The organism is uncultured Coprobacter sp. (assembly GCF_947855755.1).
GTDB lineage: Bacteria > Bacteroidota > Bacteroidia > Bacteroidales > Coprobacteraceae > Coprobacter.
Genome location: NZ_CANUAR010000001.1, coordinates 346,029 through 403,699, shown reverse-complemented (window position 1 = coordinate 403,699; position 57,671 = coordinate 346,029). Strand labels below are relative to the sequence as shown.

At 39.0% G+C, this 57,671-nt stretch carries 45 protein-coding genes (2 of these 45 cut by a window edge); 30 read left to right on the top strand and 15 right to left on the bottom strand.

Annotation, left to right across the window (positions count from 1 at the left end; all coding sequences use genetic code 11):
- The 8 genes from Q0093_RS01470 to Q0093_RS01435 all read left to right on the top strand — a co-directional run.
- Window positions 1-1,679: the 3' portion of an RHS repeat domain-containing protein gene (locus Q0093_RS01470; protein ID WP_367175050.1), read on the top strand. Its footprint begins 1,219 nt before the window's first position; only the last 1,679 of its 2,898 coding nucleotides appear in the window; the start codon falls outside the window, past its left edge; its stop codon occupies window positions 1,677-1,679.
- A gap of 10 nt (window positions 1,680-1,689) precedes the next feature.
- A complete protein-coding gene (locus tag Q0093_RS01465; RefSeq protein ID WP_297928184.1) occupies window positions 1,690-2,205 on the top strand; it encodes a hypothetical protein in 516 nt (171 codons plus the stop codon).
- Window positions 2,202-2,681: a hypothetical protein gene (locus tag Q0093_RS01460; RefSeq protein ID WP_297928183.1), complete on the top strand. Its 480-nt coding sequence runs from the start codon at window positions 2,202-2,204 to the stop codon at window positions 2,679-2,681. The genes Q0093_RS01465 and Q0093_RS01460 overlap by 4 nt, the downstream gene beginning before the upstream one ends.
- A complete protein-coding gene (locus tag Q0093_RS01455) occupies window positions 2,674-3,132 on the top strand; it encodes a hypothetical protein (protein ID WP_297928182.1) in 459 nt (152 codons plus the stop codon). Before Q0093_RS01460 ends, Q0093_RS01455 begins: the two co-directional genes overlap by 8 nt.
- 17 nt (window positions 3,133-3,149) lie before the next feature.
- A complete protein-coding gene (locus Q0093_RS01450; protein WP_297928181.1) occupies window positions 3,150-3,563 on the top strand; it encodes a hypothetical protein in 414 nt (137 codons plus the stop codon).
- Window positions 3,564-3,727: 164 nt separating this feature from the next.
- Window positions 3,728-4,162, top strand: coding sequence for a hypothetical protein (locus Q0093_RS01445; protein ID WP_297928180.1), 435 nt, complete (start codon window positions 3,728-3,730; stop codon window positions 4,160-4,162).
- 159 nt (window positions 4,163-4,321) lie between these two features.
- A complete protein-coding gene (locus tag Q0093_RS01440; RefSeq protein WP_297928179.1) occupies window positions 4,322-4,759 on the top strand; it encodes a hypothetical protein in 438 nt (145 codons plus the stop codon).
- Between the two features lie 14 nt (window positions 4,760-4,773).
- The gene (locus Q0093_RS01435) at window positions 4,774-5,205 is read left to right on the top strand and encodes a hypothetical protein (protein WP_297928178.1); all 432 of its coding nucleotides are present in this window, start codon (window positions 4,774-4,776) and stop codon (window positions 5,203-5,205) included.
- Between the two features lie 194 nt (window positions 5,206-5,399).
- Here the strand turns inward: Q0093_RS01435 and Q0093_RS01430 are convergent, their stop codons facing one another.
- The 3 genes from Q0093_RS01430 to Q0093_RS01420 form a co-directional block, all read right to left on the bottom strand.
- A complete protein-coding gene (locus Q0093_RS01430; protein ID WP_297928177.1) occupies window positions 5,400-7,250 on the bottom strand; it encodes a glycoside hydrolase family 13 protein in 1,851 nt (616 codons plus the stop codon).
- A gap of 22 nt (window positions 7,251-7,272) precedes the next feature.
- Entirely contained in the window at window positions 7,273-10,011 is a 2,739-nt protein-coding gene (locus tag Q0093_RS01425; protein WP_297928176.1) for a hypothetical protein, read from the bottom strand.
- 532 nt (window positions 10,012-10,543) lie between these two features.
- Complete coding sequence (locus tag Q0093_RS01420) at window positions 10,544-10,687, bottom strand: hypothetical protein (protein WP_294175729.1); 144 nt, start codon at window positions 10,685-10,687, stop codon at window positions 10,544-10,546.
- 178 nt (window positions 10,688-10,865) lie between these two features.
- Between Q0093_RS01420 and Q0093_RS01415 the strand changes: the two genes are divergently transcribed.
- From Q0093_RS01415 to Q0093_RS01345, 15 genes are all read left to right on the top strand, one after another.
- Complete coding sequence (locus tag Q0093_RS01415) at window positions 10,866-13,061, top strand: radical SAM protein (protein ID WP_297928175.1); 2,196 nt, start codon at window positions 10,866-10,868, stop codon at window positions 13,059-13,061.
- A 3-nt stretch (window positions 13,062-13,064) separates the two neighbouring features.
- Complete coding sequence (locus Q0093_RS01410) at window positions 13,065-14,309, top strand: hypothetical protein (RefSeq protein ID WP_297928174.1); 1,245 nt, start codon at window positions 13,065-13,067, stop codon at window positions 14,307-14,309.
- 402 nt (window positions 14,310-14,711) lie between these two features.
- Complete coding sequence (locus tag Q0093_RS01405) at window positions 14,712-15,887, top strand: AraC family transcriptional regulator (protein ID WP_297928173.1); 1,176 nt, start codon at window positions 14,712-14,714, stop codon at window positions 15,885-15,887.
- Window positions 15,888-16,339: 452 nt separating this feature from the next.
- Entirely contained in the window at window positions 16,340-17,509 is a 1,170-nt protein-coding gene (locus tag Q0093_RS01400) for a DUF3575 domain-containing protein (RefSeq protein WP_297928172.1), read from the top strand.
- Window positions 17,506-18,531: a DUF5119 domain-containing protein gene (locus Q0093_RS01395; protein WP_297928171.1), complete on the top strand. Its 1,026-nt coding sequence runs from the start codon at window positions 17,506-17,508 to the stop codon at window positions 18,529-18,531. The genes Q0093_RS01400 and Q0093_RS01395 overlap by 4 nt, the downstream gene beginning before the upstream one ends.
- 51 nt (window positions 18,532-18,582) lie before the next feature.
- Window positions 18,583-19,557 carry a fimbrillin family protein gene (locus tag Q0093_RS01390; protein ID WP_297928170.1) on the top strand — a complete coding sequence of 325 codons (975 nt, stop codon included), beginning with the start codon at window positions 18,583-18,585 and terminating at the stop codon, window positions 19,555-19,557.
- A gap of 111 nt (window positions 19,558-19,668) precedes the next feature.
- A complete protein-coding gene (locus Q0093_RS01385; protein ID WP_294175741.1) occupies window positions 19,669-20,694 on the top strand; it encodes a fimbrillin family protein in 1,026 nt (341 codons plus the stop codon).
- 23 nt (window positions 20,695-20,717) lie between these two features.
- Window positions 20,718-21,902: a fimbrillin family protein gene (locus tag Q0093_RS01380; RefSeq protein ID WP_297928169.1), complete on the top strand. Its 1,185-nt coding sequence runs from the start codon at window positions 20,718-20,720 to the stop codon at window positions 21,900-21,902.
- A gap of 23 nt (window positions 21,903-21,925) precedes the next feature.
- Complete coding sequence (locus tag Q0093_RS01375; RefSeq protein ID WP_297928168.1) at window positions 21,926-24,385, top strand: DUF4906 domain-containing protein; 2,460 nt, start codon at window positions 21,926-21,928, stop codon at window positions 24,383-24,385.
- A 127-nt stretch (window positions 24,386-24,512) separates the two neighbouring features.
- On the top strand, window positions 24,513-25,679 hold the full coding sequence (locus tag Q0093_RS01370; protein WP_297928230.1) for a clostripain-related cysteine peptidase: 1,167 nt from the start codon (window positions 24,513-24,515) through the stop codon (window positions 25,677-25,679).
- A gap of 406 nt (window positions 25,680-26,085) precedes the next feature.
- Window positions 26,086-27,783 (top strand): hypothetical protein, encoded by a 1,698-nt coding sequence (locus Q0093_RS01365; protein WP_297928167.1) that lies wholly within the window; start codon window positions 26,086-26,088, stop codon window positions 27,781-27,783.
- 352 nt (window positions 27,784-28,135) lie between these two features.
- Complete coding sequence (locus tag Q0093_RS01360; protein ID WP_297928166.1) at window positions 28,136-29,872, top strand: HAD family hydrolase; 1,737 nt, start codon at window positions 28,136-28,138, stop codon at window positions 29,870-29,872.
- Window positions 29,873-29,880: 8 nt separating this feature from the next.
- The gene (locus Q0093_RS01355; RefSeq protein ID WP_022601674.1) at window positions 29,881-30,120 is read left to right on the top strand and encodes an acyl carrier protein; all 240 of its coding nucleotides are present in this window, start codon (window positions 29,881-29,883) and stop codon (window positions 30,118-30,120) included.
- Window positions 30,121-30,519: 399 nt separating this feature from the next.
- Window positions 30,520-31,830, top strand: coding sequence for an MBOAT family O-acyltransferase (locus Q0093_RS01350; RefSeq protein WP_297928165.1), 1,311 nt, complete (start codon window positions 30,520-30,522; stop codon window positions 31,828-31,830).
- Window positions 31,831-31,852: 22 nt separating this feature from the next.
- The gene (locus Q0093_RS01345; protein ID WP_297928164.1) at window positions 31,853-32,845 is read left to right on the top strand and encodes a hypothetical protein; all 993 of its coding nucleotides are present in this window, start codon (window positions 31,853-31,855) and stop codon (window positions 32,843-32,845) included.
- 30 nt (window positions 32,846-32,875) lie between these two features.
- Here Q0093_RS01345 and Q0093_RS01340 read toward each other — a convergent pair whose 3' ends face one another.
- Entirely contained in the window at window positions 32,876-33,163 is a 288-nt protein-coding gene (locus Q0093_RS01340) for a hypothetical protein (RefSeq protein ID WP_009318754.1), read from the bottom strand.
- Between the two features lie 146 nt (window positions 33,164-33,309).
- Here Q0093_RS01340 and Q0093_RS01335 point away from each other — a divergent pair, with 146 nt between their 5' ends.
- Window positions 33,310-33,705: a hypothetical protein gene (locus Q0093_RS01335; RefSeq protein ID WP_022601668.1), complete on the top strand. Its 396-nt coding sequence runs from the start codon at window positions 33,310-33,312 to the stop codon at window positions 33,703-33,705.
- An 81-nt stretch (window positions 33,706-33,786) separates the two neighbouring features.
- On the opposite strand, the gene Q0093_RS01330 is transcribed toward Q0093_RS01335, so the two are convergent.
- Together Q0093_RS01330 and gdhA are read right to left on the bottom strand one after the other, a co-directional pair.
- Complete coding sequence (locus Q0093_RS01330) at window positions 33,787-35,040, bottom strand: amidohydrolase family protein (protein ID WP_297928163.1); 1,254 nt, start codon at window positions 35,038-35,040, stop codon at window positions 33,787-33,789.
- A gap of 277 nt (window positions 35,041-35,317) precedes the next feature.
- Window positions 35,318-36,652, bottom strand: a complete 1,335-nt coding sequence (gene gdhA, locus Q0093_RS01325; protein ID WP_294175755.1) for an NADP-specific glutamate dehydrogenase — start codon at window positions 36,650-36,652, stop codon at window positions 35,318-35,320.
- 177 nt (window positions 36,653-36,829) lie between these two features.
- On the opposite strand from gdhA, the gene Q0093_RS01320 reads away from it, so the two are divergent.
- Genes Q0093_RS01320 through Q0093_RS01310 form a run of 3 tightly spaced genes read left to right on the top strand, consistent with a single transcriptional unit; the run spans window position 36,830 to window position 42,103 of the window.
- Window positions 36,830-39,808 carry a PEP/pyruvate-binding domain-containing protein gene (locus Q0093_RS01320; protein WP_297928162.1) on the top strand — a complete coding sequence of 993 codons (2,979 nt, stop codon included), beginning with the start codon at window positions 36,830-36,832 and terminating at the stop codon, window positions 39,806-39,808.
- Window positions 39,809-39,829: 21 nt separating this feature from the next.
- On the top strand, window positions 39,830-41,584 hold the full coding sequence (locus tag Q0093_RS01315; RefSeq protein ID WP_297928161.1) for a hypothetical protein: 1,755 nt from the start codon (window positions 39,830-39,832) through the stop codon (window positions 41,582-41,584).
- A gap of 18 nt (window positions 41,585-41,602) precedes the next feature.
- Entirely contained in the window at window positions 41,603-42,103 is a 501-nt protein-coding gene (locus Q0093_RS01310; RefSeq protein WP_297928160.1) for a flavin reductase, read from the top strand.
- Window positions 42,104-42,105: 2 nt separating this feature from the next.
- Here Q0093_RS01310 and Q0093_RS01305 read toward each other — a convergent pair whose 3' ends face one another.
- Window positions 42,106-42,369, bottom strand: coding sequence for a hypothetical protein (locus tag Q0093_RS01305; RefSeq protein WP_294175759.1), 264 nt, complete (start codon window positions 42,367-42,369; stop codon window positions 42,106-42,108).
- 155 nt (window positions 42,370-42,524) lie between these two features.
- On the opposite strand from Q0093_RS01305, the gene Q0093_RS01300 reads away from it, so the two are divergent.
- On the top strand, window positions 42,525-42,971 hold the full coding sequence (locus tag Q0093_RS01300; RefSeq protein WP_294175760.1) for a helix-turn-helix transcriptional regulator: 447 nt from the start codon (window positions 42,525-42,527) through the stop codon (window positions 42,969-42,971).
- A 206-nt stretch (window positions 42,972-43,177) separates the two neighbouring features.
- On the opposite strand, the gene ubiE is transcribed toward Q0093_RS01300, so the two are convergent.
- The 3 genes from ubiE to Q0093_RS01285 form a co-directional block, all read right to left on the bottom strand.
- Window positions 43,178-43,918 carry a bifunctional demethylmenaquinone methyltransferase/2-methoxy-6-polyprenyl-1,4-benzoquinol methylase UbiE gene (ubiE, locus tag Q0093_RS01295; RefSeq protein ID WP_294175761.1) on the bottom strand — a complete coding sequence of 247 codons (741 nt, stop codon included), beginning with the start codon at window positions 43,916-43,918 and terminating at the stop codon, window positions 43,178-43,180.
- Window positions 43,919-44,012: 94 nt separating this feature from the next.
- Entirely contained in the window at window positions 44,013-44,960 is a 948-nt protein-coding gene (locus Q0093_RS01290; protein ID WP_294175762.1) for a phosphoribosylaminoimidazolesuccinocarboxamide synthase, read from the bottom strand.
- Between the two features lie 22 nt (window positions 44,961-44,982).
- Window positions 44,983-45,981 carry a PhoH family protein gene (locus Q0093_RS01285; protein ID WP_294175763.1) on the bottom strand — a complete coding sequence of 333 codons (999 nt, stop codon included), beginning with the start codon at window positions 45,979-45,981 and terminating at the stop codon, window positions 44,983-44,985.
- 197 nt (window positions 45,982-46,178) lie between these two features.
- On the opposite strand from Q0093_RS01285, the gene Q0093_RS01280 reads away from it, so the two are divergent.
- Window positions 46,179-46,496, top strand: coding sequence for a multidrug efflux SMR transporter (locus Q0093_RS01280; RefSeq protein WP_294175830.1), 318 nt, complete (start codon window positions 46,179-46,181; stop codon window positions 46,494-46,496).
- Window positions 46,497-46,703: 207 nt separating this feature from the next.
- On the opposite strand, the gene Q0093_RS01275 is transcribed toward Q0093_RS01280, so the two are convergent.
- The 5 genes from Q0093_RS01275 to Q0093_RS01255 all read right to left on the bottom strand — a co-directional run bounded on the left by Q0093_RS01275 (window position 46,704) and on the right by Q0093_RS01255 (window position 56,376).
- The gene (locus Q0093_RS01275) at window positions 46,704-48,908 is read right to left on the bottom strand and encodes a sodium-translocating pyrophosphatase (RefSeq protein WP_294175764.1); all 2,205 of its coding nucleotides are present in this window, start codon (window positions 48,906-48,908) and stop codon (window positions 46,704-46,706) included.
- A gap of 329 nt (window positions 48,909-49,237) precedes the next feature.
- Complete coding sequence (locus tag Q0093_RS01270; RefSeq protein ID WP_294175765.1) at window positions 49,238-49,750, bottom strand: ferritin-like domain-containing protein; 513 nt, start codon at window positions 49,748-49,750, stop codon at window positions 49,238-49,240.
- Between the two features lie 153 nt (window positions 49,751-49,903).
- Window positions 49,904-52,783: a calcium-translocating P-type ATPase, PMCA-type gene (locus Q0093_RS01265; protein WP_294175766.1), complete on the bottom strand. Its 2,880-nt coding sequence runs from the start codon at window positions 52,781-52,783 to the stop codon at window positions 49,904-49,906.
- Between the two features lie 797 nt (window positions 52,784-53,580).
- On the bottom strand, window positions 53,581-55,593 hold the full coding sequence (locus Q0093_RS01260; protein ID WP_294175767.1) for an alpha amylase C-terminal domain-containing protein: 2,013 nt from the start codon (window positions 55,591-55,593) through the stop codon (window positions 53,581-53,583).
- Between the two features lie 336 nt (window positions 55,594-55,929).
- A complete protein-coding gene (locus Q0093_RS01255; RefSeq protein ID WP_294175769.1) occupies window positions 55,930-56,376 on the bottom strand; it encodes a YhcH/YjgK/YiaL family protein in 447 nt (148 codons plus the stop codon).
- A 432-nt stretch (window positions 56,377-56,808) separates the two neighbouring features.
- Here Q0093_RS01255 and Q0093_RS01250 point away from each other — a divergent pair, with 432 nt between their 5' ends.
- Window positions 56,809-57,671, top strand: the 5' portion of a protein-coding gene (locus Q0093_RS01250) for an alpha-L-fucosidase (protein ID WP_294175771.1). Its footprint extends 430 nt past the window's final position; 863 of the gene's 1,293 nt are visible here — the first part of the coding sequence; its start codon is at window positions 56,809-56,811; its stop codon lies beyond the right edge, outside the window.

Genomic DNA, 57,671 nt, shown 5'->3' with positions numbered 1-57,671 from the left:
GGCATAAGACCGAGATCAAAGTCGATGCTTCTGCTCCGGCATGGAAGCTTGTTGCCGAAAATGATATGGGACTGCCCGTATCGATAGAGACGGGACCGCTGACCCGGACTTTCGAATACGACCGGTACGGATTTCCGTTAAGACGTACCGTAACCTGCGGTGATCGGATTATTCAGGACATGAGTACCCGGTTCGATTCTCATACCGGAAATCTGACCTGGCGGCAAGATAATACGCGGAATATCCGGGAAGATTTTTCTTATGATGCCTTGAACCGTCTCACGGGATTTAACGGCAAGACGGTAACTTATGACGGAAAGGGAAACATTATTGACCATTCCGGAGTCGGTTCTTTTGAGTATGCCGAAGACCGTCCTTATACGATAGAGTATGTTACGCCTTACGGAGATTATGTTCCGGAGGCTGCACAAGAAATTACCTATAATGAATTGTTGCGTCCTCAGAAGATTGTTGAGGGGGATATAGAAACTTCGTTCCAGTATGATTATGACGGAAACTTTAATTATGAGAGGATCGAAGGAATAAATTCTCTCGGAAAAGAATTTTTTAGAGAGCATTTTTCATGGGATAATAAATATGAGGAGCTGAACGGTTATCATTTCGGCGGAGTGCTGTATCTCGACGGAGATGTCTTTTCGGCGACCACCGCTTGGTGTACGTCACCGATAGGGGGAGAAAATGAGTGGGAATACCTCTATATATGTCGTGATTATATGGGTAGCATTACTCATGTTATAGACAAATCCGGAAATGTTTTGCAAGAGTTGAGTTACGATCCGTGGGGACGTTTCCGCGATCCCGATACGCAGGAGCTGTACGCTCCGGGAGAGACGCCCGAATTGCTTTTGTTGCGGGGGTATTGCGGACATAAGCATGTTGAGTATCACGGATTGATACACATGAATGCCCGGCTGTATGATCCGGTAATAGGACGCTTTCTCAGTCCCGATCCCTATGTGCAGATGCCGGATTTCAGCCAAAACTTTAATCGGTACACCTATTGCTTGAATAATCCGTTGGTTTATAAAGATGAGAATGGCGAGTTTATTCAGTTTATTGTTGGGGCATTAGTCGGGGCATTAGTAAATTATACAGGACAAGTTGTTAGAAATGTTATTGAGTGGTCAATGCAACCCAAAGATGAGAAAATGTCATGGAAAGATATTTTTTTTAAGAAAATAGATTTTTTTGATGTGGGAATATCTGCTGCAGTTGGAGCGGTAACAGGAGGATTTATGGCTACTACTGTTGCCAATTCTACAGCAACTATTGCCGCTAAACATACATTAAAAATTGCGAGTTTGTCTGTTCAATTGGCATCTCCTGTAGTGACAAATGCTATAGATTTTACACCTCAAAAGGGATGGGAGATCGTTGATAATGGGAATAAGTTTTTGACGGGTATAGCTACTGATTATGCGTTTTTAGGAATAAGTAGGTGGATAGGTAAATCGCTACCTTTTGGAAAGGTAAGAAAAGAAATTGTTTCTTCGGCAACTACGGGGATTATATCTCCTTCTGCAAGTTACGGTGTTGAAGTAGGTGTAAATGTGTGGCAAAAAAAGGTATATGAAAGACTTATTCCTCCTTATCCCGTACCTTATTTACCTTCTACGTCTCTTTGGGAAAATATGGCTCTTGATTTGTCAATTCACTAAAAATAGAAATATGAATAATCAGGAAAGATTGGAGCATGTAAAACGAGCTAAGATTGCGGAACGTTATATATTAGCTGTTCTGCTAAGTATTTGTGTCGGAGGTTTTTTTGCAATCCGATGGATGATCCGGGAAGATGTCTATGATGATGATACACCGTTGGAGTATAGAGGTATGGCTGTGGCGGTAGTTTATAAATCGGTTGAAATTGCGACAGAAGAAGATGAGATAGAAGGATATAAGGGTATCGGAGTTTTTTATGTAGATGATAAAAGATATTTCTGTAATTTGGAGACGCTTCGGGTTGCTCCGTTTATAGGTCTTCGTTTTCAGGTGTATTATGATCGTAGAAATCCGAAGGCGAATAAATTAGCCACGACAGCAGTAATGGATACGATACTTCGTAGTCCGGAGTATGGTTGGTATCGACAGAGTGAGGGTAAGATGGAACTATCTGATACTGTACGGAGGATAGACAAGGATATATATGAAGGGGTATTTGATATTTGTGAACAAGTGGCAAAATGAAAATATTTAAAACTATTTGGGAATATTGGCATTCTTATTGTTTGATGTGTGCACCGTTGGCTTATGGACTGATAAGAATGTTTGCTTTAATAATTTTAGTTGTGATATTGTGCATAATAATAAAACAGGATGATTATGAAAAGCGGTTAGATTGTAATACGTTTGTATTGGCTACGATTATTTCTGTGGATACGATAAGAAATTATGGTGATCAGGAGAATCCGTATGAGTATTATGCCCGATGCGAATATCAGGTAAAAGGGAAGAAATATACGGCCCGTTTCCCGGAATTTGTGGTGTCCCCTCCGATAGGGTTGCGAGTGCCTGTATATTATGATTCCGATTCACCGAGTAGATATAGCTGTTACAGTGAGTTTTCCGATAAATTACGTTCCGATCCCTATTATTTCTATGAGAGACAGTTGAATCGAGAAAAAGAAAATAGTTCTATAAACAAACGTAAAGGGAATGACTAAGATGAAGTGGATTAAAAAAACGATAAATAAATATCCTAAAATAAAGGATATTCTGATTGCGATATTAATTATGTCGGGACTCGGGCTTCTTTTTGGTTCTATTTATTGGGGAATTCAACGAGAAGAAGCGGAGTATGATATTATCCGTCACAATAAAGGAGTTGCGGAGGCGATTGTTTATGATTACATATACCGTAAGCATAGGTATTCTGCGAAAACAATATTTTATGTTGATAACAAGCGGTATGTCCCGTATTCGATATCTTTTGGTAAAAAAAGGCCACCTATAGGACTCCGTGTCCCGATATGGTATAATCTTGATGATCCGAAAATGAATATGAGAGCCGAAAATGCGAGGATGGATTCTATATTGCAAAATCCGGTAAAATTTTATGAACGTCAGGTACGGGAGGACTCATTGGAGTGGAAACTTATACTTCCGATCAATTAACTTTATAATAACATATCATGTCGAAAAAGAAATTATTGAATTTGTTGTATATCATTTTGGTTATAATTTGGGGATGGTGGTTTACAAAACCGTTACGTACACGAAGTATGATGAGAAAGAATAACACGCTTGCTTGGGCTTTGATTGTGAAAGTGGATACTTGTGAAACGATACACGGTGATACGGAATATGAAGCGGAATGCCGTTATAAAGTCGACGGCAAGGAGTACACGATCACTTATCCGGGTTTTAAGCGGAGTCCTTGGGTAGGAATGCCGGTTCCAATCTATTATAATGAGAAATCTCCGTCAAGGAATACTCATTTGGGGGAAAATACGGAGATTATACAGTATGCACCGGAAGAGTTCCATCAACTTTATTTGTATGAATTAAAAAGACAAAAATCGGGACGGGCTCAGGATAAAAATTGAGAATCGGCAATTTTATGTTAGGTTTGAAGTCTTTGGAGTGAAAGATAGTTAGTTATTCTTATAATCGTTATTATGATGTAAGAGATACTTCCGTTCGTTTTGATTTGATAAAGAGTTTGAGCTTGACGGGCGGTTTATGGTATATAAGATAAATGTATGTGGTTATGAGAAAATTGGTATTTTTTGCATTATTGGGAATTCTCCTTTTGTTATCGTATTCTTCATGTGGAGAGGATTTGACCCGAACGGTAAAGGTCTATAATCATATAGATACAACCCTTGTGCTTGTGATATGCGATTATTTTACAAAGGATATTGATCGTTCTTGTGAATGGAGATATCCGATGTTTCGAATAGAACCGAGAGATTTTGTTGAATATACTTTAGTAATACCTTATGATATCAAAGCATTTGATTTTCTAATATGTCGAGATTTGACGGGAGATAAACGAGACTTGAATACAATGATAGATTGTGATCTGAAGTCAAAGATGTTCAATTTAGGAAAATATATTTATATTTATGATAAAGAGATGCAAGAAAGGGGATATGTCTTGGTTCTGGACAGCCTTACGTTAGGGTTAAAGTCTCCGGAATAAAGCGGAATATCGGGTTAAAGTTTGAGAATATGAATTACTTCAGTTCTAATCTGTTGACACCTATGGAAGATAATTATAATGTTGAAGACCAATTAGTAAAAAATGTCTGATTAAATGTTTAAATCTGATAAATAGTTTGTAATGTTTAAAATGTTGATTATGGGTAGGATAATCTATTTAGTAATAGTCATTTCCATATTTTTATTTGGATTAGTTGGGTGTAGAGATAGAAATACGGAAACTATGACTATCTATATTACCAGTAATATTGATACAACATTATTACTGGTGAATATGGATATGAAAAAGGGGTTTGATCCCTATTGTTATATAAATTGTATAGAAAGGATTGATCCAGGGAGTACTGTTGTTGTATATAAGGATAGAGATAAATATATGGGTGTTTCGCTTACTATAAATGTATATCGAGATTTGTTTGATAATAGGATTGATAAAGATACTTTGTCTGATTGTACTAAAAGAAAAATCATTATGGAAAAAGGGATTATTAGACAACTCAAAATTCCGGATTGGAAATTGGAAAAAATAAACTATTCTATTGTTTTAGACAGTGTTATGTTAGGTTTAAAAAATTAAAAAAATAGAAAAAAATGAAACACTTAATTTATAGTATTGTCGTATTTATATTATTTTCGGTATATGGCTTTCGTTGCGGCGGAGATGACGGTTTTGATACTCAGATAGCGATATATAATAAGACAGATACGACCCTTTTGATAAGAAATGTAAGTTGGTATTATATTGATAAATATGGACGGGCTCCGATGAAAACGATTCAGGCAAATTCATCTTTCTTGGATGAGGATGAAAAATGGGCTATAGAGGAGCGTTTTTATTATGTATCTGTTTTTTATGATCGATTTAAAAATGATGGAGAACGTTATGGGGAATTTGAATTAATATATGAGGTTTTGAAAGGGGCGTTTATTCGGGAATTTTTTTATACATATGAAGAGTTGGAACGAATGAATTTTACAATTGTTCTGGACAGTCTTACGTTAGGTTTAAAGTCTCCGGAGTGATTGTAGATACTAAGCAGGGTCGTAACACGTTTCACAGCTTTTTATCCTTTCCTAAGAGCAGCATTTGGTATTTGATTCTCCTTTTGAGAGGAGACACAGAGATATTTGAGGCATGAGTAACGGGTACTATTCAGAAATTCCGATATGAATACCGGATTGTTCTTAGTCCGGTATTCATATCGAATAGCAACACGCTATGGAGTCATATCTATAATATATAAAGCTCTTGGAGCAAACTCCATTCGAAGGGAGCATATAAAAGGTTCTCCGCTGATTATATCTATACCTCCCTCACCCGGTTTCAGTATCTCTTTATAGCGACTCATATCGATGCTTTTTGCAGTCTCGTTACCGTTCATAATAACGATGATGCGTTTATCTTTAAATTTTCTTTGGTAAAGGTAAATGCCGTTTGTCGGCATGAAATGTGTCATATTGCCTTTACTGACCACTTCATTACCTTTGCGCCATTTCAAAATTTTTTGAATGAAATCGAAAGCTTCGTTTTGTAAGGGAGTCCGGTCGGCAGTGATAAAATCATTCACTTTGTCTCCCGGAAAGCCACCCGGAAAATCGAGCCGTACCAGTCCGTCGCTTTCCTTTTTGTTTCCGTGCATCAGTATTTCCGTTCCATAATAAATTTGCGGGATGCCCCGTGTCGTCAGTAAAAATGCGATGGCTTGTTTGAAGAAACCCAGATTATCGGGCTCTTCCGATAAAAATCGGTCGGTGTCATGATTATCGAGGAATGTAAGTACAGACATAGGATCGCTATACATAAAATCCAGAGCAAGACGGTCATATATTTTGTTCAATCCGGTCCAGCTGTCGGTTTGGGATATAAAAGCCTCCCGTACGATTCCCTGAAGCGGGAAGTCCATAACCGTTTTCAGATGCGAATTTCGGGTTTTGTCCAATATGCTGTTTTCCTGCCAATAAGCCGATCCCGCTTCTGTATTGTACCAGCATTCTCCTACGATGTTGAAATTGGGATATTCATTCTGAATCTCTTTACACCACTCCGCCATCGAATCGAAAAATACATACGGATGAGTATCCATTCTTATGCCGTCGATACCGGAGTATTCGATCCACCAGATGCTGTTTTGCGTAAGGTATTTCATCAAGTGCAGATTATGCTGGTTCAGGTCGGGCATCGACTCCACAAACCATCCCATATCCATAATATTTTTATCATAAGTCGAAACGTAAGGGTCGAAATGAGGCGTCAATCGATAAGAAGTCTGCACATATCCGTCCGGAAAGTTGAACCAATCTTTCGAAGGACGGTCGAGGAACCATATATGTTCACTCCCGCAGTGGTTGAAGATCATGTCCATTACCACTTTCATATTTCGTTCGTGACATTTTTCAATCAGCCCTTTGTAATATTCATTCGTTCCGAAGCGCGGATCTACTTTGTAGTAATCCGTCGTAGCGTATCCGTGATAAGATCCTCCCGGCATATCGTTTTCCAGTACCGGGTTCAGCCAGATAGCTGTCACTCCCAGATTTTGTATATAATCCAGATGTTGCTCTATACCTTGCAGGTCGCCTCCATGACGGGCATTGGGATCATTGCGATTTACAGGAGCAGGAAATCGCATGGACGGTATTACATTCGTTTTCGGGTCTCCATCGGCAAATCGGTCGGGCATGATCAAATACAGCACGTCCGATGCATCGAATCCTGTATAGTCCCGGTCGGGTTCGTTCCGTTGTAGTAATTCGAATGTACGGGATGTGTGTTCTTTTCCCCGATCGAATCGGATGGTCATCTTACCCGGTTTTGCATTATCCGATATATTCAGATATAAAAATAGGTAATTGGGACTGTCGAGGCGTACGGCTTTTTCTAAAGTGACACCCGGATATTTGAGCGATGCTTTCGCGTTACCGATTTTATCGCCGTATACCATGATTTGCAATTCTTTGTTTTTCATACCGCACCACCAGAAAGCCGGATCTATACGTTTAATATTGATTGCAGCCTGCAACCCGGCTATGCAGAAAAAGAATAAACAAAAGGAAATTAATTTTCTCATATCGTAATTTTAATCAGTGTTTTTATTCCTTAGGTAACCAGATCGGACGTGCTTCCGGAGTTTTATTTATGTCTCCGATGCGTCTTAATCGAATGAAATCGATCAATGCGCTGTTTATCTCTCCGTTCATGTTTTCATCTTGTGGAGAGATAAACCGAATCGAAATTTTATTCCCGCCTCGATTCAGGTTAACGATTACCGGATTAGAATATCCCCAGTTCGCCCATTCGTTTTCTCCCCGTTGAGGCATTACCAATGCTCCTTTAAATTGTCCGTTTGCAAAAAGTGAGCGTATTGCACATTTGTTTTGTGTGTTGATAGGTCCGTTTCCATTTGCGTATCGTACGTCTATTGCATATTGTCCCGGAATGTTTATCGGAATCATTAAATCTATTTTCCGATTTTTCGTCTTGCTGATTTCGATGAATCCCTTACCCGAATATTCCGATCCTTTTATTGGTGATTTGGGAATTACCGACTCTGCTTCTATCCGTATTTCGCTGTGTGGAGGTAACCACGTAAAAGGTTTGCCGGTAAAACCTGCAACTCCGCTCCGGTTTACCGGGACGGCAGCGACCCGGGTGAAACGATCCAACACCGGAAGACCGTAATAACGCTGCATGATAATGCGTTCGCCTTTACCGTTAAGATAAACTATATATCGGTTGTCGGGGCTATAGTTTAATATTTCGAGCGTATTGTTGTCTTTTTGATAACCTAGTCGACTGGTTTCGGGCATGTCGGTTATAGGACGTACCGTGATGCTGTCCCGTGTCCGGAAATCCGTTTCCAACTCTATTTTGATCGTGTGCATTCCTGTCAGTGTTGCAGGAAAAAATGCCTCTGCCTGTTCCTCGTTGTCGATCGTAAATTTCTTTATGCGATTTCCTGTCCCCGAAAGGTCTATTTGTAGCACGGCCTTTCGGTAGTTGAAGTTCGATATTCTTTTGTTGCCTGCAATACTTTGAGGAACAAAAGGAGTAAAACGTATTCCGTCCGTCTCGAATTTTATTCCGTAAAACAGTCGGTATATCATGGCAATATTGCCTGACAGGCTCCATAGCATCTTATCCGAATTTACTGCCGTACCGCTGTAATCACCTGTCGATGCGACGAATAATTCTTTATTTGTGGTAAATAAAGCTGCTGCACGATATAATGCGCCCAAACCTCGAGTTACCGAAGCTTCGTTTTCTGCTTTAGCTGAAGCCAGATTCCAAAACGCTTGTACGAACGGCCACACGGCATTATTATGATACGGCTTTATTTCACCTATTTGCGGGTAAATGCTCGTTGCGCCGTATTCAGCGACCGGTATGCGGGCTATCATGCGGCGTGCCTGTTCGTTAGAAGCTATATCGAATAAAATACTTAGCGATTCGCCGAGATTATCGATGCCCGGTGACAATATGGGATAGATACCTCCGTATAAATATTGTCCGTAATATTCTTTCGTCTCTATCCATAAATGACGGTTTATCGCTGTTTTCAGAGAATCGGTCTGCTGTTGGAATATTGACGCATCTTTTCCCAATTCGGCGGCCATTTCAGCCAAAATGCCGTATGTTCGACAATGTACGGCATTTGTTCCCAGACAAAGCGACTGATAAATATCTGCCGGCTGCATCCAACGAGGATAAGATTGTTCTCTCCAATCGAGATAACTTTGCTCTCCCCTGAATAATCCCGTCGTAGGGTCTTTTAATGTAAATTGATCATCTTGAGCCGAGTTGCGGATTACTTCGAAAGCATATTGCAACCACTCTTTATCTCCGGTGTATTTATAAAGTTCCCATGCCGCTACGCTCCAAATCATCCGGTCACTCGATACAGGCCATGCGCCCCCTGTTCCCGTATCTTGAATGATCCGATTATTGTTGACTTTTGCGATAAGACTTTTTTGTGCGGCATCCGGATAAATATAGGCGAGTGCCAGATAAATGGAGTAACTGATGTCGCGAGTCCACACTCCATCCCATGCTGCACCGGCACGGAGAGTTCCGTCCGGACGAATATTGTCTAATAGTTCATTCAAAGACATGCGGTATAAGGCATCTATCAGGAGTTGCTGTGAACCATATTGAGGGAATGCGTCGATGTCGGCAGATAAGCTCCATACGGAATAGTTTTCTTTGCGCGGTTCTTTGGTGTTCATCGTAAGGGAAATTTCGTATATGCCGTTTTTGTCCGGATCGGAAAGTTCCATGCCCTCCCGACTATACAGGTTTTCAAAGTCCCATGTCATCGGTTCGCTGCCACCGGCGATATATACTCCTTTGAAATCGGATTCCGAAATGATGTCTCCTGTCGGAGTTTTGTAAAATCCTTGTTTTTTAAAAGCTTTGAACATGGGAGACATATCGACTCTGACTGTCCATACCGTACGATGAGGCAACGGAATAGACTCGGCATTCGTATCGATAGCCGTGTATCTTTCGCCGAACAGAATTACCGGAGAAACACATGTATCGTTCTGGGGTTTTAAAGTGATGATATGTTCTTCACCTGCCGGGAGTTCGTTATCACGGCTATTGATACTGAATTTGAAATGTATGGTAGGAGAGTAACCTTTGTCCGCAGGACTTTCATAATCAGATCGTATTTCGTCTTTTGAAATGGCAACCGCTCTGAATTTACCTTGTTCTACCCGGTTGTCGTATACCGTGTAGGTATTTCCTTTGTATATCACGGTGTTTTCCTTTTGAGTGCATGCTGTCGTAAGAAAGACTCCTGAAATTAGAATCGCAGAAAATATTTTCATGACTTTTACTGTTTATCGTTGCCTAAGAGCCTGTTTAAATTTTCCGATAAAAAATACTATCAGGTCATCTTTGCGCTTTCTTCCGGTCTTTTTCCCCGTTTTCACTCGTCAGATAGCCCGCTATCCTCCTCCTGAAAACAGAAAAATATCCTCGTAAGAAACTCTCAAAACTGACCCGAGCAAAATTTAGACAGACTCTAAGAGCCGGTTTAAATTTCCCGATAGAGATTCAATTAGAGCATTCTTTCCATTTTCTTTCGCTCTGTTCCCGGTTATTCTTATAAAAAACAAAAAGCGTTCACAAAGCCGATCCGAGCAAAATTTAAACAAGCTTTTAATTAAACAAACTGTTCCGGTGAATAGTTGAATGTTATTCGTTAATTTTCTTACCGGTACGGGAAAAGTCGATTGTCGAAAGAATAGGTGGTATATGTCGAGCGGTTCGGGGGCAGGTATCGGATAAATAGATTGGAACGATACAGGAGGTCTCCGGATTACGATCCGATTAAAGACTGTCGTTTTTTTGATAGGGTTACTCGGTTACTTCTATTGCTTTTGTAAATTTCAACAGAGAAGTAGCGTCCGGGTCGTGAAATGAAAGTTGATTGAATAGTTTGTGCGTTTTTAGCATTTCTATGGCAGCATTGGCAGTAATTAAGTGAAAAAAGTATGACATTTGTTTGTTCGGTTCGGTTATGCTTGGTTCGGTTCGACTCACGGTTTTATACCTCCTTTAACAGGTGGAATATCTTGTAATTTCCGATGGAGTGGATGCCTTATCGTTTATCGGGACGGATAATATTGGGAATATGGCAGGAATTTGATACTTTTGTTTCATTGTTAAACGAAATACTATGCCCGATCATACTGTATTATTGATTACACCGCCTTTTACGCAGCTAAATACACCTTATCCGGCAACCGCTTGTTTGAAAGGGTATCTTAGTACATTGGGAATAAAGTCCGATCAGATGGATCTCGGTTTGGAAGTAATCTTGCGGCTTTTTTCAAAAGACGGGCTTCGTCAGATGTTCCGTGAAGCGGAATTGTATTATTCGTCACGTATCATTCCGAAATTTCGTAGAACATTTGTCCTTCGGGAAGAATATATTCTGACGGTAGATCGGGCAGTAGCTTATTTGCAAGGAAGAGAGCAAACTTTGGCTCATACGATTTGCGACGGATCTTTTCTTCCTGCAGGTAATCGAAAACCTGAGGAAGAAGATATGGAGTGGGCATTCGGTACGATGGGATTACAAGATAAGGCTAAGCATCTTGTAACACTTTATCTCGAGGATATTGCCGACTTTATCACGGGAGTTATCGATCCTCATTTCGGTTTTAGCCGTTATGCCGAGAGATTGGGACGTTCGGCCTCCTCTTTCGATGAGTTGTATCAGGAGTTGCGCAAATCTCCGGCTTATATAGACCGGTTGATGTTTTCTGTTTTGCAAGAGAAAATAGAAAGCTGCAATCCGGATTGGGTGATGCTGTCCGTTCCTTTTCCGGGAAATCTGTACAGCGCATTACGTTGCGGTGAATTTATAAAAGGTAATTATCCAGATATTCGGGTGGAGATGGGTGGAGGATTTGCCTCTACCGAATTGCGGCAATTGTCCGATGCTCGGGTATTTGAATATGTCGATTTTATTACGTTAGATGACGGTGAAACGCCTTTACGTCAATTGTTGACTGGAGATGAAGCGAATTATGTCCGTACATATTTATGTCGGGACGGAGAAGTTCGTTATTTGAATAATCCGGAAATTCCGGATGTTCCGATGCGGGAAAGGGGTGTTCCCGATTATGCGGGACTACCGTTAGACAAATATCTTTCGGTTATCGAAATCGCTAATCCGATGCATGCTTTGTGGAGCAACGGACGATGGAATAAATTGATTTTGGCACATGGCTGTTACTGGGGGAAATGCGCCTTTTGCGATGGCTCTCTTGATTATATCGGGCGATACGAGCCTTTAACAGCTGTCGAGATTGCCGATCGTATGGAGGAAATGATATGTCGCACAGGAGAAAGAGGCTTTCATTTTGTAGATGAGGCAGCACCTCCTATGCTGTTGAAAGAGCTGGCGTTGGAAATATTGAAACGTCGTATGTCTGTTGTGTGGTGGACGAACGTACGGTTTGAAAAGAGTTATACACGAGATCTCTGCCGTTTGTTGAAACAGTCCGGGTGCATAGCCGTCTCGGGAGGTTTGGAAGTTGCCTCCGACCGTTTGTTGAAATTGATCAATAAGGGTGTCTCTTTAGAGCAGGTTTCTCGAGTGACCGATCATTTTACTGCTGCCGGAATTATGGTACATGCTTATCTGATGTACGGGTTCCCTTCTGAAACGGCGCAGGAGACGATCGATTCGTTGGAAGTCGTACGGCAACTTTTTTTAAACGGATTGGTGCAATCTGCTTTTTGGCATCGGTTTGCATTGACGGCTCATAGTCCGGTAGGATGCCATCCCGAGAGATATGCGGTGCGAATTACCGAAAAACCGTTCGGCGGGTTTGCGCGAAATGATATTGATTTTGAAGATACAGCTGGAGCTGATCATGATATTTTCGGAGAAGGGTTGCGGAAATCACTCTATAATTATATGCGAGGAACTGGTTTTGAGTTGCCTTTGCATAAGTGGTTCGATGATCCGGTTCCCAGGACACAAATACCATCGACCTATATCGCTCGTATTCTTGTCGATGAGCAAGATTGCGTGTCGCGTGATGGGCATAAGAAGGTACATTGTTTGCTAACGGTACTACCGGAAGTGCGTTATTATGACCGGAATAAAAAAGGAAAAAATATTCGTACTGCCGAATTCTTGTTTCATTTTCATGATGAAGATGTCCGCTTTCAGTTAAAGGCAGATTGGGGAAAATGGTTGGAAGATTTATTAGTCCGGTTGTCGGATAAAAATGAAAAAACGGTAACTTTAAAAGATTTGGAGTTCGAATTTAAGGCTTGCCATTTCGGAAGCTTTGATCAGTTTATCGCTACTCCGCTTTGGCAGTCGTTAAGAGAACATGGATTGTATCTGTTATAATAAATGAAGTATAAGGTTTTCATATCGCTATTATTGTCGCTTTTATTGTTTTCTTGTGAAAAAGAAGAAGAAATTTATGTTCCTGTGTATCCTCAGAAAATATATGCGGTTTATCATGAAGGAGAAGAACCCTATCCCGATCTACCCGTACTGTATCTCGATCACATGTTTTACCTGAAGAAACGAGCTCCGCTTTTTTTTCAGGCTACCGGTAACGATCGGTTGCCGTTCGGGAGCGGACAATCTGTTCAAAATTCGGATATTCAAGAGACTGATATTTCGGTCGGAATAAATAAATGCGATGTCCCGGTTACGATTACCCGGATTTCGACGAGATCGACGGTAGGTAAAGGTCGGCAGATACGCCTGCTTCCGATAGGGGATAGTGTGGGTGCTGGATATGGAGGACAGTGGAATAGTGTTGATGGCCGGGCTTCTGTTTCTTGGTCGATTGCCCGGCAGTTTTTTATGCAAGATAGATATTCCGACGGTACAATGCCGACAGTGTCGGATTTCATAACTATCGGTACGACGAATAAAAATACTTTTAATGTCCTTACGGACGAGGGAATTGTAACTTGTACCGGATATGGCGAATGTCGGGGCGGTTGGAGACTTTCGGATTATTTGTATTCTCGTGTCGTAGAAAAGGCCGAAAATCCTTTCTATGACGAAGATCAGACAGGGAAGAATAAATTCTCATTAGCAGCCTATTTGAAACGTTTTAGAACACATACCGATAACGGAGAACCTTTGTCGACAGAATCTGTAACCGATGCGTATGTGTGTACTCCCACACATGTCATTATTCAGTTAGGATTAAATGACCTTTATAATCAGGAGTATAAAGACCAGATCGCTTCTTTGGTCTCCCGTATTAAAGAAGAATTTCCCGATATGATTGTCGGATTGTCACTGACCGATGCGTTCGGTACGGCTTTTTCGAAATATTATCCGGATTATGATTTTTCTTCCAATGCCATGACTTTACTTAAAAATGATTTGCATTATAAATGCTGGTCTTGGAATCCCGTTTTGCAACAGTTGGAAAATCCTGCCGAAAAGATTTTTTATATACCTAATTATTATGTTCAACCGTCGGCAGAGTCAGTACCTTATGAAATTTCAAGTTCCGGATTAAGGATTCCGGCTTATGACACTTCCCATTATCACCCGAATAGCAATGCCCATTATGCTTGGGGATATCAAATTTATGCGTGGCTGAAATATACATTGACATTAATTTGAATGTTGTTTCCGTTTATTAGAATGTTTTCTTATCGGGAGAAATGGGAATTTCTTTCGAAAATATTTTTCTGTTTTTACGAGGAAGATAGCTGGTTATCTAACGATTGAAAAAGGAAAAACAGACCGAAAGAAAACGTAAAGATGAGCTGATGCTATTTCTATTGGAAAATTTAGACCCGCTTTTAGATGGCTTATCGTGTGAATTTTGAGTAAAAAAAATTGATAAATCCTGATGAAATTGTTCGGGAAACGTTTTTATTATATATTTTATCTACTGGGATAGAATGGATTATATATTTTATATTTTAGCATTATTCTTTAATTTTGTGCGGGTTTAATTGTATATTATTTATAAATACGAAGATTCCTGAATATGCCGATATACTGCAAGTATTGCTTACGATGTCTGTTGTGATTTGTGTGGGTGGTGCGGCTTTGCTTTTTCTACGTTCCGGAGGCAATCGTTCGCGTCGTTTGTTATCGTTGGTCATGTTTGCATGGGGGCTTATCTACATGACGCGTGTTATAGGCATGTTGACAGGAATTCTGAATTTTGATTTTACGAGTACAGGAGTTTTAGATATGCTTGTGCTTGTAGCCGGTAATTTTTTCTTGATAGTTTTGTTGCTTTATCCGTTGGAAATAGTACGTCCGGGGTGGCTTAATTTAAGACGTATAGGATTGTTGTTACTTCCTTATATCATGCTCGTGCTGTTTTATTATGCCGTGTTACCTTTGTTGGGACAAAAAATTCTTGTGCTGCGTGATATTGACGATTTTTTTGAACACATTGGAGAGTTTAATGTTTGGTATCGTTTATTGTTGCTTATTTCTATCGGGTTTTATCTGCTGTTATTGTTGCGTTTGACTTGGCGGTATCGTGAGGTTTATCAACAGTGGTGTCAGTCTAATTATGCTGCAACTGAGGACATGGAGATCTCATGGCTGCGAAATTATACCATTGGGGTATTTTTAATAGGTTGTGCATATTTTTGGTTATTGTTTGACGGAAATACAGGTTGTTTTATTGTGCATAATCTTATGGTACAGGTTTTCTTTTGTTATACCCTTTATAAGGGGCTTTTTCATTATAATCCCTATACAGAAGATTTTTTCAGTCATACGTTAGATGAAATGACTGCACGTAGAGAAGCTGTATGTAAAGAGGAGCAATTGCTGTCGGGAGATATTTTCGAAGATTTCGATCTTTCTGAAGATGACAGTGCGTTTCTTGGAAAATTGCCTGCATATCGGGATGAAGTAGCTCGTTGGATGACGGATAAAAAGCCTTATTTAAATAAGGATTTCAAATTAATGGATGTGTCGGAATTTTTGCCGTTAAATCGCACTTACCTTTCCCGTGTTTTTAATGAAGGTTTCGGAGATAGTTTTAGTGGTGTCGTACGTAGTTACCGTATGCGTGAGGCTGAAATATTGCTGGTCTCTAATCCTGATATTCCTGTGGGACAAATTGGTGAACGTTGCGGTTTTTCTTCTCCGGCTGTCTTTCACCGTAGTTTTGTGCAATGTCATGATGGAGTGACTCCGAGCCGTTATCGTAAGCGATCCGCCAAATAGTAATTTTTCTGTCAAATTGCGATTATAAAAGCATCTTTTTTACGTATTGCAAATTTTATTTTACAAAATGGTAATTCTATTTTTGGCCTTTTGCCATAATTTTGCCGCACAAATTTTTCTACCCAGATGTGAAAAATAACATATCTGCGCAATTGCGTATCAACCAATATGTAGAGAACAAATCTATGATGAAAAAAATGTTCGTTTGATTGGACAAAGATAACACATTTTTCACATGTAAAATAATAATTATATAGTAATTTGGTTTTTAGGTGTTTATACTATTTATTAAAATAATATTTTTAATTAAACTCCTTTGTCCAATTAAACGAACATTTTTTTGTTCTGTTTTTTATTTATATTAAGTTGTTGGATAACAGTTTGGTATATAATATATTCTTATATAAAAATATAACGAAAAAACTTATTTTAGACGATTCAGCATAATAAAAATGCGTGTGAAAAATATAGTATATATATTAATTTTGTTACTTGTTACCGTGCAGGTAAGTCAGGGGCAGGATCGGGAAAAAGGGAAAAATGTTCCTTTTTGTTCGGATACAGCTATTCTATTTCGCTTTGTGCCTAAGCGACTGATGTTTTATTCTCCTTATAATGGTAATGAAAAAGCAATTTCCGAAGCCATGAAATTGCTCAGAATGCACCGTAAATCGATTGTTAATGGCGATGCGGTTATACGTATTCAAGGATTTTGCCAGTCTTATCCTACCGAAAAAGAAAATTTGGCGGCAGCTAAAAATCGCAGTAATCAGGTAAAATCTTATTTTATTACCCATTTGGGCATGAAAGAGTCATATTATCGTACTTCTAATAAAGCTATGCCTTATAAGGGAATGAGAGATATAGTAGCATTAGTAGATATCGAATATCTGAGTGTATCGGATGCGATCAATGATTCCGTTCTTGAGATAAGAACCCGAAACGAAGCGGTAATATCGCAGAGAATCCCGGTGCGAGTAGACACTATTCCTTTGGAATCGGTTATGGAATTCGATCCGATAGCGGAGCAAGACATTGCAAAAGCTCTTGAGGCAAAGCCTCTTTTCGAGAATGAGCCTATATCGAAGCGCTTTCGTCGCAACATTCCTTTGTCTGTCAAAACCAATCTCCTTTATGACGTGATACTTCTGCCTTCGTTGGAATTTGAATATCGTTTCAACAAACATTGGTCGGTCAATTTAGAAGGTACTATGGCTTGGTGGCATAAAGATACGAAGCACAAATATTACCAATTAGCTCAGATTAGTCCTGAAGTGCGGTATTGGTTCAAATCCGAAGGAGCTCGCAAGGGTCATTATTTCGGGTTGTTCATCGGTGGAGGCTGGTATGATCTGGAGAACGGGAATCGTGGTTATAAAGGTGAAGGCGAGTATGCCGGTATCAGTTACGGATATATGTTCCCTATCGGAAAATATTTTGCTTTAGAAGCCGGTATCGGTGCGGGTTTTCTGCATGCGAATTCTGAAGATTACTTACCTATTGACGAGCATTATGTGTATCAACAGTCGATACGTACCAATTATTTCGGTCCATTAAAACTGAAGTTGGCTTTTGTCTGGAATATCGGTTGTTGGATGGGAAAGAAAGGAGGTAAAAGATGAAATACTTTCTCTCTATGACGGTAAGGTACGGATTGTTTTTGGTATTGCCTTTATTGACTTTCGGATGCCGGAAAGAATTGTGTTATGATCATGAGCTACATAGCGCTTCGGTAAAAACCGTGATTGTAGCCGATTGGGAGCAGGAATGGGAACGTGCCTATGATTTTGATTGGGAACAGAATTGGAATATTTTGTGGGGACGTGAATATGATGAATTACGTCCGGACATTGCTGAGGGGATTCGGGCTCTTGTCTATTCTGCCGGTGGAGGTTTCTCCGAAAATAATTTGTCGGCGGAGGGTGGCCGTTTGCCTATGAAAGAGGGTGTCCATTCATTACTGTTTTATAATAATGATACCGAATACATTCTTTTTAATGATCTTACCACTTCGGCATCTGCTTCGGCTACGACCCGTACTCGTACGCGCAGTAGTTTTAAAGAGTTGCATGCCGGAGAACGCACGGTAAGTCCGCCGGATATGCTTTACGGTGCTTATGTGAAGGAGCATTTTGCAGAACGTACGTTAGAGTCGATAGAGTTACCTGTTATTATGCGTCCGTTGACTTATACCTATCTGATACGTTACGAATTTAAAAAAGGTGCGCAATATGTGGCATTGGCACGAGGTGCATTGGCGGGTATGGCAGAAAGCGTTTACCTTGAAGACGGGCATACGGGTGCAGATGCCGTAACGGTAATGTTCGATTGCACGGTAGAAGATTTCGGAGCAGAAGCTCTTGTCTATTCGTTCGGAGTGCCGGATTATCCGGGAGATCATTATGTTACGGATAGACAGGGAAAGCACTATGCCTTGAACTTGGAGGTACGAATGTTGAACGGAAAATTCAAGACTTTTGAGTTTGATGTGACGGATCAAGTTACAGGGCAGCCTCGCGGTGGTGTTATTGTCGTGAAAGATATCGAGATATCGGATGAAGAAGGAACTGAAGGAAGCGGCAGCTTTGACGTAACAGTGGATGGTTGGGGAGAATATATCGATGTAGAACTTCCGTTAAACTAAAAGATATAAAAAAACAACAAGTAATTTATTTAATTTTTAATTGTAGAAGTTATGAAAAAAAGTTTATGGATTCTTGGAGTGGCTGTTATAGCCTTAACCGGTTGTACGAACAATGAAGTGGTAGATATACCTCAGTCTCGTGCAATCAATTTTTCGAATGCTTTTGTAAACAATACCACAAGAGCAGATGTGACGAATGCCGATTTCACGCAGTTTTGGGTGTATGGTGATTATCAAAATGAATCGTCATGGGTTGATGTGTTCAACAATGTAAAGGTTTCGGGTGCTTCTGTGGGTAGCGGTGCTGTTTGGACTCCTGATGAGACCGCTTATTGGCAAGTAAATAAAACTTATAGTTTCGGTGCTTATGCCGACGGAACATCTCAGCTGACTACCGGTATATCATATGATCCTACATCTAAGACTTTGACGTTTTCAGATTATTCTGCCGGAGCAAATGACTTGATTGCTGCTACTTCAGACAATGTATCATGGGATGGAGCTGGAGATCCTTCAAAGGTGCAACTTTCTTTTAAGCACATGCTTTCTAAAGTTAAATTTACGTTCAAAACCGATGCTGCCGAAACCTATACGATGAAAGTTTCGGAATTGAAGATTTCTAAAGCTATTCAGACAGCAACCGGTACGATGGTAGATAAAGTTGTCGGTACGTGGTCAGGAGAAAATTCAGGAGAATATTCTTTTGCCGATATCGACGATTATGCGACAGCTGAAGGTCAGGCAGAGTCAGAAGTAAAATATGTGATTCCTCAAGAAAACACGAATTCTATTGCTGTTTCTTTTAAAGTAACAGTAACTGATGGCGGTGGTTATAATAAAGAAGGATCTTTTACGGGAACTATGGCTATTGCCGAATCAAATAAGTGGGATGCCGGGTTAGCATATAATTATACGGTTACGATCAATCCGGATAAAGTGGATGATACATTGAAACCTATATTGTTTGATGTAACGACAGTAGAAGAGTGGGACGAATTTACCGATTCTGATCTTAACCTCAATTAAAATATACTTTTAGTTATAAGGTATATAGGCTATAAGGGGTTGAATGTCCCCTTATAGTCACTCAAAACAACACTTCAGAGGTGTTTTTATCTAAGAAATAAGCTGGTATATATGGGGAGAATCGAAAGAATGGTGAAAAGGTTTTTTTATTTCCCGATGATAACGGTTACGTTACTGTTAACATCATGTACAAACATTCTCGTACATGATACGGAAAAAGGAGGAGTCGATGGTATGGCGATTGATTTCCGTACTCCGGTGTTGACTCGGAGTGCGGTAGAAAGTTTTACTGCAGGTAGCGCTTTTTCCGTTTGGGGATGGTATATACCGGAAGATGCCGCCGGTGAGGTTTTTAATGCTACTACGGTATCGACACCGGACGGTTCTGTTTGGACCTATGAGGGATTACGCTATTGGAAAGCAGACAAAACATATTCATTTTACGCTTTATATCCGTCAGCAATCGATCTGATAGCAAATGCGGCGACTGCTGCCCGTTATAATGAAGACGGAGATCTTTTTGTGACGGCTTTCGACGCTTCTAAAGGATATGATCTCATGGCAGCTTCTGCCTTGAATATTTCCGGCAGTAATACCGGTAAAGTGGCTTTTACGTTCGGTCATTTATTAGCACGTGTGGAGTTTGTGGTAAAGCGCAATGCGGCCTCAGACGGTATCGAAGGTTTTAATCCGGTTATCCATTCCGCTAAGCTTTACGGTATGCATAAGACGGCTGATTTTTCAGTTTCGGCAGCCGATTTGACCGATAAAGAAGCTATATCTGCCGGATGGGCTATTTCTACCGATGAGAGCGACCGTACTACAAAGAACGAACCCTTTGCCGCGTTAAGCGAAGAGATTTCGGTAAATGCAGATGGAACGACCTTGATAGATGCTTTACTGTTTCCGCAGGATATTACTATCGAATATTATTTTGAAGTGACTTATTCTTCGGCGTCGGATAGAGAACCCTGCACATCTACGATTCCGTTGGTGTCTCTGCCGTTGACAACATGGGAAGCGGGTAAGCATTATCGTTACACGTTTACCATTTCGGATGAAGACCGGATCTTGTTCGATACGCCTACTGTAAATGCATGGGGTGAAGCTACGGGTGGAATTATTATTGTCGAGTGATAAAAATAAAAGGATAGTCTGATATGATAAGCTTGAGACATCTGTTATATGGGGGTGCGTTTTTGGTTGCTTGTGTTGCTTGCAGGGAGGAAAATCTTGTCGGTTCCGTTCCGGAAATGTCCGATCTTATTTTGTTCGATACTCCCTCTTTATCGGTAGAAACAGTTTCCCGCAGTACATTGATGAACGCTCTTGTACCGGGTGATGCATTCGGGGTACTGGGGTATTGTGTCCCGTATACCGTAGGAACTGACAAGCCGAATTATCTTTCCGCTTCCAGTGTTTGGTCATTAAAAAGAAACCAATGTCCGCCGGATGTATTCTTTAAACAAAAAGTGGTCGTAGGAGTTAACGGATGCACTTATGACAGAGATGGCGGTACGGATAATAATCCGAAATTTTGGTATCGCGACGGTTATGATACGAATAATAGTTCGGTTGGGGCTATTACGGGAGCAGATCAATACCGTTATTCATTCATAGCTTATTATCCTTATGAAGGAGCGTTTACGGTCGACCAACCTTTAACTGAGACTGCGGCAGGAGCTCCTAAATTGACATTTACTATGCCGCAAAGCGGTTCTGCGCTGACCCATCCGCTTTCCCATTCCGAGACTCCTGATGCGATGCTTGCCGTCTTGTATAATAGTAGAAAATCTGATGGTAATTTACGTTTCAATTTCAGTCATTTGCTGACAGGACTTGGTTTCGAGGTGAATAATTTCAGTGAATTCGATTTGACCGTGCATTCCGTTACTTTGAGCGGATCATTCTATAAAACGGTAAAGATAGACTTAACAAAAGATGTGGTGTCTTACACATTCCCGGAAAACGATCGTTATGTAGGAACTTATACGATATTTGACGAAGACTTGCCGTTGCCGCCTCCTGATGTGGAGAAGAATGAAACCGTGACCTCTTCCGGTTTGTTAGGGGGAGAACATTTGTTGTTGATATCGGGGACGGGAACGAGTTTCGGAGAAGATGTAAAAGTCCGGATCGATTATACTTTCAACGGGAGAACGACTTTTTACGAGACACAGCGTCCCGGCACATTTACTCCTCGTCCCGGTATTAAATATACGGCTCAACTCAATTTTGTAGGAGATGCTTTCATATTGGAGTTTATCGTCGACAATCAAGGGCAGTGGGAAGATGGAGAAGCTGATGATGGTGATGAAACGAATGATGATGTAGTATTCGAGTAACAATTCGTAAAGACGAGGGAAAGATGATAAAGGTAAAGATCAATAAAGTTTTAAGTATAGCATTTCTGTTCCTTATAGTGTTTTTTTCAGCTTGTAGGGAAGAAGAATTATTCGATCGGTCAGGTGTTTCGACGGGAAATATAACGACTCTTAGTTTCTCCGGTAATCCGATGGATTTGCTGAAGGTGACGACTCGTGCAAGCGATATAAAGGATGAGAACGAGAAAAAAATAAATCAGCTTTATATATTCTTTTTCGGTTCTGATGGTGAATATCTGAAGGGCGGTTATCTTACCGGATATCGGGATGCTCCCGATGATGGAGGATATTATGCACCCGGGCAAGGAGTGAGTCTTCTTAAGATAGATAATCAGGCATTTGCGAATAAGGAACTTGCCAGTAAAGCCACAGTGTATGCCGTTGCGAACGTAGACCCTGTTATTTTCGGAAGAGACAGGAATGGAGACGGACGGCCTGATGGTATTACGAATCTGTCGGATTTGAAAAATCTTGTTTATGCTCCGGAAAGTGTTTCGCTCGGTCTGCCTTCCGGAGGAATGCCGATGGTAGGATCTAAAGTGATCGATCTTACCCAAACGGAGACTTCGACGGATGATGAGCGACGTATCGATCTGACAGCTTTGATGGCACGTATAGATGTCAATATTCAGCTCGATAGTGAGGTAGAAGAGAATAATTTACCTGCTCTTACTCTTGTAGAATGGACGGCAAAAAATCTTTCTACGAAAGTACCTTTTTCTACTCCCGCAGTAAATACCGAAACAGGAGTCGATTGGGAAGATATTTGGACAAAGAGCATAACGACATCGATGCAACGTACGATTTTTAATAAGAACGGACAAATTGCTTTTACTTTCTATATGTATGAGAATATGCAGAATGCAGAATGGAAAGTAGATGAGGGAGAAAAATGGGCAGATCCTTCTTTGGCAGGAGAAGAGGGGCTTTATCCCGATAGTATTAAGGATTACCAGAAACAACGTTATAAACCTTATCTCGCTAATAAAAATGCTGCGGCAGTAGAATTGCACGGTTTTTATACTACCTATAACGGAGCAACTTATGAGGTACGCTATACGCTTTATTTGGGGGCGAATCATACCGATAATTTTCAGGTAAAACGTAATCATCAATATAAAAATAACATTACGATTAAAGGATTGACTTCTCAAAATATAGAGACAGGAGAGTATACTCTTGATGCCCGGGTGAATATCGAGGAGGATGAAAATGAGTTTTATATTGCCATGTTGCGTGAACGCAACCATGACGCTCATTTTTGTGTAACGCCGATGGATGTCTATCTGTTTGCCGATAAATCGACAAAAAATCCGACTATGGAGGTGATTTTGGGAGAAGTGCCGGATAATAGTGAGACTCCGACTGATGGAACTGTTCCCGATTGGATTCGGATGGAGAAAATCAAGGCTTCCGATATGGAGAAGGGGACCGTAACAGAATCGGATTTTACTGCTTATGATAAGAATACTAATCCGAGAGGAACTCATTTGGCTACCCAAAAGGCGTGGTTTGCCGGTAATGGTAAACGGGCATTTTTTACAAGTAAGTTGGTTACAGAAACATTGAGTGAAACGGGAAAAAAAGTTATGATCGATAATTCTCGGGATAGGGTTTATTTTTATATCGATGAGAACTTGTCTGCGACAGATGACAGGAGTGCGATAGTCACTCTTATCTATAAAGAAAACGGGATAGAGATAAGACGTCGTACCATAGAGATAGCACAGGTTCATTTATTGGCAGTTGATGTATATAATAGGGATAGGTACGGGAATAAGACTTCGGTAAGGCAAACGATATATATGGAACAAATAGAGGAGTATTTAGATCATTATGATCCATTGGATGAGTATAATACGGGGACTATTTATGACGGATTAGCATGGGGACTTTCAGGTGAAGAGATATTTCGGCTTAGAGAATCCTGGATTTCGTATTATGAAGAGCCGTTTGATAATTATTATAGCGGATTAGCCTATACCAGTTTTGTTATAAATCAGGCCGGGCAAACAAGAATGGATTTGAATGGTATTCCTGCTTCAGCATTTCAATATTGTCATAATAAAAATAAACGTAATACAGAAGGTTTAGTACCTGCAGAATATGATGGGAGGGAAGAAAAGAGTAATTCCAGTAAATGGTTTCTTCCCGGTATTCGCCAAATGGAAGACGCTTTGTCTGACTATTATTTGACTTATAAGGAATTTCAGGATTCTTATTATTGGTCGTCTTCTGCGGCTAAAAAAAGAGGTTTCTTGGGCGTTTTAGAACAAAATTTTGATCGTGCTCGGGCGACTCGAATAAAAGATGATGGTAGTGGGGACTATGTAGAGAGCAATGAAGATGAAAGTAATTGGTATCCTAATGGAGGAAACGCTTTGCGTACACAGGAACTTCGTATCCGTGCTTTTCGCACTGATTTAAATCCCCCTGAATACTAAATGAATTTTTAATGTATAAGATAAGGATACTACGTATTTATGCGGTATCCTTATTTTTTAATTCTATGTTATAATCAATTTTCTTCGTAATGCTTATATTTGAAATTCTAAAAGGTAATACATGAATATGCGATACGGTGAGATAAAGATTCTTTGTTGGGTTGTTTTGTCTTTTTTTCTCTTTTCCTGTGAGAAAGATGAGCCTGATATAGTGACGACAAGTCGGAAAACTCTATTTATGTATTTGCCGTGGTCTTCTAATCTGACGACGAATTTTTATACGAATATTTCGGATATGGAAGAGTGTATAAAAAAGCGGGGATTAAAAGATGAAAAAGTTGTCGTATTTATGTCTTCCAGCAGCACGGAGGCTTCTATGTTCGAAATTGTTTATAAAAATGGTAAATGCGAACGCAAAACGTTGAAGAGTTATACGAATCCGTCATTTACGACGGCAGAAGGCATTACCTCCATATTGAATGATATGAAAACATTTGCTCCGGCGTCTATATATGCCATGACGATCGGGTGTCACGGTATGGGATGGCTTCCGGTAGATCGAATGAAGACGATGTCAGCATCTTCTGTAAAAATGCATTGGGACTATGAGGGAAAACCGTTGACCCGTTATTTCGGAGGTTTGACAAGCGAATATCAGACAGATATAAGTACCCTTGCTAAAGGTATTGCGGATGCAGGCATAAAAATGGAATATATCTTATTTGACGATTGCTATATGTCTTCGATCGAGGTCGCTTATGAGTTGAGAAATGTTACCGATTATTTGATTGCTTCTGCCAGTGAGATAATGGCATACGGGATGCCTTATGCCGTGATCGGCGAATATTTATTGGATGATCCTGATTTTCAGGCTGTCTGTGATGGCTTTTACGACTTTTATTCGGCTTATAGCATGCCTTATGGAACGTTGGCGGTAACGGTTTGTGCCGAACTGGAAGATCTTGCGACGATTATGAAAAAAATTAATATGGAATATATTTTCGATGAATCTTCCGAAAATGCTTTGCAACGAATGGATGGCTATACTCCGATTATATTTTACGATTACGGTGATTATGTAGAAAAGTTATGTAAAGATCCCGTTTTGTTGAAACAGTTTGAGCAGCAACTGTCTCGGACTGTACCGTATAAAGTGCATACCGACTATTTTTATTCTGTGACCAAAGGTAGAGTTCCGATCTATACTTTCTCCGGAATAACGACATCAGATCCGAGCAAACATTCCCTTGCCGTGTCAAAAACCGATACGGAGTGGTATAAGGCTACGCATTAATTGCTAAGAGCCTGGATAAATTATATTGAAGCTGAAAATATAATAACGAACTTATATGTTTTTTATCTCTCTTTCAGAGAAGGATTAAATACACTATGACTGATGAATCTTTCAGGAAAATGTATGTAAACAATTTTATTGGATATATTTATCGGGGCTTTATTAAAAGTCTATTTCAATTTTTTTTTGATTTTTTTCTCAGTTTATTTTTTTTGTTTTATACGTCAGTAATCCATAATGATTCTTATTGGAATCAAAAAATATTTCTTTTTTGTCATAAAAGATTATATTTTAATTGACTTAAAATTATTTTTTGAAACTGTTGAATCGTTAAAAAAATAAAGTATATATTTGCCGATTATATATTATATTTTAAAAGAGCATATTTTCAAATATTTGAATCGTTATGGATTTAGCCAAGTTGAGTTGTAAATATTTATTAATAAATGTTCTATTGTTGTTATTGAATTCGTGTAATGATGTGTACAAGAATGATATCGAAAATCTAAGATCTGAATTAATATTACAAAAGCAGTTGTTATCTGCGATTCAGAATAACTTGTCTATTACTGATATTTCTAAAGAGCAAGATGGATATACTATTGTTTTCTCTAATGGAGAGTCTGTTACCATAGAAAACGGGAAATCGTCTTTAATAACAATTGGAGAAAATGGAAATTGGTTTATTGATGGTATAGATACAGGAAAGTCCTCAAAAGGAGATGATGGTATTAATGCACCTAATATCATAAATATGGTATGGAAAGATAATGTTCTGACTTTTTATTTTTCTGATGATTCGGTTATATCCGTACCTGTAAATATTGAACAATATTTGGCAGATCCTATTTCCCCGAATAAAATTTATACAGTATGTAATGATTTGAATCTGGAGAGGATGGTAGCTGCTCAATTATATTTGGATCACATGTTTCTTTTGAATAAACATTATTGTTTGTCGTTTGCTGAAACTTCTGACAATAAATATCCGTTTATATCTTCTATTGATGGTAAAAATGGCGGTAGTGATGTTTTTGTATCAGATAGAGATATTAAGATAAAAGGATGTAAAACACTTTCAATAAAAGTAAAACATGTATCAGTAAAGGCATCTGTGGGAAGAAATAGGAAAATCAGGATATTACCTATTGGAGATAGTGTTGGAGTAGGGTATGGCGGTCAATGGAATGTTATGAATGGGCGACCTACTGTTTCGTGGGCTATTGTTCAGCAGATGTTTGCATTGGACAGAATCGATGCTCAAGCTTCTTCGGATGAATTCTCTTTGCAGTTGGTCGGGACAAGAGGTAAAAAAGAGTATTCTAATTTTTATAATAATGAGCAATATAAGTTTGTTACATATAATGAGTGCCGGGGGGGATGGGCTTTAGCTACATATTTGTATAAAGCGAGAGAAGAAGGTGTAAACCCTTTTTATGATGAGAGCGTTTCCGGTGAAAATAAATTTTCTTTGCGAAGTTTTTTAAGTCGTTATAGAACGCATGATGATAGTGGTGTGCAGTTAAATAAGTTGTCTCCGGAATTAGGGTCTATGGTTTGTTTCGATTCTCAATCTGATTATATAAATACGGGAGTGCTGAATATTTCGGATATTTATGTGAATACACCGACACATGTTGTAATTCAGTTGGGTTTTAATGATCTTGTCGAAGGGTATAGAGAACAATATATTGAGAATATGAAAGCCATAATATATAGAATAAAAGAACAGTATCCGGACATGATTATCGGGATTTCTTTACCGGATGCTTTTGGTTCTTATTTTCCGGAATTTTATCCGGGTTATGAATTTTCCGCAGGGATGTCTCTGTATAATGACTTTTTGCATCAGAAAGTTTATGAATGGACACCGCAATTAATGGCTCTTGAAGATGTTGAAAATAAAGTATTTTATATTCCTAATTATTTTATTCAACCTGCTGCGGAAGGAGTGCCTCATGCTGTTGTTGAGACAGCGGACGGATCAACTATAAAAATAAACACCTACGATACGTCTCATTATCACCCCAATAATATAGCTCATTATGCTTGGGGATATCAAATTTATGCGTGGTTGAAATATACGTTGACATTGTCAGAATAGTTTGAATAATATTGGGGGCTTATTTAAATTTTGTTCGGGTCGAACTTGAAAGTTTCTTTCAAGGGTATTTTGTCGTTTTTACGGGCGGGCTATCTGACAAGTGAAAATGGGAAAAAAGACCGGAAGAAGACGTGAAAATGATCTGATAACATTTTCTTATCGGAGAATTAAAACAGGCTCTGAATATGACTTCGATTTATTTGTGGAAGGAAAAAGCCGACCTACATTTTATGATTTCCTTTAAAAGATATATCTTTGTGAAAGAAAGACCGTGCAAACCGAATGTAAAATAAAAATATATTCGATTATTTTGCTGGGATGCAGTCTGTCTTTGTGAAACAAAAATGACGATATGAATTCTTTCAACGCTTTAAAAAAGATATATTCCAGACGGGCTGAGATCAAAAATTTACCGCATATTAAAGTTGCGGTTGTCGGTGATACGGCTACGCAATTTCTCGCTATGGCGATTTACGGTACTGGCGTGGAGCGAGGTTTTGATATAGAGCTTTTTGAAGCAGAATATAATCAGGTAGAACGACAGTTTCTGGATAAAGCATCTGATCTATATCGGTTTGATGCAGATTATATCGTTGTTTTTCAGTCAACGCATAAATTACTTACTCGGTATGGGAAATGCGGGGATGCAGACCGGTTACGGTTGGCTGATGAACGTTTGGATTTTGTGAGGACAATTTGTGAGACTACCGATGCGAAAATTATTTATTGTAATTATCCGGAAATAGACGATGCCGTTTTCGGTAATTTTGCCAATCAGGTAGAATTTTCTTTCCTTTATCAATTGCGTAAACTTAATTACAAATTGATGGAGGTAGCTCGGGAATGTCCTAATCTTTATATTTGCGATCTTGCGACGATACAGAATAAACTGGGGCGGGATACCGTATTTCAGCCGTCGATTTATGTCAGTACCGAAATGGTACTGTCTATCGAAGCTTTACCTTGGGTTGCATCCCGAATACTCGATATTATTTGTGCGCTGAAAGGAAAGATAAAGAAATGTCTTGTATTGGATCTCGATAATACGCTTTGGGGAGGGGTTATCGGAGATGACGGTATAGAAAATATTCAGATCGGTCATGGTTTGGGTATCGGCAAAGCTTTTTCAGAGTTCCAATTATGGATTAAGAAACTGAAAGAGAGAGGGGTAATTCTTGCAGTATGCAGCAAGAATACCGAGTCTGTAGCGAAAGAGCCGTTTATCGAACATCCCGATATGATATTGAAATTGGATGATATCGCGGTGTTTGTCGCTAATTGGGAAAATAAAGCGGATAATATACGTCGAATACAGCAAATTTTGAATATAGGATTTGATTCTATGGTATTTTTGGATGATAATCCTTTTGAACGAAATATGGTGCGTGCGAATATTCCGGATATAGTCGTTCCTGAATTGCCGGAAGATCCCGGTGAATATCTTGAATATTTGTATGGACTGAATCTTTTTGAAACAGTTTCATATTCTGCTGCAGATTCGGAACGTACCCGACAGTACCAAGTAGAAGCCCGGCGAGTATCGGAGAGAATGAGTTTTGCAAATGAAGATGAATTTCTTGCAAGTCTGGAAATGGTTTCCGATATACAAGCGTTTACGCCCTTTAATATTCCCCGTGTCGCGCAGCTTTCGCAACGTTCTAATCAATTTAATTTGCGTACGGTACGTTATACTGAAGGAGATATCGAGCGCATGGGTAAAGACTCGGAACGTTATGCTCCTTTTACATTTACGCTTGCAGATAAGTTCGGGGATAACGGACTTATTTGTGTGGTTATACTTGAGAAAGACAACCGTGCTAAGACTCTTTTTATCGATACGTGGTTTATGAGTTGCAGGGTATTGAAACGAGGGATGGAACGGTTTACTCTGAATGTCTTGGTGAGATATGCCAGAGACAACGGGTTTAAGAAGATTATCGGAGAGTATATCCCGACTACTAAAAATAAGATGGTGGAGGATCATTATGCCCAATTAGGGTTTGTAAAGTTACCGGAAATGGAGAAAAACCTTTATATGCTTGATGTAGATTCTTATATAGATAAAACTTGTTATATATTGCCTAAATAATTTATGATATGACTCAAGAAGATATTTTAAGTAAAGTTCAAAATATTTTTAGGGATGTATTGGATGAAGAAAACATTTCATTGACATCTCAGACAACGGCAAATGATATAGAAGAATGGGACTCCTTAACTCATATTCAGCTCGTTGTGGCAATCGAAAAATCGTTTAAGATAAAATTTACTTCAAAAGAAATTTTATCTTGGAAAAATGTCGGAGAAATGGTTGAAACGATTCATGCTAAATTGTAGCGGTGACCTGTCTGAATTTTTCGGTAAGAAAATTATATCAGGTCATTTTTGCGTTTTTTCCGGTCTGTTTCCCTGTTTTTGCACGTCATATAGCTTGTTATGCTCCTTTATCGGAAACAGAGAAACACTCTTAAACGCAACTCTCGAAAAAGGGCTGTGCAAAATTAAAAACAGGTTCTGAACGATTTTGTCGAAGTGTTCAGGAGAGAATATCGAAAGAGAAGGGAATATTTGTAAAATAAACCGGTATATAAAGTTATGATTATCAATTCATTTGAATTTTTGCTGTTTTTTATAATTTTCTTCGTTATATATTATATTCCCCGCTTAAATACAAGATATCAGAATCTTTTATTACTTGTCGGAAGTTATTTCTTTTATGGGTATGCAAGTCTGAAAATGTTGCCTTTGCTTATTGCGGCTACGATCATTTTTTATTATTTGGGTTTAGCGATACAAAAAAGCGGAGATACTAAAAAAGCATCGATTTTGACAACTTTAGGTGTGTGGTCGGGAGTCGGTATTTTATTGTATTTTAAGTATTTCAATTTTTTTATTACTTCTTTTTCTGAATTGTTTGAATCATTCGGTTTACAGACTAATTGGCATACTTTCAATATTATAATGCCTTTGGGCATAAGTTTTTTCACTTTTAAATTAATTAGTTATATTATAGAGATACATCGTGGTCATATAGAAGCAGACCGGGATTTTATCTCTTTTGCCGCTTATGTCTCTTTTTTCCCGTGTATTCTTTCAGGACCGATAGACCGTCCTAATTCGTTTATTCCACAGTTGTCTCAAACTCGTCATTTTGATTATGATATGGCATCGGACGGCTTGCGTCAAATATTATGGGGAATGTTTAAAAAGATGGTATTGGCTGATAATATTGCGGTTGTCGTAGATCAAGTTTGGAATAGCTATACTGCATTTCCGAGCAGTACGTTGATATTGGCTGCCGTCTTATATTCATTTCAGATGTATACGGACTTTTCAGGTTATTCCGATATGGCAATCGGAGTCGGCAAAATTTTAGGAGTTAAGGTTACTCCCAATTTCAATTATCCGTTTTTTGCGTTGAATATTGCCGATTATTGGCGTCGCTGGCACATGTCTTTGACTTCGTGGTTGACCGATTATATATTTATGCCATTGAATGTCCGGTTTCGTGATTGGGGCAATTGGGGTATGATCGTTGCTATTATCATCAATCTTGTGGCAGTAGGTATGTGGCATGGAGATAATTGGACATTTGCCGCATTCGGTTTATATCATGGTTTGTTGTTTGTTCCGTTAATTCTTACAGGGGCTTTTTTTAAAAAGAACAAGATGAAAACCACTTATTGGGGATTGCCGACATTTCGCATGGCTTTGAAAATGTTGTTTACATTTATGCTGGTCACAATAGGATTGGTTATTTTTAAGGCGCATGATGTGACGCAGGCTTTTGACTACTTGTTATCTTGTTTTGGTACGGGCATATTGTCTTTGCCGAAAGTTCAGGGCGACACGAACGGAACGCTTTTATTCTCGTTGCTGTTTATTATTATATTGCTTGTTATAGAATGGAAACAAAGAAGCAAGGAGTATGGATTGTCTATTGACAATTTAAGCCGTGTAAAGAGGTTAGGAGCTTATTCGTTTTTTTTGTTGGTGATTTATTTCTTCGGGACAGATACTTCTTCGTTTATATATTTTCAGTTCTAAATTATTTTTGTGTGATGAGATTATGAAACTTACAAAAAAGCAAATTGAAAATTTGGCGCTATTCGGAGGAGTATTTATCGTGTTGTTGATAATACTTAATGTAACAGCTCCCTATGTATATAAATTGTTTCCGAATGATTATTCCCGGATAGGGATTATATTGAATGCTCTGAAAACTCGTACCGTAACTCCGGAAATCGTCGTTTTCGGAAATAGTAAAGCTATGAGCGGAGTAGATGCCAATATGATACAAGAACAATTGTCAGGAAATCCGGAAACATATAATTTCTCATCGGTAGGGCAATCGATCGGGGAGAGCTTATTGTTCTATCCGATGCTACCTGATGAGACAAAAGCAGTAATACAATGTTTTAAATTAGAAGAGTTCATGCAACCGCTTGTCTTTAATGAACCTGCGATTATCGCTTTGAAGATGGGGAAATATCCGATGAATGAAGATATAAAGCAATTGCTCCCGAAAACGTTTTGGGAAAAGTTAGATAAGCCGGATGTTTATTATAATTTCAAGTCCCGTCAAACCGTGAGTTCGGGGTTGATACGTTTTTTACGTCTTCATTTGGATGAGGATGCTCCTGACAGCGGTATTCTCGATGATTTGAAGTTTCCTTATTTATTCCCGTCCGAGATAGATAAAGCTCCGAATTATCAGACCGTAATACAGATGTTGGAGAAGGAAGATTATTCTTGGGCTGATGATTTTTCTATTTCGGAAGAATGTAAGGATTTGCTTATTAAAGCAAATGATTATTTAGAACGGAAGAATGTGAAGTTGTATATAGTAATTATTTCTCATGCTCCGGATGTGAAAGGTCTGTCATCTGAAAAACAAGAAAAGATTATCGGAAAATTGCAAGAGGAACTGCCGCAATTAAAATTTATAGATTGTCGGAAATCTCTTACTTCAGATGATTTTTATGACCCGTTACATCCTAATAAAAAGGGAGCTGAAAAAATTTCGACTATAATCTCGACAGCGGTGAACGCTGATTTTTAGCTGTTTTAAAATAAAATTGAGAGAAAAATTTCATATTTTTTGATTAACGGTCGTTTTATTTGTATTTGCAGACTTTTTTTCAGGGAATAACTGATCCTGAGGAACTCCCAATTCCTCAGCTATGACTTTTTGAGTCAGAGCATCCGGAGTTTGTACTCCGGCAATCCACATTCGTACAGTTTTTTCCGATTTCAATGTTTTATGTGCGATATATTCCACAAAAGCACTTTTGGGTGCTTTTACTACCCGACGGTCGGGGAGAGATTTGTAATATTCGACAAAGGACGCATTGCCGACAGGAAAATCTTTAAATGTCATTTTTCTGTATCAAAGTTGTTTATTCACTGTAATATTTATATTTTTGTTCCGTAATATATATTATTACGATGCAAATATATAACAATGTTCGTTAAAATCCAAACAAATAATGAATTTTGTTCGTTATATAATTAAAAATACCTGATATGGATTCAGTAAAAGAGAGGCTCAAAGCATTTATAGAATATAAAAAAATTTCGATAAGAAGTTTTGAGAATCGGTGTGGCTTATCATATGGGTATGTAAACAATATGCGGGTTTCTATACAGCCGGCAAAATTGAAAAGCATATCTCTGCAATTTCCTGATTTGAATAAAAGTTGGTTGTTGACAGGAGAGGGGGAGATGCTTGTTCCCACAGAAGGGAAAACCGTAGCGACCGAATCTATCGGTAATTATGGTAGTGTATTTAAGTCTTCGGGAATAGTTTCTATTCCGGCTAAAGTTTGGGATGTTATTGAAAAGCAGGCAGACAGTTTAAAAAGTAAAGATAAACAGATCGATGATCTTATTTCATTGTTGAAAGGTTTGATTCAAAAATAGTTTTTGTGGTTGTAAGTATTAGAAGGTGCTTTTATTGAAGAGCACCTTTTTTATATAAATGGATATGTTCATAATTTATTGTTATAATTTGTTTTTATAGATTTGCCCGTCTTTTATAATCAATAGAATATTGTCATCGGGGTTTTCCAGTAATTGAATATTTTCCAAAACATTTCCGTTTATAAGTAACATGTCGGCAAAAGCACCTTCCTTGATTACTCCTAAATCTCCGGGATAGGGGTTTCTCGATCCCGAAAGAGACAATAGCCGAGCATTATCATAGGTGACCATTTTCAGTATTTCGAAATTACTGAACCAGTTTTTAAGTTTCCCTATATCTTTATTTTGGTTTTTCGTATTGGCAGGATTGAATAGTAAATCAGTTCCCCATCCGAGTTTTACCTGATATTTCTTTGCCAATCTGTAAGCATTATCTGTATTTTGAACAATCATCTTATGTTTTTCCTGCTGTTCTTGAGTGGGATATTGATTGTCGTCGAGGGTAAAAGGTTGCATACAGAGCCATACTTCTTTTCGAGCGATCAATTCCATTGTCGCTTCATCGATCAAGTGTCCGTGTTCTATGCTTTTTACACCGGCTTGTATTGCTCGGGTGATTGCTTGCGGTACATAGACATGTACCATTACATAAGTACCTGCATTTTCAGCCGCTTTTACAGCGGCATGAATCTCTTCTTCAAAATATTGGGAATCTTGCAGGCGATCATAAAGTGAGGCAACTCCGCCTCCGGTCATCAATTTTATTTGGCTAGCACCCAACCTCAGATTATTCCGTGCTGCGACGGTAACGGCATCCACTCCGTCTGCGATAATAGCCGCACCTATTTTTTCGGTGTGAGTCAGACAACAACAGCCGAAAGGTCGGGGATCGTCATATACAGCTCTGAAATCACCATGTCCTCCGGTTTGAGAAATGAGAGATCCGCTCGGATAAATTCTGGGACCCGGAATAATTCCTTCATCGATGGCACGTTTTAGTCCGAACACCGGACCTCCGGCATCCCGTATCGTAGTGAAACCGCGCATTAAGGTTTTTCCGGCTTCGACACCGGCTTTTAATTGTGTGTAGGACGTTTCTGCAGTGAGCAAGTCTATCATTGTGTTACAGCACATGTAGGAGTGCCAGTGTGCATCGATGAGTCCGGGCATCAGAAATTTACCTTTTCCGTCGATTACCGTTCCTTCTGCCGATATCGTTCCGGGTTCGGCTATTTTATTTATTTGGTTGTTCAGGATCAGAATATCTCCCATAACCGTTTCTTCGTCTGTTCCGTTGAATATCCGAACGTTTTTTATTAAAATCGTTTGTTCCATATCGATATAGATGCTGTTTTGTCGATAAAACGGAATTACGTGAAAAAAGTTTGTCTTTTTACGGATAATTGGATAACGATCTTTTTTTCTGTCTGACTGTCGTTTTAATTTTTTATATCCGGAGAGGGAAGGGGAGGGGTGGTTGAAAAAACGAATGAGAACCGGCAATCATGGAGTGATTATCTCGAATGTGAAAAGACTCCTAAAAGTCACGTAAAACGACTTTTAGGAGTCTCTTCAGATACGATTTTCAAGAAATATGTCTTTATGTCTGAATTTAGATGATACCTTGAGCCATCATTGCCTTTGCAACTTTCATAAATCCGGCGATATTAGCACCTTTCATATAATTGATATATCCGTCTTTTTCAGTACCGTATTTTACACATTGGTGATGAATATCGCTCATGATCTGATGCAGTTTGGCATCAACCTCTTCGGCAGACCAACTGATATGCATGGCATTTTGGGTCATTTCAAGTCCGGATGTCGCAACACCTCCTGCGTTTACAGCCTTTCCCGGGCCATACATGATACGGTGTTTGATAAACAAATCTATTGCTTCGGGGCGACAGCCCATATTCGAAATTTCTCCTACACAGATAACTCCGTTAGCGATTAGTTGCTTAGCGTCGTTCTCGTCCAGTTCGTTTTGAGTAGCACAAGGAAGAGCGATGTCGACTTTTTGCTCCCAAGGTCGTTTATCCGGAAAAAACTCTACTCCGAATTTTTCGGCATACGGGGCAACGATATCATTCCCTGAGCTGCGGAGTTCGAGCATGTAATCGATTTTTTCACCGGAGACTCCGGCTGGATCATAAATGTAACCGTCAGGTCCTGATAAAGTAACGACTTTAGCACCCAATTCGGTTGCTTTGGTTACTGCTCCCCATGCTACATTTCCAAAACCGCTTACGGCAATAGTTTTTCCTTTAATTTCTATTCCTTTGGTCGATAACATCTGTTTTACGAAATATAATCCTCCGAATCCTGTGGCTTCGGGACGGATTAAAGACCCGCCGAACTCCAGACCTTTACCTGTAAATGTGCCAGTATTTTCTCGTTTCAGTTTTTTATACATTCCGTACATATAACCCACTTCGCGACCGCCTACGCCTATATCGCCGGCAGGAACATCGGTGTCAGGACCTATATGCCGCCATAATTCGAGCATGAAAGCTTGGCAGAAACGCATTATTTCACCATCGGACTTTCCTCGCGGACTGAAGTCCGATCCGCCTTTAGCTCCGCCCATAGGCAGGGTTGTCAATGCATTCTTAAATGTCTGTTCGAATCCTAAAAATTTCAGAATAGACAGGTTTACGGAAGCATGAAATCTTATACCGCCTTTGTACGGGCCTATCGCATTATTAAATTGTATGCGGTATCCGAGATTTACTTGAACATTGCCTTTGTCGTCTACCCAAGGAACTTTAAATGTAAATATCCGGTCAGGTTCGACAAGTCGTTCTATGATTTTAGCTTTTTCAAATTCGGGGTGTTCATTATAGGTTTCCTCGATCGATAGGAGTACCTCGTGGACAGCTTGGAGATACTCCGGTTCACCCGGGTGTTTAGCCTCGAGCGATGCCATGATGTCTTTTATGTTCATAGCGATGTGTTTTTATAAGGTTACTTATTTATTTTTAAGAGCTTTGGATAGTACCTTTAGCCCTTATTGCAAATTTAATCATTTATGCGGATAAAAAAATTATTTTTGCTAAATTTGAACATCGAAGAGCTAAAATAAATTTTAGCATTTTGTAATCTGAATATACCGAAATTGATTATGGAAACTCAAAATATAAAGCAATTATATTTAAAAGACACCTCTTTTGCTAACTTAATGCAAAAACGAATCTTTAATGTGTTGCTTATTGCCAGTCGTTATGACGCTTTTATTCTTGAAGAGGACGGGCGTGTGGACGAACAGATTTTTTTCGAATATACGTCTTTGAACTTGAGTTCGCCTCCTCGAGTTACTCAGGCAAATAGTTTTGACGAAGCTTTTCGGGAACTATCCGGAAAACGTTATGACCTGATAATTGCCATGCCGGGAATTGAAAATAGTGATACGTTCGAGAAAGCGAAGGAGATAAAAAGCATTTATCCCGATATTCCTATCGTGGTGTTGACCCCGTTCTCTCAGGAAGTATCGCGGCGGATCAGTAACGAGGATCTCAGTGGTGTCGATTATGTATTCAGTTGGCTTGGGAATGCTGATCTTTTGCTGGCTATCATCAAATTGATAGAAGACAAAATGAATGCTGAGGAGGATATAAATTCCGTAGGAGTGCAAGTAATTTTGCTGGTAGAAGATTCGATTCGTTTTTATTCTTCTATTTTGCCGCATCTTTATAAATTTGTATTGAAACAGTCGCAAATATTCTCGACCGAAGCTTTGAATCAGCATGAGCAGATGCTCAGGATGCGCGGACGTCCTAAAATAAAGCTTGCCCGTACCTATGAAGAGGCGGTTGCGATCTATAATAAGTATCCTAATAATATGTTGGGAATCGTTACCGATGTCTCTTTTAAGAGAGCTGGAGAAAAAGATAAGAAAGCCGGTTTGAAATTTTGTTCTTATATACGAGAGAAAGATGAATTTCTGCCGATTATAATCGAGTCTTCAGAGGTGGAGAATCAAAAAGACGCGATGTTTCTGAATGCTTGTTTTTTGGATAAGAACTCTAAAAAGTTACCTGTCGATTTGCGTAAAACTATTCTTCGGAATTTTGGTTTCGGAGATTTCGAGTTTATCAATCCTCATACAGGAGAAGTTATTGCGACGGTACGTAATCTGAAAGATTTGCAAAATACGATAATGTCTATTCCCGATGATTCGTTATATTATCATGGTTCTCGTAATCATATTTCTCGCTGGCTTTATTCCCGGGCGATGTTTCCGATAGCCGAATTGCTCCGCCAGAAACAATTTACCGACATTAGCGAATCGCAAGAAATGCGACAGCTTATTTTTGATGCTATCGTACAGTATCGTAAAATGAAAAATCGAGGAGTCGTTGCTATTTTTCAACGAGAGAGATTCGATAAATATTCTAATTTTGCCCGTATAGGACAAGGGTCTTTAGGGGGAAAGGGACGAGGACTTGCGTTTATCGATTCTATGATCAAGCGGCATCCGATACTTGAGAATTATGAGGGCGTGAGTGTCTCGATTCCTAAAACGGTGGTTCTTTGCACCGATATTTTCGATGAGTTTATGGAGACGAACAATCTTTATCAGATTGCATTGTCCGACCTGCCTGATGAGGATATTCTGGAATATTTTTTGAAAGCTAAATTACCAGATAAATTGGTCGATGATTTTATGGCATTCTTCGAAGTGGTAGGGCGTCCTATCGCGATTCGTTCGTCCAGTCTGCTCGAAGATTCTCATTACCAGCCTTTCGCAGGAATTTATTCGACTTATATGATTCCCTTTCTTGAGGATAAAGATGAAATGCTCCGGTTGTTGAGCGATGCTATTAAAGGGGTATATGCTTCTGTTTTTTATGCCGACAGTAAAGCATATATGACCGCAACATCTAATGTAATCGATCAGGAAAAGATGGCGATTATTTTGCAGGAAGTGGTGGGCTCGCAATATGGAGATCGTTATTATCCGTCTTTTGCCGGAGTAGGAAGATCTTTGAATTATTATCCGATCAATGATGAGAAAGCGGAAGACGGAGTCGTTGACGTTGCCGTGGGGTTAGGAAAATATATCGTCGATGGGGGGCGGAGTTTACGTTTTTCGCCTAAACATCCGTGTAATGTATTGCAAACCAGTACGCTCGATTTGGCGCTTAGCGATACTCAAACGCGTTTTTATGCTCTTGATTTGAAAAGCATGGGAAAAACTTTTTCGATCGATGATAGTTTTAATTTGTTGAAGCTATCTATCCGAGACGCAGAAAAAGATAATTCGTTACGCGGTATGGTTTCGACTTTTGACCCGTATGATCAGATAATCCGTGACGGATATTATGAAGGAGGAAGAAAAGTCGTTACCTTTGCAAATATCTTGCAACATGGGGTATTTCCTTTAGCTGAATTATTAAAAATGATGCTGGAGTTCGGGTCTCAGGAGATGGGACGTCCTGTAGAGATAGAATTTGCAGCGAATCTGCCCAATCAGGAACACAAACAGGGAACGTTGTATTGGTTGCAGATACGTCCTATCGTAGATACGAAAGAAATGCGAGATGACGAAATCGGAGAGGTGAGGGATGAGGACTTGCTTTTAAAGACCGACTCGGCATTAGGGCATGGCATTATGGATAATATATGTCATGTGGTATATGTAAAAAGCGATAATTTCAGGTCTTCGAATAATTCTTTGATAGCAAGAGAAATAGAGAAGATCAACCGTATGTTTACCGAACGGGGTGAAAATTATATATTGATAGGACCGGGACGTTGGGGATCGAGTGATACAGCTCTCGGAATACCTGTTAAATGGCCTCATATTTCTAACTCGAAGCTTATTGTCGAAACGGCGTTGGCCGGTTATCATATAGAGCCGAGTCAAGGGACTCATTTTTTTCAGAATCTAACTTCTTTCGGGGTAGGATACTTTACCATAAATCCTTCTTCAAAAGAATGTTTGTTCGATGAGGAATATTTAAACCGTCTGGATGCGGAACAGGAGACCGATTTTCTTCGGGTTGTGCGGTTCGAACATCCGGTAATAGTAAAGATAAACGGGAAAAAAAGCATTGGTATTGTTATAAAACCGGATGCTGGAAATGTAAAAGAAAAGTAAAATAATTTATATAAAACGGGAATGAAGTCAAAATTTATGAAATCGATGCAATTGTTGTGGCAAGCTTCTCCGACTGTGGATGAGGAAGACGAAACACTCCGAGAGAAAGAAAATGCCCGGCAGGATTGTTCTGTTGACCCGAATTTGGCAAAAGAATATGTGCGGGCTCTTACCGAAGAACAGATACCGCAACCGTTATTGGATAAGATGGCGGATCTCATCAACGAGTCTATTCCCGAATTGGTCCGTCAGTCGATAGATAAAGAAGCTGAGAAACGGAATATCTATAATCATTTGTTGTCTCCCTTTACCGATTATATCCGATTTATATACGAGAAAATACAAACAGAAGGCTCTTCGCAGTGGAAACAAGACGAGATTCGGTTGAAGGATCAGGTAAAAGAGTTGAATGACTATATACATGAACTTTCTTCGAAACAGGAAGAGTTCCAAAGCCAGTATTTAAGCGCCGAACGGCAAAAGAGGGCATTGGGTGAGCGGGTTCATGAATTGGAAATGCGTATCGTGACTTTTGAGGCTGAAAAGGAGCAAAGCGATATGGAAAAAAGTGCGCTGAACAATAAGCTTAAAGTTGCAGCTGTGCAGGAAAAAAATAAGGCGGATGAGTTAGCTGCTTTGCAGGAAGAAAAATCTCGTCTTGAACAGGAATTGGTAGAAGCACGACAAATCGATCAGTCTCTTCCCGATAAATTGCGAGAAGCTACCGAAAAGGCGAACAGTTTGCAGAAACAACTGGATACTATTGTTGCAAAACAACAAGATGCCGATAATGCTTTGGGTATTTTGCAAACTGAAAATACCGGATTGCGGGAGGAAATTGATCGGATAATGATCGAGAATAAAGATTTGCATGAATCTCTGACAAAAGTATTGCATGCTAAGGATGATGCCGTACGGCAGGCTGTGGAGAGAGAAGAAATGTTGAAGCGTAAAGTTGATTCTTTGTTATTGGAGAAACAACAACTTTCCGACTTGTCGGTTTCTAAGGAAAATGAAATAGAATCTGTTCGAAATGAACTGCGTGTATTGACAGAAGAGCTGGAAAAACAGAAAAGTGCCGATGAGATGTTGAATGAAACTCTTGATGCAAAAGCTCGTTTGGAGGCGGCTCTTTCAGAATCAGAAGATCAAATGCGCTCTTTAAAACAGAATATCGAAAATGAAGAGCGTAGGAGTGGAGAATTGCAGTCTTCTGTGAAATTATTGGAAAGTCGGATTGACCTTTTGGAAAAAGAAAAAAACGGTGTATCGGCATTATTAGAAAAAAAATCGGCTGAATTGGAAATTCAGCGGAAACAGTCTGAAGAAATCGGTGCGAGTCTTAAGGATATGGCAGATCTTAAACACCAATTGTTAGTTGCTAACGATATGTTGGCTGCAGTGAAGTCGCAACGGCAGGAATTGTTTGCAGAGATAGAAAAAGAGAAGTCGGAACGAACGGAATTGCAACAGAAATTGTTAGTATCTGAAGAGACGGTTCGGCAGTTTGAGAACGATCAGCAGATCGATAGAAAAAATATCCGGGCATTGATGGCAGAGATAGATGCCCTGAAAGACGAACTGAAAAAAAATACTCGGGACAGTCGATTTTTAGATGAACCCGAAGAACTCGATTGGTTAGTTCCTACACGTCCTGATACGCCGGAAGAAATAGCTCGTAAAAAAGCGGAAAAGAAACTGCAGGAGAAAGAACTGATGGCAGAGGAAGAAAAGACAGAGATAAAACCGGATCCGTCGCAAATGAGTTTATGGTAATTTAAATGTAATAAAAATATGCACAAGATTGATATTTCTGTATTGAAAGATAATGTTATAGATCTTATCGGAAAACAATGGATGTTGATCACGGCCGGAAATATAGACCATTATAATACGATGACGGCCAGTTGGGGGACAATCGGTTTCTTATGGGGTAAGCCGGTTGCTTGTGTTGTTATACGCCCTCAGAGATACACTCTTGAATTTGTAGAAAAGGAAGAGTGTTTTACTCTCTCTTTTTTTAATGAGCAGTATCGGGATGCCCTTAAATTGTGCGGTACGAAATCTGGACGAGAAATAGATAAGGCAAAAGTAGCGGGTATAACTCCTTTTGAACTTTCCCAAGGATGCGTTGCATTTAAAGAAGCACGATTAATTTTTAAATGTCGTAAGTTATATTGTGGTCAGTTACAAAAAAATTCTTTTATTGATAAATCTATTTTGGAAACTTGGTATCCTTCCCGAGACCTGCATAAAATATTTATTGGGGAAATAGAAGAGGTCTGGGAAGAATGACCTTAATTTGTTAGTTGTTGAGCGGGTGCTGAAGGGTTCTCGTTTTTTTCTTCAATAACCATAGACAGTACTGTTTGTAGGAATTTTATTTGTTCTACGGGTAAATTTCTGGCTATGGTTTCTATCATTATAGCAATCTCCTCAAGCGTGAAAGTTGCTCCTCCTGTAATCGTATGCGATACTTCACTGAAGAAAATCCCATAATTGACATGTTCTTCTTCGCACTTTTGTTGTAAAGCGATAGCCAGCTTTTTTATCTCATTCATAATGCCGGTTTTTGTGGTTAAAAATCTTTTATCTGTTTATGTCGGGTGATGATAAATCTTCAAAATTTTGTATATTAGTTATTGCAAAACTAACAAAATAGTTCTCTGTTTTTGCACAAATAAGTACAAATTTATCGATTAAATATTATTTTAGCATGGCTGTGACGAAAAAAATTGTCTATTCCGGAGATAAATTCAGGGAATATTTAAACCGACATAAGATAACTTATCAAGAAGCTTCTCTACAATTAGGTATAGATAAGAATACGATCGGAAAAGCAGTCAGAGGTGGAAACCTGAATTTGAATGTTTTATTGACGATTTGTAATTTCTATGGTTTAGATATCTCGGAATTTTTTAAATCAGAAACTCTTTCCGACAAAAATAATGGATATCCCGCTTCGGTATCGTTGTCCGATCTTTCCAAGACTGTTCCTTTTGTTGCGGAAGAGGTTGCCGGATATATTGTCAAGAATGGGGTTTCTCCGGAAATAGAAGAGCTGATTCTTTCGAAAGATAAAGAAATATCGTTGTTGAAAGAAATGAACAATTTGTATAAAGAGAGACTTGATCTCTATCAAAAGAAATTATTTTCTATCTGATCCTATTTTTGTAGTTCAAAAACTCGAATAGACAGACGAGTTTCCTCTTGTTTTTGTTCGGTATATTCTGCGAAATCTAAATATTATATCCTAAATAATATAAATTATAAGTTAATTATTATTAAATAATTTATTTACAAGAGGTTCTTTGAAGTCTCGTTGGAAATAGAATAAAAAAGTTTTCAAGATAGTTTTAGGAAGACATTTTATTTTTCTCCTATATAGATAGAACATATTCCGAAAGTCAGTTTTTTGCAGTAGGTTTTGGAAAACCCGGCTTTATGAAATATTTTCAGCATTTCTTCTCCTTGCGGAACGGCAGCGATCGATCGGGGTAGGTACGTATAGGCTTGGCTGTCTTTGGTAAACAGTTTTCCCATTAATGGGATAATATGGAATGTATATAATCGGTAAAGTTGTTTGAATGGAAAATGTTCGGGGGTCGAGAATTCGATCACTACCAACGTACCTCCGGGTTTCAATACCCGATACATCTCGGAGTATCCTTTTTCCAAATGTTCAAAATTGCGAACGCCGAAAGATACCGTAATCGCATCGAATGTATTGTCTGCAAATGACAATGAGAGACAGTCCTCGCAGAAGAACTTTATTTTGTCATTGAGATGGTATTCATCTATTTTTTTGCGGGCTATATTTAGCATTCCTTCCGACAGGTCTATCCCCGTAATACTTTCGGGAGAAAACATTTTTTCCATGAGCAGAGGCAAGTCTCCCGTGCCGGTAGCAATGTCGAGTATTGTTTTGGGGTGATATGCTGCGAGCCGTTTCATCGCCGCACGTCTCCATTGTTTGTCTATACCGAAAGTCATCATTCTGTTCAGCATGTCGTATGTCGGGGCAATTGTGTCGAACATTTGCCGGACTTGAGAACTTTTTGACTCTTTTTTATTATAGGGAAGTATCGATTCTGCTTTGTATTTATCCATAAAAAGGATTATTTGAAAAAATAATATTGAAAAGCAAAAGCCGAAGAACGTGTTTATCGGCAATTGCTTTTCATTGTATGATTTATTCCGGCATTTATTGTTTGTTTAAAAAATCCGTGACATTACGCTCTATACGGGCGGCGACATTCTCGGTGTCAGCTTTGATAAATTTTTCACCGACGATATGTTCATAAAGTTCTATATACCGTTCTGAGACGCTTTCGCAATATGCAGGAGTCATTTCTGGCACTTTTTGACCTTCTTTCCCTTGAAAACCGTTTTGGATAAGCCATTGACGGACGAATTCTTTAGAAAGCTGCCGTTGTTCTTCGCCTTTGGCAAGACGTTCGGCATAACCATCTGCATAAAAGTAACGAGAAGAGTCCGGCGTATGTATCTCGTCGATCAGGATGATTTTACCGTCTTTTTTCCCGAATTCATATTTTGTATCGACAAGAATCAATCCTTTTTCGGCAGCCATCTCACTCCCTCTCTTAAATAATGCTTGCGTATATTTCTCGAGTTGTTCGTAATCTTCTTTTGAAACGATGCCTTGTGCAATGATCTCTTCTTTCGAAATATTCTCATCATGGCCTTCTTCAGCCTTGGTTGTCGGAGTAATAATCGGAGTTTCGAATTTTTGATTCTCTATCATTCCTTCGGGTAACGTAATACCGCATAATGTCCGATCTCCGGCTTTATAAGCCCGCCATGCACTGCCGGTCAGATAACCGCGAATAACCATTTCTACTTTAAACGGTTCGCAACGTACGCCGACGGTAACCATCGGATCGGGAGTTGCGATTTTCCAGTTTGGGACAATGTCCGAAGTTGCATCGAGAAATTTTGCAGCAATTTGGTTCAATACTTGTCCTTTATAAGGAATCCCTTCAGGAAGTATTACGTCGAAAGCGGAAATTCGGTCACTGGCGACCATTACCAACAGTTCGTCGTTGATATTGTACACATCGCGTACTTTCCCGTGATATACACTTTTTTGACCCGGAAAGTTGAAGTCTGTTTTTACCAAAGCATTTTTCATTTCTGTAATACTTATTATGTTGTTATAATTCTTTTTTTTCTTTATTTATTTCGGGTATCGTTGTAGATCTCATTTCTTTTTTTCGTTTTTCTTCAAACTTTTCATAAGCCTCGACAATTCGTTGTACCAGTTTATGCCGTACGATATCTTTCTTTCCGAATTCTACTTTTCCGATCCCTGTTACGCCTTTTAATATTTTTATAGCCTGAACCAACCCGGATGTTTGAGAGGAGGGGAGATCGATTTGGCTCATATCTCCGGTAACTATCATTTTTGCATTCATGCCTAATCGTGTAAGGAACATTTTGATCTGGTGCGTCGTCGTATTTTGAGCTTCATCAAGAATAATGACGGCATCGCTCAAAGTTCGTCCCCTCATAAATGCCAGCGGGGCTATTTGTATGACGTTGTTTTCCATCAGGTCTTTCAATTTAGCTGCGGGAATCATATCTTGTAGAGCGTCATAGAGAGGCTGTAGATAAGGGTCGATTTTATCTTTCATATCTCCCGGAAGAAATCCCAGTTTTTCTCCTGCTTCTACTGCGGGACGGCTTAGAATAATTTTTTTTACTTCTTTATTTTTCAATGCTCGAACCGCCAAGGCTATAGCTACGTATGTTTTTCCCGATCCGGCAGGACCTAAAGCAAAAACAAGATCGTTCGTTTCGAAGGCTTTTACCAGTTTTTGTTGGTTTTCGGTACGTCCTATGATCGGTTTTCCGTTTACTCCGTGTATAATGAGATGTTCCTGTTTTACCTCAGTAGGAGTTTGTCCTTTTACAATGTCGATGATAATTTCTTCATTGAGGATATTGTATTCTGCACAATATTTTTCAAGCTGTTTTATTTTACTTTCGAAAATCGCCGTTTCATTTTCATCTCCGATTACCTTGATAACCATTCCTCGTGCGGCAAAACGTAGTTTCGGAAATAAAGTTTTTATCAATTGTATGTTGCAGTTGTTGATTCCGTAGAATACAACCGGGTCGATGTTTTCCAAAATTATTATTCTCTCGATCATCCGGCAAGTTTATCTTCTCTATTAAAATTGTAATTTATTGTATATAAATGGTTTTGTGATATACGACGATAGTTTCGAATAACACGGGCAAAGGTAATAAATAAAGCATATATTTTCTGCATCTGTAAAAATAAAAGATGAGTAATTGAGCTTATTATTATCTTTGTATGATTATAGTAACAATTAATCGAGGAAATATGGCATGGATTTATCTTTTATTAGGAGGTTTATTTGAAATAGGGTGGCCGCTCGGATTTAAATTGGCTCATGGTTCGTCAGGTAAAATCTTATGGATAACATTCTCGGTGTTGTCTATGGCTTTGAGCGGGTTATTTCTTTTTATGGCTCAAAAAACAATACCGATCGGTACGGCTTATGTCGTTTGGACGGGAATCGGTGCTGTCGGAACATTACTTATCGGCGTATTCTTTTTCGGTGATCCGGCTTCGTTTTGGCGATTATTCTCTGCTTTTCTTGTGGTTGCCGGAATAGTCGGTATAAAAATAGCCTCTTGATAATTGTATTTTATCATGCCTTTTTATAAGGTGTGTGTGATGAGACTTTTATATCTGATTCTGTTTCGTTGCGAAACAAAATTGAATTTGCACTTAGGAAAATATTTGTATGTTATGAATGTTGATTTGAATGCGGATACCACTAAAATAAAATTATTCCGGTGGTATCCGTATTTTATTTTTCGTCGAAAAATTTAAAGTAATCTCTTAAAATAAACTCCAAGCGACAGTAAGCCCTGCCATGACAATTGCGACCATACTCATAAGTTTGATCAGAATATTCAAGCTTGGGCCTGAAGTATCTTTAAACGGATCTCCTACGGTGTCGCCTACGACGGTAGCCTTGTGAACCTCACCGCCTTTGCCTCCGAAATTGCCTTCTTCAACATATTTTTTTGCATTATCCCACGCTCCTCCGGCATTTGCCATAAAGATAGCAAGAACAAAACCTGAACTGAGTCCTCCGATTAATAGTCCGATGACTCCCGGAACTCCGAAAATAAGTCCGGTCGCAATGGGTGCGATAATTGCCAATAATGAAGGAAATACCATTTCTCGTTGAGCACCTTTGGTAGAAATTGCCACACAACGGGCATAATCCGGTTCAGCTTCTCCGGTAAGGATACCTTTTATTTCTCTAAATTGTCGGCGAACTTCCTCCACCATGTGTGCTGCAGCTCGCCCCACAGCATTCATTGTAAGCCCACAGAAAAGAAATGCCATCATAGAACCGATAAAAATTCCCGACAATACTTTGGGGTTCATTAAAGTTACGTCATAGTAATACATAAAATCTACGAATGTAGCTTTATGCGTTTCTATCATACTTCCGTCTGCAAATATGAGAATCTCTTCTCCGATGCGAGTCAGACCGATGCGTATTTCCTCGATATAGGAAGCCAGTAACGCTAATCCGGTCAGTGCTGCCGATCCGATGGCAAAACCTTTTCCTGTGGCGGCAGTGGTATTTCCCAATGAGTCGAGAGCATCGGTACGTTTCCTCACTTCTTGACCTAATTCGCTCATCTCTGCATTTCCTCCTGCATTATCGGCGATAGGTCCGTAAGCATCGGTCGCTAAAGTGATACCTAATGTCGAGAGCATTCCTACTGCAGCAATTCCGATTCCGTAAAGTCCCATAGAGATATTTGCAAAGTCGAATCCTGAAGCGAACCAATAGGAAAGAATGATGCCGAGAACTACGGCTAATACCGGTATGGTTGTGGATACCATACCCAGACCTATTCCTGAAATAATTACGGTAGCAGGTCCGGTTTTACCGCTTTCCGAAAGTTTTTGTGTCGGTTTATAAGATTGAGATGTGTAATATTCTGTAGAACGCCCTATTATAACGCCGACTAATAGTCCTATCACTACGGCGCAAGATATGTATATCCAGTTTTCAAGTTGTAAAGCCCATAAAATCAGAAATGTCGCTGCAATGATCAATATTGAACTGAGGTTTGTTCCCAAAGAAAGAGCTTTGAGAAGGTCCTTCATTTTTGCATTTTCTTTTGTTCTTACGGAAAAGATTCCGATAATAGACAGAACGATACCTACTGCGGCGATCAACATCGGCGCAATAACGGCTTTAAATTGCATATCTATATCTCCGCTACCGATAAATGCCGCCGCACCGAGTGCTGAAGTTGCCAGTATCGAACCGCAATAAGATTCATACAGGTCAGCTCCCATACCGGCAACATCGCCCACATTATCACCTACGTTGTCAGCAATAGTCGCCGGATTACGCGGATCATCTTCAGGAATTCCCGCTTCTACTTTTCCCACGAGATCTGCACCTACGTCAGCAGCCTTAGTATAAATACCTCCACCGACACGAGCAAATAGAGCTTGGGTAGAAGCACCCATTCCGAATGTCAGCATTGTCGTGGTTATGATACATAATTTATTTGCCGGATTTATTGCGTCAGCCGGAATACAATAGTCGAGAAGAATATACCAGAAAGAAATATCGAAAAGACCTAAACCTACAACGACAAGTCCCATGACAGCTCCGCTTCGAAAAGCGACGGTCAATCCTCCGTTCAGAGAAGTGCGTGCTGCATTTGCCGTTCTTGCAGAAGCATAAGTTGCTGTTTTCATGCCTAAAAAGCCGGATAATCCGGAAAAGAAACCTCCGGTTAGGAAAGCTACGGGCACCCAAGGATTTTGCAAATTAAATCCGTATGCCATAATAGAAAAAAGGATTACCAGTCCCAGAAATACCAGTCCTACAACTTTATATTGCTGTTTGAGATAGGACATAGCGCCTTTACGGACATATAAGGCAATTTTTTGCATTGTTTCCGTACCTTCGCTTACGTGCATCATTTGTTTGTAGAAATACCACGCTAAAATCAGAGCGAGGATCGAAGAGGCTGGGATCAGCCAGAATAGTGAACTCTCCATTGTGCTTTCAGATTTAAAGATTATTTTCTAAAAATATGAATTTCAGCTAATAAAACAAACTGAAATCTACTAAATTATTTTAAAGGAGATAATGTTCACAATGGAAATGCTGGAACTGTAATGTTTATGTTTTAGAGTCCGCTTAAATTTTTCTATGAGAATACATATCTTCTATCTTCCTGAATCATTCTTCGATCTGTTTTTTTGTTTTCATTCGTTAGATAGCGAGCTATCTGATGAGTGAAAACGGGGAAACAGACCGGAAAAAACGTAAAGATGACCTGATGGTATTTTTTATTGGAAAATTTAAACAGGTTCTTAGTAAAAGATTATTTATTCAATATATCTTTTTTCATTCGAGCAATATCATCCAGATAATCTTGAAGATCTTGTTCATGATCTTCTTCTTCCGCTAAGATAAATTTTGCCATATTACAGGTGGTAAAGTCTATTCCTTCGGTAAACGAAGCTATATCTTCGTAACGTTTTATGGCACATCGTTCGGCAATTACGTTTTGAAATAGAATTTTCTGAACATCGAAATCGTCCGGAGCACTGTATTGACAACGTGCCAGTTCAAACCATTTTTTGGGATTTAGTACCGGTATACCTTCCAGTTCTATGATTCGGTCTGCTACGAGTTTAGCATGTTTATATTCTGCTTCGGCATGTTTTTGTAGCTCTTTTTGAATTTCGGCTCGCATAGCGCCTTCTGCCACAAGAGCTCCGATCCAGTATTGATAAAAAGATAGCCATTCTTCAGATAGCGCAGCATTCAGTTGTTCCAATACTTTGGAAACATCGATTTTATTCTTTAAAATTTCAAGACTTCCTTTTGCCATAATTTTTTTACATTAAGTTTGTTTGTCTGCTACGTAAAACAATCGATGGCAAGCATCGTTTATAGAGTAAGGAATTCTTAACAGTAAAAAATAGCTCTCCTGAGTATCTGAGGTTCGGGAGAGCTATTTGGTGGACTTTATCCTATTGGGATCTTATTTCTTCTTTTTCCCGAATAGACGGAAAATTTCACCGATCCATAAGACTAATGATGTAGAGCCGATGATCAGTAACCAATCTTGCCATGAGAGAGGAACTGTACGGAATACGTCCCCTCCGAATGTGACGATAAAAAACTGTCCTATGATAATCAATAATGCAACAGTAATAAATCCTGTATCATGCAGTAATCCGTTAAAGGCCGATTTCCCGGTTGCAAAGGCTTTAGCATTAAATAGATTCCAGAATTGTAACATTACAAAAATAGTGAAGAAGCAAGCGAGGTCGTGACGGTTTATTTCTCCTTCTGCATTGGTGAAATAGTAGAGTAGTCCCATTAAAAATGCCACGAATGCCAATCCTATCCATAATATTTGATTTCTCATAGGAGGGGTAACGATAAATGCCTCGTTTTTGCGGGGTTTGTCTTTCATTACTTCTTTATTCGGCGGTAATGAAGCCAGGGCTCCGGCGGCAAAAGTGTCCATAATGAGGTTGACCCATAGCATCTGAGTCACCGTGAGAGGCAATTCGTGACCGAAGATCGAACCTAAAAATACGATTACCAGTGCAACGACATTAATTGTAAGCTGGAATAAAAGAAAACGCTGGATATTTTGATATAAAGAACGTCCCCACATAACTGCTGTCGCAATACTTTTGAATGAGTCGTCCAGTAAAGTTATATCACTGGCTTCTTTTGCAACAGAAGTACCAGTTCCCATAGATAATCCTACATTGGCATGGTTCAGAGCTGGAGCATCATTCGTTCCGTCTCCGGTTACGGCGACAATTTGTCCGTCTTTTTGAAGCAGTTCTACCAATCGTTGTTTGTCCGTCGGACGTGCACGGCACATAACTTTTAATTTTTTTACTCGTTCGAAAGCTTCATTATCCGGCAATGCTTCGAAATCTGTACCGGTAATGATATTCTCATCCGTATCTTCCGGTTTCCAGATTCCGATCTGACGGGCAATTTCCCGAGCTGTCGCAGTTGTATCTCCTGTAACGATTTTTACTTGAATACCTGCATTCAAACACTCGGCTACGGCAGCCGGAACATCTTCCCGAACAGGATCTGAGATTGCAACGAATCCGAGAAATATGAGTCCGGTATCGGCTAATTCAGGAATAGGTAGGTTATTGTCCTCATTTATAATTTTATATGCAAACCCGAGAGTTCGCATAGCTTGATTTTGGTAAGTGAGCAGTTGTTCTTCTATTTGTTGTGTATATTGCGATACGGGTTTTTCTCCTTCCGAAGTTTCTACGGTCTTACATTTTGAAAGCACGATTTCCGGTGCGCCTTTCATATATAGCACTTTTTTCCCGATAAGAGGAGAATTTACGAGAGTTGCCATATATTTGCGTTCGGTAGAGAATGTCAGTTGTTTATCGACATGGGCATTTTCGCGCAAGGGGGTATACTCTATACCTTTATTGTGCAGCCAGAGTAGCAGGGCGGCTTCGGTCGGGTTACCTATAGTCGATACTTTTTGAGGATCTGAGTAATCTAAAAATGCTGTAGAGTTTGCGGCGATACCTTCTTTAATAAGATTGCTGGCAGTGTTGTCTGTCAGTTCCTGATTTTTCAAGGGAAAAAAGTTACTTTGAAAAACCCGCATTTGGTTTTGGGTAAGAGTTCCGGTTTTGTCGGTACAAATAACGGTTGTTGCTCCCATTGTTTCGCAAGCGTGCATTTTGCGTACCAAATTATTGGTTTGTAACATTCGTCTCATACTGAGAGCCAGACTCAGTGTTACACTCATTGGTAAACCTTCAGGAACAGCTACGACAATTAATGTTACTGCAATCATAAAATATTGTAGTATTCTATTGGCTTCTTCGATATCGATCCATGAAGATGAGTTCAACGGATTTACACCGAATAATACCCCTATACCACAGATTATAACAAAGATTATTGTACCGAATATAAACCATGTTAACCATCCGAAACGGTTAATACAACGGGGTAGGGACTTTTCTTTTCCTGCGAGGGAAAATGCATCGTATAGGATCGGAACCCAGACTTTGGATAAAGCTATGCCTCCCCCTGCCATAACAGCACCTAATAATCCGAATTGTCCCCATGTAATCGGATGAGTTATCAGGTCTTTGATAAATAGAGTTCCAAAAGTGAGAATAGCTAAAGCAAAACCAGCAACACCGATAAATTTTGCCAGCCCGTTTAATTGACGGTTCAGTGGTGTTTCTTCTCCGCTGATTTCAGTCGCTTTTTCGGCTACTTGTCCGTATTGAGTGGCGTCTCCTACTTGCTTTACTTCCATAATTCCATGTCCGTCAAGCACTTTTGTTCCCCTCATCACCCAGTTAGAGGGATAGGTTGCTTCTGAATCGAAATCTTCAGGATTCGTGGTTTTGTCGATCATTAATTCTCCGGTAAGGCAAGATTCATCTATCTGAAGAGAAATGGCTTCGAGTAATTCTCCGTCTGCAGGAATTTCTTCTCCTGTTTCGAGTAAAACTATATCTCCGACGACAATATCTTTTTTAGGAACTTCTTGAAGATTTCCGTTCCTGATTACTTTTATCATGACATCGTCGTTTACTTGATTCAGAATGTCGAATTTTTTGTTTGCATCCATTTCGAACCAAAACGCAACGCCGGTTGCTAAAAATATAGCACAAAATATTCCGATCGTTTCAGCATATTCGTTATGAATGAACGAAATGCATAATGACAATAATGCTGCGATGAGTAAAATACGGATAATCGGATCTTGAAATTTTTCGAAAAAAAGTTTCCAAAGAGGAGTTTTTTGAGGTGGAGTAAGCAGATTGCTTCCGAATTTTTCCCTACTTTCCTTCACTTGTGCATCGGTAAGTCCGGAATAGTGTTGTTTAACGTCCATTGTTTGATAGTTTAATATAAATAATTTATCGGGTACGAATATAACATTTTAAAATGGAATAGAGTTAGAGTCAGTTTAAATTTTACTCGGGTCAGATTTGAGAGTTTCTTTCGGAGATGTTTCGTCGCTTTTAACGAGGATGATAGCGAGTATCTGACAAGTGAAAACGGGGAAACAGACTGGAAGAAATTACAAAAATAACCTGATAATATATTTTTATCGGAAAATTTAAAACGGCCTCTTATCGTATTGTTTTCAGTCGTCTGTTTCGGCTGCAATGAAAAGTTTCTACTTCTTTTATTTCTTTTAAGATTTTGGATAAACCTACTATTACGGCATTCTTAAACGATTCGGAAGATTTTTTTATTCTGTTTCGAATGAAATTTCAAATAAATTCTATATCGAAAGGTTCACATTATGACGGTGTATAATAATGAAAGTTGAGAAGGTAACATAATTATTAATTTAGATCAAATGTAATAGCGTATTAATCGCAAATTAAATATTAAACAGGTTGATTATTATACTATTATAAATAAAAAAAGAGGCTTTTTCTCAAAAGTCCCTTTTTAAAGGTTTTCAATAGGTATTAATTTTTTAAGGTAAAAAAGATTGTTCTAGGTTAATGCATGCAAAGATGTACTTTTTCCTGAATCTCGCAAAAAAAATATATATGTTATATAACCTATTTTTAAGTGTCTTTTGTACAATTATATATAATTAATTTTCTGTATTTTAGTGTTATATATATAAAAAATTATATCCTTATAGCGATTAAAATTTTGCTTAAAAACGAATTATTTTTTCTTTTGAAGCTTTAAAACTTGTGCAGATCGGGCTGGTAGATACAATTTTAGCCACTCTTTCTTTTCCTTTTTATATAAAGGATCGGGAATAGAAAAATGCTCGATTGATTCGTCAATCAATCCATATCCTCCGAATGTATAAGAATCGGTATTCAATATGGTTTTATAGCTGCCTTTGGGTGCTAAGATACCGTAATCGGTAAAGGATTTGAACGGATGGAAATTGAATATAAATAATAGATCTTTTCGTATGAATGCTAAAATCTGATCTCCTCCGTTGTCCCATAATTTGGTTATGGGACTTTGTTCAAAATGTTTTACATCTTTTACCAATTTGATCATTGCCTCGTCGAAGTTTCCTAAATATTCGTATTTAAGATCTTTTCTATCGACAAGACTCCATTGTCTGCGGGCATATTTGTAAGACCAACCGTTACCTTCTCTCGGAAAATCGATCCATTCGGGATGACCGAATTCGTTACCCATAAAATTCAGATAGCCTCCATTGATAGTCGATAAAGTGACCAGCCGTATCATTTTGTGCAGAGACATTCCTCGATCAACGGTTATGTTGTCATCATTTTTCATCATGTGCCAATACATTTGATCATCGATAAGTCTGAAAATAATTGTTTTATCTCCGACAAGAGCTTGATCGTGACTTTCAGCATAATTAATGGTTTTTTCATCAGACCGTCGATTGGTCAATTCCCAAAAAATTGCAGAAGGATTCCATTCTTCATCTTTCTTTTCTTTGATTATTTTAATCCAGAAATCGGGAATCCCCATAGCCATACGATAATCGAATCCGATACCGCCATCTTCTGTTTTAGCGGCAAGACCCGGCATTCCACTCATCTCTTCGGCAATCGTTATTGCATGAGGATTGACTTCATGAATTAATTTATTTGCCAAAGTAAGATACGTGATTGCATTTTCGTCTTGTCCTCCGTCGTAATAATCATTATAACTGCCAAAAGCTTTTCCTAATCCGTGATCATAATAAAGCATCGAGGTGACGCCGTCGAAACGGAAACCGTCGAATTTGAATTCTTCAAGCCAATATTTGCAGTTGGATAATAAAAAGTGAATTACTTCATTTTTTCCATAGTCAAAACAAAGAGAATCCCATGCAGGGTGTTCTCTTCTGTGATCTCCGTAGAAAAATTGGTTGTAAGAACCGTCGAAACGTCCTAATCCTTCGACTTCATTTTTTACCGCATGAGAATGTACTATATCCATGATTACGGCTATGCCCAAAGCATGAGCTTCGTCGATTAACTGTTTCAGTTCGTCAGGTGTCCCGAAACGGGAAGAGGGAGCGAAAAAACTTGAAACGTGATACCCGAAAGATCCGTAATAAGGATGTTCCTGAATAGCCATAATTTGTATGGCATTGTATCCGTCTTTTGCGATGCGGGGGAGAATTTTTTCTCTGAATTCGTTGTAATTACCTATCCGCTCCTCTTCTTGGGCCATACCTATATGGCACTCATAAATCAGTAAAGGAGAGATTTGGGGTTTGAATTTTTTTTTCTTGAATTTATAAGGTATCTGAGGTGCCCATACTTGAGCAGAAAATATGTAAGTCTTTTCATCTTGGACGACCCGAGTTGCCCATGCAGGTATGCGTTCACCATGACCGCCATTCCAGTGCATCGATAATTTATATAAGTCGAGGTGTTTTATTTCTCCGGTTTTTAGTTTAAGCTCCCATACGCCGTTTTTCAGTCTTGAAAAGCGATATTTAGTATTCTCTTTCCATTCCGAAAAATTTCCGATCAAGAAAATATTTGTTGCATTAGGAGCCCATTCTCGTATGACCCAACCTTGCTCTGTTTTGTGAAGCCCGAAATATAAGTATCCGTCTGCGAAATCAGATAAAGATTTGCCTTTTCCGGTCAGTTCTTTTTCTTTGGAAACCGAGAGTTGAAATCGATGTTCGATAGCCGTTTTATAAGGTTCGAGCCAAGGATCGTTTTTTATTAAATTGAGAGAATCCATAATATCTTGTATCTTAAAGTGGTAGATAGAATAAAGTCGCTGGGGAATCGGTAAAATATCGGTATTACGAAGGGTAGATAAAACGTAATGTCGATTTTTGGTAATTAACTCAGAGCCTGTTTTTAATTTCCTGATAAAATCTATTCGGTTATCTTTAAATTTTCTTTCGGTCTGTTTTTCTGTTTTTATTTATCAGATAGTCTGCTATCCTCCTCATAAAAACAAGAAAACATTCTCAAAAGCGATACTCAAAGCCGATCCGGATAAAATTTAAACAGGCTTAATACCTGTAATCCGGACGTCGTTAATTCGGGATATTGTCTTGCGTTTCGGTATTTATACACGTACTTTAACGATAACTTTTTTGAAGTTTCCTTCGGCGATACCGGGAGCATGCCCGTCTTCAGGAAAGAATATGGCAAATTCTCCGGGCTGCACCTGTATATAAGTAGTCGGAGTGTCAGCGAAGAATGTTATGTCTTTTTCCTCATTATAAGGTTGTGTTATCTTTTTCAATTCTTTTGTCGCTTTCCAGCCCATTGTTTCAGTTGCGGTCAAAGGCATCTGTATGTCGATATATTTATTGTGAGTTTCCATTTTAGCAGCATCTTTGCTTTTTCCCGCAGGTTCTGCTATGGAAACATATAAATCATCTCCGTTGAGAACTATTTTCCCGGCTTCTTTGGTAGAAAAATCGGTCGATTTTAGAAAATCGAATGCTTTTTTAAATAACGGATGCAACTGTTCGATCGAAGCGGAGTTGCTAAGAGAATCTAAGATCATGATGTTTGTTTTTTTAATGTCTTAATTTAGTAACCGGACATCTTGTTTTTAGAGTTTGTTTCAATTTTCCCAGAATACATTTTCAGCCTTTTGAGTTTCCTCCCGGTTTTTCTCCATTCCCGTACACCATATTCTGTTATGTCTTATTCGGAACAGAGAAGTATCTTTGGAAACAACTCTCAAAGAATGTCTGTACAAAATTTGAACAGGCTCTTGAATGTCCGTAGTTATGCAAATTTATAAAAATATTTGAGATAAGCATTATCTTTTCAAATCTTTTATTATCCGTGTATCAAGGAAATCGTTTAAGAGCCTGTTTAAATTTTCCGAGAAAGTAATTTAAACAGATTTTGAAATGGATAAATAAGGTCGATACTTTATTGTCATTTAAAATGTTTTATTAATTTTGTAATGAATAAAATTACTAATACTATGAAAAATAAATTGTTATGCTTTTGCCTCGTTTTATTAGTCTCTTCTGTTTATGCACAAATGGATTATCAACCTTCTTCAGGAAATCTTGAGGCTCGAGAAGAATTTCGAGATAATAAATTCGGTATTTTTGTTCATTATGGTATTTACAGTATGTTGGCCAATGGAGAGTGGGTTTTGGAAAACGAAAAGTTGAGACAGTCGGAGTATGCCAAGTTGGCGGGGGGATTCTGCCCTTCTCGTTTTGATGCAGCTCAATGGGTTTCTGCATTTAAGGCATCAGGTGCGAAGTATGTTTGTTTTACAACTCGACATCATGACGGATTTTCGATGTTCGATACCAAGTTCAGCGATTATAATATTGTAAAAGCGACTCCCTTTAAACGGGATATTGTTAAAGAGTTGGTCGATGAGTGTCATAAGCAGGGGCTGAAGATACATTTTTATTATTCTCATGCCGATTGGGGACGTGAGGATTATCCAGTAGGGAGTACCGGCAAAAATACAGGACGTCGGATGAAAGAAAATTGGGATTCGTATTATAAATTTATGAATAACCAATTGACGGAATTGCTTACAAATTATGGACAGGTAGGGGCGATTTGGTTTGATGGGCATTGGGATCAGGATAAAGATTTTGATTGGCGTCTCCCCGAACAATATAATTTGATTCATCGTTTGCAACCGGACTGTCTGATCGGGAATAATCACCATCTTGCTCCGATAAAAGGTGAGGATATTCAGATTTTTGAAAGAGATTTGCCGGGTGAAAACAAAGCTGGATTCTCGTCCGGTCAGCCTGTCGCTTCATTGCCTCTTGAAACTTGTGAAACGATGAATTCCACTTGGGGTTACAGTATAAA

Coding starts and splice junctions, on each gene's coding strand:
- Q0093_RS01465 (WP_297928184.1), top strand. CDS start 1,690: ATGAATAATCAGGAAAGATTGGAGCATGTAAAACGAGCTAAGATTGCG.
- Q0093_RS01460 (WP_297928183.1), top strand. CDS start 2,202: ATGAAAATATTTAAAACTATTTGGGAATATTGGCATTCTTATTGTTTG.
- Q0093_RS01455 (WP_297928182.1), top strand. CDS start 2,674: ATGACTAAGATGAAGTGGATTAAAAAAACGATAAATAAATATCCTAAA.
- Q0093_RS01450 (WP_297928181.1), top strand. CDS start 3,150: ATGTCGAAAAAGAAATTATTGAATTTGTTGTATATCATTTTGGTTATA.
- Q0093_RS01445 (WP_297928180.1), top strand. CDS start 3,728: ATGAGAAAATTGGTATTTTTTGCATTATTGGGAATTCTCCTTTTGTTA.
- Q0093_RS01440 (WP_297928179.1), top strand. CDS start 4,322: ATGGGTAGGATAATCTATTTAGTAATAGTCATTTCCATATTTTTATTT.
- Q0093_RS01435 (WP_297928178.1), top strand. CDS start 4,774: ATGAAACACTTAATTTATAGTATTGTCGTATTTATATTATTTTCGGTA.
- Q0093_RS01430 (WP_297928177.1), bottom strand. CDS start 7,250: ATGAGAAAATTAATTTCCTTTTGTTTATTCTTTTTCTGCATAGCCGGG.
- Q0093_RS01425 (WP_297928176.1), bottom strand. CDS start 10,011: ATGAAAATATTTTCTGCGATTCTAATTTCAGGAGTCTTTCTTACGACA.
- Q0093_RS01420 (WP_294175729.1), bottom strand. CDS start 10,687: ATGTCATACTTTTTTCACTTAATTACTGCCAATGCTGCCATAGAAATG.
- Q0093_RS01415 (WP_297928175.1), top strand. CDS start 10,866: ATGCCCGATCATACTGTATTATTGATTACACCGCCTTTTACGCAGCTA.
- Q0093_RS01410 (WP_297928174.1), top strand. CDS start 13,065: ATGAAGTATAAGGTTTTCATATCGCTATTATTGTCGCTTTTATTGTTT.
- Q0093_RS01405 (WP_297928173.1), top strand. CDS start 14,712: ATGTCTGTTGTGATTTGTGTGGGTGGTGCGGCTTTGCTTTTTCTACGT.
- Q0093_RS01400 (WP_297928172.1), top strand. CDS start 16,340: ATGCGTGTGAAAAATATAGTATATATATTAATTTTGTTACTTGTTACC.
- Q0093_RS01395 (WP_297928171.1), top strand. CDS start 17,506: ATGAAATACTTTCTCTCTATGACGGTAAGGTACGGATTGTTTTTGGTA.
- Q0093_RS01390 (WP_297928170.1), top strand. CDS start 18,583: ATGAAAAAAAGTTTATGGATTCTTGGAGTGGCTGTTATAGCCTTAACC.
- Q0093_RS01385 (WP_294175741.1), top strand. CDS start 19,669: ATGGGGAGAATCGAAAGAATGGTGAAAAGGTTTTTTTATTTCCCGATG.
- Q0093_RS01380 (WP_297928169.1), top strand. CDS start 20,718: ATGATAAGCTTGAGACATCTGTTATATGGGGGTGCGTTTTTGGTTGCT.
- Q0093_RS01375 (WP_297928168.1), top strand. CDS start 21,926: ATGATAAAGGTAAAGATCAATAAAGTTTTAAGTATAGCATTTCTGTTC.
- Q0093_RS01370 (WP_297928230.1), top strand. CDS start 24,513: ATGCGATACGGTGAGATAAAGATTCTTTGTTGGGTTGTTTTGTCTTTT.
- Q0093_RS01365 (WP_297928167.1), top strand. CDS start 26,086: ATGGATTTAGCCAAGTTGAGTTGTAAATATTTATTAATAAATGTTCTA.
- Q0093_RS01360 (WP_297928166.1), top strand. CDS start 28,136: ATGAATTCTTTCAACGCTTTAAAAAAGATATATTCCAGACGGGCTGAG.
- Q0093_RS01355 (WP_022601674.1), top strand. CDS start 29,881: ATGACTCAAGAAGATATTTTAAGTAAAGTTCAAAATATTTTTAGGGAT.
- Q0093_RS01350 (WP_297928165.1), top strand. CDS start 30,520: ATGTTGCCTTTGCTTATTGCGGCTACGATCATTTTTTATTATTTGGGT.
- Q0093_RS01345 (WP_297928164.1), top strand. CDS start 31,853: ATGAAACTTACAAAAAAGCAAATTGAAAATTTGGCGCTATTCGGAGGA.
- Q0093_RS01340 (WP_009318754.1), bottom strand. CDS start 33,163: ATGACATTTAAAGATTTTCCTGTCGGCAATGCGTCCTTTGTCGAATAT.
- Q0093_RS01335 (WP_022601668.1), top strand. CDS start 33,310: ATGGATTCAGTAAAAGAGAGGCTCAAAGCATTTATAGAATATAAAAAA.
- Q0093_RS01330 (WP_297928163.1), bottom strand. CDS start 35,040: ATGGAACAAACGATTTTAATAAAAAACGTTCGGATATTCAACGGAACA.
- gdhA (WP_294175755.1), bottom strand. CDS start 36,652: ATGAACATAAAAGACATCATGGCATCGCTCGAGGCTAAACACCCGGGT.
- Q0093_RS01320 (WP_297928162.1), top strand. CDS start 36,830: ATGGAAACTCAAAATATAAAGCAATTATATTTAAAAGACACCTCTTTT.
- Q0093_RS01315 (WP_297928161.1), top strand. CDS start 39,830: ATGAAGTCAAAATTTATGAAATCGATGCAATTGTTGTGGCAAGCTTCT.
- Q0093_RS01310 (WP_297928160.1), top strand. CDS start 41,603: ATGCACAAGATTGATATTTCTGTATTGAAAGATAATGTTATAGATCTT.
- Q0093_RS01305 (WP_294175759.1), bottom strand. CDS start 42,369: ATGAATGAGATAAAAAAGCTGGCTATCGCTTTACAACAAAAGTGCGAA.
- Q0093_RS01300 (WP_294175760.1), top strand. CDS start 42,525: ATGGCTGTGACGAAAAAAATTGTCTATTCCGGAGATAAATTCAGGGAA.
- ubiE (WP_294175761.1), bottom strand. CDS start 43,918: ATGGATAAATACAAAGCAGAATCGATACTTCCCTATAATAAAAAAGAG.
- Q0093_RS01290 (WP_294175762.1), bottom strand. CDS start 44,960: ATGAAAAATGCTTTGGTAAAAACAGACTTCAACTTTCCGGGTCAAAAA.
- Q0093_RS01285 (WP_294175763.1), bottom strand. CDS start 45,981: ATGATCGAGAGAATAATAATTTTGGAAAACATCGACCCGGTTGTATTC.
- Q0093_RS01280 (WP_294175830.1), top strand. CDS start 46,179: ATGGCATGGATTTATCTTTTATTAGGAGGTTTATTTGAAATAGGGTGG.
- Q0093_RS01275 (WP_294175764.1), bottom strand. CDS start 48,908: ATGGAGAGTTCACTATTCTGGCTGATCCCAGCCTCTTCGATCCTCGCT.
- Q0093_RS01270 (WP_294175765.1), bottom strand. CDS start 49,750: ATGGCAAAAGGAAGTCTTGAAATTTTAAAGAATAAAATCGATGTTTCC.
- Q0093_RS01265 (WP_294175766.1), bottom strand. CDS start 52,783: ATGGACGTTAAACAACACTATTCCGGACTTACCGATGCACAAGTGAAG.
- Q0093_RS01260 (WP_294175767.1), bottom strand. CDS start 55,593: ATGGATTCTCTCAATTTAATAAAAAACGATCCTTGGCTCGAACCTTAT.
- Q0093_RS01255 (WP_294175769.1), bottom strand. CDS start 56,376: ATGATCTTAGATTCTCTTAGCAACTCCGCTTCGATCGAACAGTTGCAT.